The organism is Marinobacter vinifirmus (assembly GCF_002258215.1).
GTDB lineage: Bacteria > Pseudomonadota > Gammaproteobacteria > Pseudomonadales > Oleiphilaceae > Marinobacter > Marinobacter vinifirmus.
Genome location: NZ_NEFY01000013.1, coordinates 1 through 55004 on the forward strand (window position 1 = coordinate 1; position 55004 = coordinate 55004).

Annotated in this window: 57 protein-coding genes and 1 pseudogene (1 of these 58 running past the window's edge); 38 read left to right on the forward strand and 20 right to left on the reverse strand. The window is 57.6% G+C overall.

Features of this window, described 5'->3' with window-relative positions; all coding sequences use genetic code 11:
- Nucleotides 1-78: 78 nt before the first annotated feature.
- The 5 genes from B9Q17_RS13835 to B9Q17_RS13855 all read left to right on the forward strand — a co-directional run bounded on the left by B9Q17_RS13835 (nucleotide 79) and on the right by B9Q17_RS13855 (nucleotide 7491).
- Nucleotides 79-1107 carry an IS630 family transposase gene (locus B9Q17_RS13835; protein ID WP_054645368.1) on the forward strand — a complete coding sequence of 343 codons (1029 nt, stop codon included), beginning with the start codon at nucleotides 79-81 and terminating at the stop codon, nucleotides 1105-1107.
- 575 nt (nucleotides 1108-1682) lie between these two features.
- Complete coding sequence (sstT, locus tag B9Q17_RS13840; protein WP_208618786.1) at nucleotides 1683-2903, forward strand: serine/threonine transporter SstT; 1221 nt, start codon at nucleotides 1683-1685, stop codon at nucleotides 2901-2903.
- A gap of 7 nt (nucleotides 2904-2910) precedes the next feature.
- Nucleotides 2911-3411 (forward strand): shikimate kinase, encoded by a 501-nt coding sequence (locus B9Q17_RS13845; RefSeq protein ID WP_094625664.1) that lies wholly within the window; start codon nucleotides 2911-2913, stop codon nucleotides 3409-3411.
- 136 nt (nucleotides 3412-3547) lie between these two features.
- Entirely contained in the window at nucleotides 3548-5401 is a 1854-nt protein-coding gene (locus tag B9Q17_RS13850) for an alkaline phosphatase D family protein (protein ID WP_094625665.1), read from the forward strand.
- Nucleotides 5398-7491 (forward strand): metallophosphoesterase, encoded by a 2094-nt coding sequence (locus B9Q17_RS13855; RefSeq protein ID WP_094625666.1) that lies wholly within the window; start codon nucleotides 5398-5400, stop codon nucleotides 7489-7491. The genes B9Q17_RS13850 and B9Q17_RS13855 overlap by 4 nt, the downstream gene beginning before the upstream one ends.
- A 5-nt stretch (nucleotides 7492-7496) precedes the next feature.
- Here B9Q17_RS13855 and B9Q17_RS13860 read toward each other — a convergent pair whose 3' ends face one another.
- The 3 genes from B9Q17_RS13860 to B9Q17_RS13870 form a co-directional block, all read right to left on the reverse strand.
- Nucleotides 7497-9137, reverse strand: a complete 1641-nt coding sequence (locus B9Q17_RS13860; RefSeq protein WP_244177397.1) for a PAS domain-containing sensor histidine kinase — start codon at nucleotides 9135-9137, stop codon at nucleotides 7497-7499.
- The gene (locus tag B9Q17_RS13865; RefSeq protein WP_022989659.1) at nucleotides 9130-9813 is read right to left on the reverse strand and encodes a response regulator transcription factor; all 684 of its coding nucleotides are present in this window, start codon (nucleotides 9811-9813) and stop codon (nucleotides 9130-9132) included. Before B9Q17_RS13865 ends, B9Q17_RS13860 begins: the two co-directional genes overlap by 8 nt.
- 68 nt (nucleotides 9814-9881) lie before the next feature.
- Complete coding sequence (locus B9Q17_RS13870) at nucleotides 9882-12059, reverse strand: DNA topoisomerase III (protein WP_094625668.1); 2178 nt, start codon at nucleotides 12057-12059, stop codon at nucleotides 9882-9884.
- Between the two features lie 126 nt (nucleotides 12060-12185).
- Here B9Q17_RS13870 and B9Q17_RS13875 point away from each other — a divergent pair, with 126 nt between their 5' ends.
- The gene (locus B9Q17_RS13875; protein WP_058341212.1) at nucleotides 12186-12542 is read left to right on the forward strand and encodes a BolA family protein; all 357 of its coding nucleotides are present in this window, start codon (nucleotides 12186-12188) and stop codon (nucleotides 12540-12542) included.
- Nucleotides 12539-13162, forward strand: coding sequence for an L-threonylcarbamoyladenylate synthase (locus tag B9Q17_RS13880; RefSeq protein WP_022989656.1), 624 nt, complete (start codon nucleotides 12539-12541; stop codon nucleotides 13160-13162). Before B9Q17_RS13875 ends, B9Q17_RS13880 begins: the two co-directional genes overlap by 4 nt.
- Before the next feature lie 21 nt (nucleotides 13163-13183).
- On the opposite strand, the gene B9Q17_RS13885 is transcribed toward B9Q17_RS13880, so the two are convergent.
- Nucleotides 13184-13831, reverse strand: a complete 648-nt coding sequence (locus tag B9Q17_RS13885) for an MBL fold metallo-hydrolase (protein ID WP_094625669.1) — start codon at nucleotides 13829-13831, stop codon at nucleotides 13184-13186.
- Nucleotides 13832-13890: 59 nt separating this feature from the next.
- Here B9Q17_RS13885 and B9Q17_RS13890 point away from each other — a divergent pair, with 59 nt between their 5' ends.
- From B9Q17_RS13890 to B9Q17_RS13905, 4 genes are read left to right on the forward strand one after another with little or no spacing between them, the layout of a single operon-like run.
- Complete coding sequence (locus tag B9Q17_RS13890; protein ID WP_094625670.1) at nucleotides 13891-14673, forward strand: hypothetical protein; 783 nt, start codon at nucleotides 13891-13893, stop codon at nucleotides 14671-14673.
- Complete coding sequence (locus tag B9Q17_RS13895) at nucleotides 14666-17608, forward strand: coiled-coil domain-containing protein (protein WP_094625671.1); 2943 nt, start codon at nucleotides 14666-14668, stop codon at nucleotides 17606-17608. The genes B9Q17_RS13890 and B9Q17_RS13895 overlap by 8 nt, the downstream gene beginning before the upstream one ends.
- Nucleotides 17601-19028, forward strand: coding sequence for a hypothetical protein (locus tag B9Q17_RS13900; protein ID WP_094625672.1), 1428 nt, complete (start codon nucleotides 17601-17603; stop codon nucleotides 19026-19028). The genes B9Q17_RS13895 and B9Q17_RS13900 overlap by 8 nt, the downstream gene beginning before the upstream one ends.
- On the forward strand, nucleotides 19021-19653 hold the full coding sequence (locus tag B9Q17_RS13905; RefSeq protein ID WP_244177398.1) for a condensin complex protein MksE: 633 nt from the start codon (nucleotides 19021-19023) through the stop codon (nucleotides 19651-19653). Before B9Q17_RS13900 ends, B9Q17_RS13905 begins: the two co-directional genes overlap by 8 nt.
- Here the strand turns inward: B9Q17_RS13905 and B9Q17_RS13910 are convergent.
- A complete protein-coding gene (locus B9Q17_RS13910) occupies nucleotides 19644-21491 on the reverse strand; it encodes a sensor domain-containing diguanylate cyclase (protein ID WP_094625673.1) in 1848 nt (615 codons plus the stop codon). The two genes, B9Q17_RS13905 and B9Q17_RS13910, sit on opposite strands and share 10 nt — an antisense overlap.
- Before the next feature lie 130 nt (nucleotides 21492-21621).
- Between B9Q17_RS13910 and B9Q17_RS13915 the strand changes: the two genes are divergently transcribed.
- From B9Q17_RS13915 to B9Q17_RS13925, 3 genes are all read left to right on the forward strand, one after another.
- Nucleotides 21622-23097: a DUF3360 family protein gene (locus B9Q17_RS13915; RefSeq protein WP_094625674.1), complete on the forward strand. Its 1476-nt coding sequence runs from the start codon at nucleotides 21622-21624 to the stop codon at nucleotides 23095-23097.
- A gap of 27 nt (nucleotides 23098-23124) precedes the next feature.
- On the forward strand, nucleotides 23125-24144 hold the full coding sequence (locus tag B9Q17_RS13920) for a hypothetical protein (protein ID WP_022989648.1): 1020 nt from the start codon (nucleotides 23125-23127) through the stop codon (nucleotides 24142-24144).
- 92 nt (nucleotides 24145-24236) lie between these two features.
- Complete coding sequence (locus tag B9Q17_RS13925) at nucleotides 24237-24539, forward strand: monooxygenase (RefSeq protein ID WP_022989647.1); 303 nt, start codon at nucleotides 24237-24239, stop codon at nucleotides 24537-24539.
- A gap of 15 nt (nucleotides 24540-24554) precedes the next feature.
- Here B9Q17_RS13925 and B9Q17_RS13930 read toward each other — a convergent pair whose 3' ends face one another.
- Nucleotides 24555-25229, reverse strand: a complete 675-nt coding sequence (locus tag B9Q17_RS13930) for a spermidine synthase (protein WP_022989646.1) — start codon at nucleotides 25227-25229, stop codon at nucleotides 24555-24557.
- A 149-nt stretch (nucleotides 25230-25378) separates the two neighbouring features.
- On the opposite strand from B9Q17_RS13930, the gene B9Q17_RS13935 reads away from it, so the two are divergent.
- The 4 genes from B9Q17_RS13935 (at nucleotide 25379) to B9Q17_RS13950 (ending at nucleotide 28096) form a co-directional block, all read left to right on the forward strand.
- A complete protein-coding gene (locus B9Q17_RS13935) occupies nucleotides 25379-26071 on the forward strand; it encodes an SDR family oxidoreductase (RefSeq protein ID WP_094625675.1) in 693 nt (230 codons plus the stop codon).
- A gap of 25 nt (nucleotides 26072-26096) precedes the next feature.
- On the forward strand, nucleotides 26097-26855 hold the full coding sequence (locus B9Q17_RS13940; RefSeq protein ID WP_036219771.1) for an SDR family oxidoreductase: 759 nt from the start codon (nucleotides 26097-26099) through the stop codon (nucleotides 26853-26855).
- A gap of 147 nt (nucleotides 26856-27002) precedes the next feature.
- Nucleotides 27003-27407: an antitoxin Xre-like helix-turn-helix domain-containing protein gene (locus tag B9Q17_RS13945; protein WP_022989643.1), complete on the forward strand. Its 405-nt coding sequence runs from the start codon at nucleotides 27003-27005 to the stop codon at nucleotides 27405-27407.
- Nucleotides 27407-28096 (forward strand): RES family NAD+ phosphorylase, encoded by a 690-nt coding sequence (locus tag B9Q17_RS13950; protein ID WP_022989642.1) that lies wholly within the window; start codon nucleotides 27407-27409, stop codon nucleotides 28094-28096. The genes B9Q17_RS13945 and B9Q17_RS13950 overlap by 1 nt, the downstream gene beginning before the upstream one ends.
- Nucleotides 28097-28537: 441 nt before the next feature.
- On the opposite strand, the gene B9Q17_RS18590 is transcribed toward B9Q17_RS13950, so the two are convergent.
- From B9Q17_RS18590 to B9Q17_RS14010, 10 genes and pseudogenes are all read right to left on the reverse strand, one after another.
- Nucleotides 28538-28663, reverse strand: a complete 126-nt coding sequence (locus B9Q17_RS18590) for an integrase core domain-containing protein (RefSeq protein WP_094625676.1) — start codon at nucleotides 28661-28663, stop codon at nucleotides 28538-28540.
- Nucleotides 28664-28941: 278 nt separating this feature from the next.
- Nucleotides 28942-29271: pseudogene (locus B9Q17_RS13965) on the reverse strand (cytochrome c biogenesis CcdA family protein); the annotation flags it as partial.
- A gap of 53 nt (nucleotides 29272-29324) precedes the next feature.
- A complete protein-coding gene (locus B9Q17_RS13970; RefSeq protein WP_011784881.1) occupies nucleotides 29325-29801 on the reverse strand; it encodes a hypothetical protein in 477 nt (158 codons plus the stop codon).
- A 133-nt stretch (nucleotides 29802-29934) separates the two neighbouring features.
- Complete coding sequence (locus tag B9Q17_RS13975; protein ID WP_094625677.1) at nucleotides 29935-30306, reverse strand: c-type cytochrome; 372 nt, start codon at nucleotides 30304-30306, stop codon at nucleotides 29935-29937.
- Nucleotides 30299-31153: a WD40/YVTN/BNR-like repeat-containing protein gene (locus B9Q17_RS13980; protein ID WP_053115571.1), complete on the reverse strand. Its 855-nt coding sequence runs from the start codon at nucleotides 31151-31153 to the stop codon at nucleotides 30299-30301. The genes B9Q17_RS13975 and B9Q17_RS13980 overlap by 8 nt, the downstream gene beginning before the upstream one ends.
- Nucleotides 31154-31163: 10 nt before the next feature.
- A complete protein-coding gene (locus tag B9Q17_RS13985; RefSeq protein WP_094625678.1) occupies nucleotides 31164-31673 on the reverse strand; it encodes a DUF411 domain-containing protein in 510 nt (169 codons plus the stop codon).
- Between the two features lie 99 nt (nucleotides 31674-31772).
- Nucleotides 31773-32066 carry a hypothetical protein gene (locus B9Q17_RS13990; protein ID WP_094625679.1) on the reverse strand — a complete coding sequence of 98 codons (294 nt, stop codon included), beginning with the start codon at nucleotides 32064-32066 and terminating at the stop codon, nucleotides 31773-31775.
- 111 nt (nucleotides 32067-32177) lie between these two features.
- The gene (locus B9Q17_RS13995) at nucleotides 32178-32486 is read right to left on the reverse strand and encodes a hypothetical protein (RefSeq protein WP_228285638.1); all 309 of its coding nucleotides are present in this window, start codon (nucleotides 32484-32486) and stop codon (nucleotides 32178-32180) included.
- Nucleotides 32487-33132: 646 nt separating this feature from the next.
- The gene (locus B9Q17_RS14005) at nucleotides 33133-34692 is read right to left on the reverse strand and encodes a multicopper oxidase family protein (protein ID WP_094625680.1); all 1560 of its coding nucleotides are present in this window, start codon (nucleotides 34690-34692) and stop codon (nucleotides 33133-33135) included.
- The gene (locus tag B9Q17_RS14010; protein ID WP_094625681.1) at nucleotides 34692-34889 is read right to left on the reverse strand and encodes a hypothetical protein; all 198 of its coding nucleotides are present in this window, start codon (nucleotides 34887-34889) and stop codon (nucleotides 34692-34694) included. Before B9Q17_RS14010 ends, B9Q17_RS14005 begins: the two co-directional genes overlap by 1 nt.
- Before the next feature lie 12 nt (nucleotides 34890-34901).
- Here B9Q17_RS14010 and B9Q17_RS14015 point away from each other — a divergent pair, with 12 nt between their 5' ends.
- Genes B9Q17_RS14015 through B9Q17_RS14025 form a run of 3 tightly spaced genes read left to right on the forward strand, consistent with a single transcriptional unit; the run spans nucleotide 34902 to nucleotide 38323 of the window.
- Nucleotides 34902-37379 carry a heavy metal translocating P-type ATPase gene (locus B9Q17_RS14015; protein WP_094625682.1) on the forward strand — a complete coding sequence of 826 codons (2478 nt, stop codon included), beginning with the start codon at nucleotides 34902-34904 and terminating at the stop codon, nucleotides 37377-37379.
- A gap of 31 nt (nucleotides 37380-37410) precedes the next feature.
- On the forward strand, nucleotides 37411-37596 hold the full coding sequence (locus B9Q17_RS14020; protein WP_041334534.1) for an SHOCT domain-containing protein: 186 nt from the start codon (nucleotides 37411-37413) through the stop codon (nucleotides 37594-37596).
- On the forward strand, nucleotides 37574-38323 hold the full coding sequence (locus tag B9Q17_RS14025) for a TVP38/TMEM64 family protein (protein WP_091704929.1): 750 nt from the start codon (nucleotides 37574-37576) through the stop codon (nucleotides 38321-38323). The genes B9Q17_RS14020 and B9Q17_RS14025 overlap by 23 nt, the downstream gene beginning before the upstream one ends.
- Before the next feature lie 33 nt (nucleotides 38324-38356).
- Here the strand turns inward: B9Q17_RS14025 and merA are convergent, their stop codons facing one another.
- The 3 genes from merA to merT form a co-directional block, all read right to left on the reverse strand.
- On the reverse strand, nucleotides 38357-39763 hold the full coding sequence (merA, locus tag B9Q17_RS14030) for a mercury(II) reductase (protein WP_094625683.1): 1407 nt from the start codon (nucleotides 39761-39763) through the stop codon (nucleotides 38357-38359).
- Nucleotides 39764-39849: 86 nt separating this feature from the next.
- Nucleotides 39850-40146 carry a mercury resistance system periplasmic binding protein MerP gene (gene merP / locus B9Q17_RS14035; protein WP_011784884.1) on the reverse strand — a complete coding sequence of 99 codons (297 nt, stop codon included), beginning with the start codon at nucleotides 40144-40146 and terminating at the stop codon, nucleotides 39850-39852.
- Nucleotides 40147-40160: 14 nt separating this feature from the next.
- Nucleotides 40161-40511: a mercuric ion transporter MerT gene (merT, locus tag B9Q17_RS14040; protein ID WP_011784885.1), complete on the reverse strand. Its 351-nt coding sequence runs from the start codon at nucleotides 40509-40511 to the stop codon at nucleotides 40161-40163.
- Between the two features lie 73 nt (nucleotides 40512-40584).
- On the opposite strand from merT, the gene merR reads away from it, so the two are divergent.
- The 6 genes from merR to B9Q17_RS14070 all read left to right on the forward strand — a co-directional run bounded on the left by merR (nucleotide 40585) and on the right by B9Q17_RS14070 (nucleotide 45711).
- The gene (gene merR, locus B9Q17_RS14045) at nucleotides 40585-41025 is read left to right on the forward strand and encodes a mercury resistance transcriptional regulator MerR (RefSeq protein ID WP_094625684.1); all 441 of its coding nucleotides are present in this window, start codon (nucleotides 40585-40587) and stop codon (nucleotides 41023-41025) included.
- A 693-nt stretch (nucleotides 41026-41718) separates the two neighbouring features.
- Nucleotides 41719-42537, forward strand: a complete 819-nt coding sequence (gene dsbG, locus B9Q17_RS14050; RefSeq protein ID WP_011784888.1) for a thiol:disulfide interchange protein DsbG — start codon at nucleotides 41719-41721, stop codon at nucleotides 42535-42537.
- Complete coding sequence (locus tag B9Q17_RS14055) at nucleotides 42537-43727, forward strand: protein-disulfide reductase DsbD family protein (RefSeq protein WP_091704924.1); 1191 nt, start codon at nucleotides 42537-42539, stop codon at nucleotides 43725-43727. Before dsbG ends, B9Q17_RS14055 begins: the two co-directional genes overlap by 1 nt.
- A 16-nt stretch (nucleotides 43728-43743) precedes the next feature.
- Nucleotides 43744-44334 (forward strand): protein-disulfide reductase DsbD domain-containing protein, encoded by a 591-nt coding sequence (locus B9Q17_RS14060; RefSeq protein WP_094625685.1) that lies wholly within the window; start codon nucleotides 43744-43746, stop codon nucleotides 44332-44334.
- Nucleotides 44335-44383: 49 nt separating this feature from the next.
- Nucleotides 44384-45079 (forward strand): SCO family protein, encoded by a 696-nt coding sequence (locus B9Q17_RS14065; RefSeq protein WP_011784891.1) that lies wholly within the window; start codon nucleotides 44384-44386, stop codon nucleotides 45077-45079.
- 56 nt (nucleotides 45080-45135) lie between these two features.
- Nucleotides 45136-45711: a TlpA family protein disulfide reductase gene (locus tag B9Q17_RS14070; RefSeq protein WP_011784892.1), complete on the forward strand. Its 576-nt coding sequence runs from the start codon at nucleotides 45136-45138 to the stop codon at nucleotides 45709-45711.
- A 46-nt stretch (nucleotides 45712-45757) separates the two neighbouring features.
- Here B9Q17_RS14070 and cadR read toward each other — a convergent pair whose 3' ends face one another.
- Nucleotides 45758-46159: a Cd(II)/Pb(II)-responsive transcriptional regulator gene (cadR, locus tag B9Q17_RS14075; RefSeq protein WP_008173755.1), complete on the reverse strand. Its 402-nt coding sequence runs from the start codon at nucleotides 46157-46159 to the stop codon at nucleotides 45758-45760.
- Nucleotides 46160-46256: 97 nt separating this feature from the next.
- On the opposite strand from cadR, the gene B9Q17_RS14080 reads away from it, so the two are divergent.
- From B9Q17_RS14080 to B9Q17_RS14130, 11 genes are all read left to right on the forward strand, one after another.
- Nucleotides 46257-47153, forward strand: a complete 897-nt coding sequence (locus B9Q17_RS14080) for a cation efflux transmembrane domain-containing protein (RefSeq protein WP_091700890.1) — start codon at nucleotides 46257-46259, stop codon at nucleotides 47151-47153.
- A 3-nt stretch (nucleotides 47154-47156) separates the two neighbouring features.
- Complete coding sequence (gene lspA, locus B9Q17_RS14085; protein WP_094625686.1) at nucleotides 47157-47669, forward strand: signal peptidase II; 513 nt, start codon at nucleotides 47157-47159, stop codon at nucleotides 47667-47669.
- Nucleotides 47670-47768: 99 nt separating this feature from the next.
- Nucleotides 47769-48407, forward strand: a complete 639-nt coding sequence (locus B9Q17_RS14090) for a peroxiredoxin (protein WP_058089838.1) — start codon at nucleotides 47769-47771, stop codon at nucleotides 48405-48407.
- 108 nt (nucleotides 48408-48515) lie between these two features.
- Nucleotides 48516-50513, forward strand: a complete 1998-nt coding sequence (locus tag B9Q17_RS14095) for a heme lyase CcmF/NrfE family subunit (RefSeq protein ID WP_091700881.1) — start codon at nucleotides 48516-48518, stop codon at nucleotides 50511-50513.
- Nucleotides 50510-51034 (forward strand): DsbE family thiol:disulfide interchange protein, encoded by a 525-nt coding sequence (locus B9Q17_RS14100; RefSeq protein ID WP_091700878.1) that lies wholly within the window; start codon nucleotides 50510-50512, stop codon nucleotides 51032-51034. Before B9Q17_RS14095 ends, B9Q17_RS14100 begins: the two co-directional genes overlap by 4 nt.
- On the forward strand, nucleotides 51025-51513 hold the full coding sequence (locus B9Q17_RS14105) for a cytochrome c-type biogenesis protein (RefSeq protein ID WP_094625687.1): 489 nt from the start codon (nucleotides 51025-51027) through the stop codon (nucleotides 51511-51513). The genes B9Q17_RS14100 and B9Q17_RS14105 overlap by 10 nt, the downstream gene beginning before the upstream one ends.
- Nucleotides 51514-51515: 2 nt before the next feature.
- Nucleotides 51516-52400, forward strand: a complete 885-nt coding sequence (gene ccmI, locus B9Q17_RS14110) for a c-type cytochrome biogenesis protein CcmI (RefSeq protein ID WP_225316802.1) — start codon at nucleotides 51516-51518, stop codon at nucleotides 52398-52400.
- Nucleotides 52401-52439: 39 nt separating this feature from the next.
- The gene (gene lgt / locus B9Q17_RS14115; protein WP_053115065.1) at nucleotides 52440-53243 is read left to right on the forward strand and encodes a prolipoprotein diacylglyceryl transferase; all 804 of its coding nucleotides are present in this window, start codon (nucleotides 52440-52442) and stop codon (nucleotides 53241-53243) included.
- Nucleotides 53244-53353: 110 nt separating this feature from the next.
- The gene (locus B9Q17_RS14120; protein ID WP_227549444.1) at nucleotides 53354-53779 is read left to right on the forward strand and encodes a MerR family transcriptional regulator; all 426 of its coding nucleotides are present in this window, start codon (nucleotides 53354-53356) and stop codon (nucleotides 53777-53779) included.
- A 23-nt stretch (nucleotides 53780-53802) separates the two neighbouring features.
- Nucleotides 53803-54435 (forward strand): TetR/AcrR family transcriptional regulator, encoded by a 633-nt coding sequence (locus B9Q17_RS14125; protein WP_244177399.1) that lies wholly within the window; start codon nucleotides 53803-53805, stop codon nucleotides 54433-54435.
- Nucleotides 54436-54458: 23 nt separating this feature from the next.
- Nucleotides 54459-55004, forward strand: partial view of an efflux RND transporter periplasmic adaptor subunit gene (locus B9Q17_RS14130; RefSeq protein ID WP_094625689.1) — the 5' portion only. Its footprint extends 609 nt past the window's final position; only the first 546 of its 1155 coding nucleotides appear in the window; its start codon is at nucleotides 54459-54461; its stop codon lies beyond the right edge, outside the window.

Genomic DNA, 55004 nt, shown 5'->3' on the forward strand with positions numbered 1-55004 from the left:
TACTAATGGGTTCGAAAGTAAGCGAACATCATTTATAATGTAGGCTCCGTTCGCCAAGCTTATCGGATATTTACACACATGCGCCACGATGACGGTCGTAAACTTGATCACAAAACATTAGAAGCCATTCGCGTTCGCGCCGTTCAACGGGTCATGGATGGCGAGAGTCCAGAAGTCGTCATCAAAGCGCTGGGGATGAGCCGAGCACGAATCTATGAATGGCTGGCTGCCTACCGCGAGGGTGGCTTTGACGCGCTCAAGGCCAAGCAGATTTCCGGTCGTCCCAAGAAACTGAGCGGTGCTCAGATCCGGGAGCTGTATATCTGGATAACGACCTTTACGCCGGACCAGTTGAAGTTTGATTTTGCCCTGTGGACTCGGGGCCGAGTGCGTGAGCTCATCCGGCAAAAGTTCAACGTCCGGTTAAGCGATGTCTCGGTCGGTCGTCTGCTTCGAAACCTGGGGCTGACGCCTCAGAAACCCCTGCATCGGGCCTACCAGCAAAAGCCAGAGGCCGTGAAACAATGGAAAGAAGAGACCTACCCGGAAATTCGCAAGGAAGCAAAAAAAGTCGGCGCCACCATCTATTTCGGCGATGAAGCCAGCATTCGGTCTGATTATCACAGTGGCACCACCTGGGCACCCAGGGGTGAAACTCCGATCATCCGTAATACGGGCAGTCGCTTCAGCATCAATCTGATCTCGGCCATCTCGCCTCGCGGCGAGCTTCGCTTTAAGACCATTCAGGGCAACATGAACACCGATGCGTTTCTTGGTTTCCTCAAGGCTCTGGTGCAAGACGTTGACAAGCCGGTTTTCCTGATCCTCGATAACCACCCGGTTCATCATGCTCGTCGGGTTCGAGACTATGTTGAGAGTCTCGACGGCAAGCTCAGGTTGTTCTTCCTGCCGCCGTACTCGCCGGAGCTGAATCCTGACGAGTCTGTTTGGGGCTATATCAAATACCATCACGTCGGTAAAAAGATCATTAACAGCAAAGAACAACTTCGGAGCACTGTTTACCGGCAGCTTCGACGTTTGCAAAAATTGCCACGACTATTGAAATCGTTTTTTGGCCATCCGGATTTGGCTTATATCTCTGGGTAATGTTCGCTTACTTTATTTCGAATTAGTAGCGTGAATTCAGATAATAACTGCAGCACTTTGGCGTAACCAGGTAGAGATGGGAGGGCCGTTGCCGGAGGGCTTTTTCTACCCAGTCGAGGCAATCCTGACCAAAGAACATTCCGTCATCAACAAAGCAGGTAGGTGTGTCCAGGCAAGGTAGCTGGCAGGGCTGTCAATGTCGAAGTATGCGTCGATGGTTTTGCTCATGGTTTGTCCTCCTCAGAAAGTTTCATCCAGGAGCGCCGATCGTCCATGTGCACAAGCAGTGTGGTCAGTTCATGCAGCCGGTGACTGTGTGTTCCTGTTGCCATGACGGGTTTCCCCGTTTTGAGTCGTGCGTGCCATTTCGGCCTATTTACGCTGAACGTGTCAGATTGCGACCAATGTAAGGCGTCTGTATCATTGTCGGTCAAAATCTGCGCCGCTTGTTGTTAAAAGAAAAGCAGATCAGTAATGTTCTGATCTGCTTTTCTTTTTTTAATTCCGGGTGCGGAGTTCCCTGATATTTGCGGCGGTTTCAAGTATTCCGTCCTACCAAGCAACCGGAGCTTTTGATGTCTGGCCTGTACAAGCTTTTCCGCCCCCTTATTCAACTTGGCCTGATTCCGCAGATCACGCTAGGCATTATTGCCGGTGTCTTGCTGGCCGTGGTGTCGCCTGAAACGGCTAAATCCTTCTCGATTCTGGGCCAGTTGTTCATCTCCGCCCTTAAAGCCGTCGCACCCATTCTGGTGTTTGTGCTGGTTGCGGCAGCGATTGCGGCACACCAGAAAGGCCAGCCCACGCATATTCGCGGTGTCCTCGTGTTGTATGTGATTGGCACCCTGATCGCCGCGCTGGTGGCGGTGGTGGCCAGCTTTGTTTTCCCCACCGAGCTTACGCTGGATATGCCGGAGGTGAGTGGCAATCCGCCCGAGAGCATCATCCAGATCCTCCGGGACTTGTTGCTGAGTATGGTGGCCAACCCGGTTACCGCGCTGATGGAGGGCAACTTCATTGCCATTCTGGCCTGGGCGGTTGGCCTCGGGATGATGCTGCGCCATGCCAGTGATGCTACCAGCAAGGTACTGAATGACGTATCTGATGCAGTTTCAGGCATTGTTCATATTGTTATCCGCTTTGCGCCCCTTGGTATTCTGGGGCTGGTAGCTAACACATTGGCAGAGGCCGGTATTGGCGCCTTACTCGAATACGGCCGGCTGCTGGGTGTTATTGTGGGTTGCATGCTGTTCGTGGCCCTGGTGACAAATCCGCTGATTGTGTTCCTTAAAACCCGCCAGAATCCGTTTCCCCTGGTATTTGCCTGCCTGCGGGGCAGTGCCATTACCGCATTCTTCACCCGTAGTTCCGCCGCCAACATTCCGGTAAACCTGGAGCTTTGTGAACGCCTGGAGCTGGACCCGGACACCTACTCCATCTCTATCCCTCTGGGTGCCACCATCAATATGGCTGGCGCTGCCATCACCATTTCTGTGATTACCCTGGCTGCAGCCAACACGCTGGGTATACCGGTTGATTTCGGTACCGCGTTGCTGCTTTGTGTGGTGTCTGCGCTGGCGGCCTGCGGGGTCTCCGGTGTGGCGGGTGGTTCGCTGCTGTTGATTCCGTTGGCCACCAGCCTGTTCGGTATCTCCACTGATATCGCCATGCAGGTTGTTGCCATCGGATTTGTGATCAGTGTGGTGCAGGATTCCACAGAAACGGCCCTGAACTCTTCTACGGATGTACTGTTTACCGCAGCCGCCTGCCGCGCGGCCGAGCGCAAAGAGGGGTAACAGGGCGATGTCTCGAAACCTGATTTTTATCGGCATGCCCGGAAGCGGAAAAAGTACCGTGGGCGTGCTGGCGGCAAAGCGCCTTGGTATGGGTTTTGTGGATACCGACCTTCTGATCCAGGAGGAGGCCGGCCGCACCTTGCAGGAGATTGTCGACCAGGACGGTTACCAGGCCCTGCGCCACATTGAAGAGCAGGTGCTGCTGAAACTGTCTGTGGAAAACCAGGTTATCAGCACCGGCGGTAGCGCTGTATACAGTGATGCCGCCATGCGCCACCTGAAAGCCAATGGCACCGTGGTTTTTCTGGATATTCCGCTGGATGTGGTTATGCAGAGAATCGGTGACTACAGCCTGCGCGGAATTTCCCGCCGGCCGGACCAGTCCCTTTCCGAGTTGTTCGACGAGCGTTTCGCGCTCTATTCCCGCTATGCAGATATCACGGTGAAGGGCGAAGGCCTTACCCAGGACCAGGTTTGTGAAGCAATAATCCGGCATTTGCCCAACTGACGTTGGGCAAATGCCTGAAGGTGACTGTTTGTCACATAAATTCAGCATAAAATGGTCGATACCAAAATATTAATAAAATTGAAATCTCCTACCCATAAAGTTGCGCAAAACAAACCACTGAAAGGTGAGAAGAAAAATGAAGCGCCGTACTTTTCTGGCATCGACCATGTCTGTTCCCGCGTTCACCCTGGTGGGCTGCGGTGGTTCAGACTCCACTATTGAAAACAATTCGCTGATTACCGGAACCGCAGGCCCGGTTGGCCCCGACGCCGAGCCTGCCGGAAATGCTCAGGCAAGGTTGGTCGGGCGATTTGAGCACGGGGTTGCCTCCGGTGACCCGTTAGAAGATCGCGTTATTCTCTGGACCCGCGTTACCCCTGAAATCACCACCGCCGAAGCACTTCCCGTAGAAGTATTAGTCAGCAAATCTCCGGACCTCTCCGCCCCCAGGGTTTACCGAACCGTTGCCAGGGCAACCTCGGATTTCTGTGTGAAGGTAGATGCCGACGGTCTGGACAGCGACAGTTGGTATTACTTCGCGTTTGTCTGCGGCAGCAATAGCTCTCCCGTAGGCCGCACGCGGACGTTCCCGGCTCCGGGGGTGCGGGTACGTCGCGCCCGGTTTGCGACGGTGTCCTGTTCGAACCTGCCTTACGGGCACTTTTCTGTATATACCGCGCTTGCGAAGGTGGAAGAGCGGGACCTCGATTTTGTGCTGCATCTGGGCGACTACCTCTATGAGTACGGCCCGGGTAATTACGACGATCCGGCTTCGGTACCCAACCGGGTACATTCACCGGCCAATGAAATGGTGTCGCTGTCGGATTATCGCGGCCGGCACAGCCAGTACAAGCAGGATCCGGACTTACAGGCTGTACACCAGCAATACCCGATGATCTGTATCTGGGATGATCACGAGTTTACCAACGACGCCTACAAAGACGGCGCCGAGAACCATGACCCGGCCACGGAGGGTGATTGGGAAACCCGCAAGCAGGCTGCCGTGAAGGCCTATTTCGAGTGGATGCCGGTACGGGAGTTTGATGCTGACAGCCTGCGAATCTGGCGTCGTTTCCAGTACGGAGACCTGATTGACCTGTGGATGCTGGACACCCGCATCGAGGGCCGGGATGCCCCCGCGTCTTTGCCGGTGGGAATGGAACACACAGACCCGGAGCGCAAGCTGATCAGTGATGCCCAGATGAACTGGCTCACGGAAGGCCTGAAGAGCTCCGGTTGCGTGTGGAAGATGGTTGGCCAGCAGGTGATGCTCGGCCAGCTGAACCTGGCGGAGTTGCCCCAGCCGGAGCTGTTCTCGCAATGGATGCCGGCTGGCTCCACCCAGCAAGGCCTGAACATGGACCAGTGGGACGGCTATGCGGCAAGCCGAAGTGCCGTCCTTGATGCCATTGAATTGAACAACGTGGATAACGTGGTGGTATTTACCGGCGATATCCACACTTCCTGGGCCAATGAAATCTACCGGAATCCGGGTTCACTGGTGGGTGACCTGTTTCAGGGCGAGCCCCTGGCAGTGGAGTTTGTGTGCCCCTCGGTGACGTCTCCCGGGTTTCCGGACGGAGCGGCGGAACTTGCCGCCGCAGCCTTGGGCGCCACCAACCCCCACATCAAATATGCCGAATTAAAAACCCGGGGCTTTATCCTGATGGACGTTACCCGGCAGGGCGCCCAGGCCGAGTTTCACTATGTCTCGTCTATTACTGACGAATCCCGCAAGGGCGAACTCAACGACAGCATGCGCAAGCTGGTCAAGGTTCCCGCCAGAAGCACCGGTCAGCCTTATCGCCTGGTAGAAGATGATCTCACCGTAACTCGCCCCCGTTACACCCAGACCGCTTTGACGGCGCCGCCGGCAACCGCCGAAGACCAACAAGCCCTGGCTGGCGCACTGGCGCTGGCCAGACAACGCCAGGAGTCACGGTACATGCACAAAACAAGGAATGCACAGCAAAAGGAGGTCACAGCATGAATAACAACCTGAAGCGGCTCGCGTGGTTGGTATTACCCCTCACCCTGGCAGCCTGTGGTGGCTCTGATGACGGAAGTCAGGGCGCAGCGGATACCGGTTCGGATGCGTCTGGCCCGGTGGGCGAGGGCAAATCCCCGGGTAAAGGGCAACAGCCAGTGCCGGTAGCCAGTGCCCAGTTTATTGCCATGGGGGATTCCGGCACCGGCAGCGCCGGCCATTATGCCGTAGGTGAGGCGATGGCGGCGGTCTGCGAGATCAAGGCAACCGACACCGGCCCCTGCGAGTTTGTGCTGGGTTTCGGTGACAACATCTACGATGACGGCGCAACCTCCGTAGACGACGTGCAGTTCCAGGATAAATTCGAGAAACCCTTCGAGCCGATGGGCTCCTTACCGTTCTATATGGTGCTGGGTAATCATGACAACACAGGCTACATCGGTGGTGACGGCGCGAACAACAGCCGGGGTGATATCCAGGTGGACTATCACTACGAGGGCAACAGCCCCAGATGGTTCATGCCATCCCGCTACTATGCGTTCAACAGTAACGAGATTCCGACTGCAAGCCTGCCGAAAACCCGGGAGGGCAAACCGCTGCTGACGATCGTGTCGATGGACTCCAACCCCATTGCCTCGCTGGTGGCGGATGCCGATTCCCGGTTCACCTGGCAGAAGTACGGCATGACCCAACTGGTCTGGGCCCAGGATGAACTGATCGCATCTGATGCCCTGTTCAATATCGCCATGGCCCACCACCCGTACCTGTCCAATGGCCAGCATGGCAACGCCGGCAACTATGACTTTGTTCCCTCTTATATTCTGCCGGTGATTTCGGGGCAGCGCTGGAAGGAGTTTCTGGAAGAGGGCGTGTGCGATTATGCGGACTTCCTGATGACCGGGCACGACCACGATCTTCAACTGCTGGAGCCTGTGGAATCCTGCGGCCGTACGCGTTTCCTCGTCAGTGGTGCTGCTGGCAAGACTCGCTCACTGGTTGACGAAAACCGCAATCAGGCCATGTTCCAGGCCGGCGATACCTATGGCTTCTTCTGGGTGAGAGTCACGGAAAGCAATCCACTTACTGATGCGCCCGCGCAGATGTGCTTTGAGGCCTACACGGTAGATCCGGATGCAGAAGGTTTCGGGGTGCTGGATACCTCTGGTGCCCTGACGCCGGCGTATAGCCGGTGCCTGGCCAAGGCGGAACCTCAGGGCATTGCCCGTGGCAAGGATTTCTCTGGTAATCCCGTCTCGGCTTCGGTACCGCTTGCCGATGAATCCGGATTTGATGCGGGCTTTGCCGGCCCCCTGCAGAGCTTCCGTGAGGAGCTGGTCAGTGGCCTGAATACCCTGAACATGAACAACCCGAGTGATGAGGCAGGGCAGGTTGTCGGGCAGCTGATCGGTGGTATAGACACGCTGCTGGCTGCCATGGATGCGGCTGCCTCGGCTGGTACCGAGGGAGGCAATCCTGATGATATCCAGCAAACAACCTTTGCGGTGCAGGCAGCGGCTGACCGGCTGCAGGCCGTCGATACCTCTAGCTTGCCAGCGCCGTTCGATCAGCTGGGGGATGCCTTTACGGTGTTTGCGGAAGGGTTTGGCTCTGAGGCCAGTGAGGGCTCGGGGCAGGGGCTTTCCCAGGATACAGCTTTCTTGCTGGGGCCGGTGGTGCAACTGACGATTAACCTGGACAACATACTCGATGGCATTGATGCCCAGGCCCAACCGGTGCCTGTGTTGCGGGGTGTAACGTCGTTGCTGGTAACAACCCTGCGGGGCGTTAGCGGAACCCTTGAACAGGTTTCAAGGCTGGATAGTTCGGCAGGGTCTGATGAGCTGATCGGCGCCATCAATCAGGCCCTGAATACTCTGGTTGACGAGGTTTTGCTGCTTGAGCAGGCTCCGCAACCTATCGGCCAGTATGCAAACCTGCCGGCAGATTTTCTGTCCGATGGCCTGAAAACAGTATTGAACGAGGTGACCGAGCAGCTGGATCGTACCGTTCTGGGAACCGTAGATGGATTGCTGGGGCGATTGTTGGCTCCGATCACAGGCTTGATTACCGGCTTGCTGGACCGTCTTTTCTGAGGCGGTTACAGCATCGGATCCGAAATCGGAAACCTGAGGGTAAAGGTTGTGCCTTCATCGGGGAGGGAGTCTACCTTGATCTCGCCCCGGTGCTTCTCCACCACGGTTTTCACAAACGATAATCCCAGGCCGGCGCCCAGGGTGCCAGCCAGCTCGCTGCGCTTTTGCCGGTGGTAGCGGTCGAACAGGTAGGGCAGTTCGTCGGTGTCGATGCCGCAGCCTTCGTCGGCGATGGCCAGGCAGGCCAGGTGGGCAGCGCGATACACGTGGATGCTCACGGTGGCGTCTTCCGGGCTGTACTGGACAGCGTTGGTCAGCAGGTTGATGACCGCCCGCTCCAGCAACTCCGCATTGCCTCGCATCCACAGGTCTTCGGTGCCGATCAGTTGCAGTGAAATGTTCTTGCGCTGGGCCTGCTCATACACGCTGTCCCGGGCGTTTTCGACAATGGCCAGCAGTTCGCACTCGTAGAAGCGCGGCTCGGTCAGCTGCTCGGCCCGGGCCAGTTGCACGAATTCTTCCGCCAGGTTGTAACTGCGCCGTGCCAGCATCCGCAGCTGGTCCAGGTGCAGTTCGTCTATGCTGGCGGGGTCCCGCTTCAGCTGCTCAATCAGGGCCAGCTGAGACACCAGCGGCGAGCGCACATCGTGTGAGATGAAGTCGATGGCCTCCCGGTGCTGCCGCTGTTGTTCCCGCAGTTCTGAAATGTCCGATATGTTGGCGATAATGCCGAACTGGCCGTGTTCGGGGAGTTCGAAAGGCGCAAAGTGAACAAGGAAGTCCTTGCCGTGTACGGTCAGGTCCAGAGTGCGGCTTTCTTTCAGGGTCAGGGTTTCGGAAATCACCTCGTGCCAGGGCGGCGTATCCTTCGGGTCGTGGCCTTCCAGCAGGCTGGTCAGGGGCATGCCGGTGATGCTGGGCATGGGCTCCCGGAACCAGTCTTCGATGTGCTGGTTGGCAATCCGGATAACCCCCAGTTCGTCGGTCACGATAATGCCATCCGGCATGTGTTCGAAGCTGTTGCTGATAAAGGCCTGCATCTGGGCCAGGCGTTCGCTGGCCAGGATCACCTTGCGCAAGCGCGGCGAGTGGCCGAACCCGGGGCTGAGGGGGCCGGTAGCGGGTTGTGAGTCCAGTTCCAGTTTGTGCAGGAAGTGCTGTATCACTTCACGGCTGAGGTCATTGCGCAGGGTGAGCCCGATGACGTAACTGGTTTCGCCCCGGGTCAGCCGGATCCAGCTTTGCTGCTGCTGGTGCTGCCACTCACCGGGTTCCGGCAGTGGCGGGGCCTCGGCAAGGCTCATGCCATGGTTTTCGAGTAAGTCGCCGTCTTCTGCCAGCAACCAGCCTTCCGGGCGCAGCAGGGCCCGGAAATGTTCCAGTAAGCGATGGGGCTGTCTTTTCGACGGTTCCGGCAGTGACAAGGTCTGCGTTCTGACCATTTTGTCGAGCTGCCGGTTCAGCAGCCGGTTGGTCACAGCCAGTTGCACCGCCGCGGCTACCGGCAAGGCGATCAGCGGTATCGCCAGCAGGTTGGTCGGTGAAAGCTGGAAGCCGAATACGAGCAGCGTCAGAACGTAGCTGCCAGCAAGCACCCCGAAGACCAGCAGGCCAAGGCCCCATGGTGAGAGCTTCCGGTCAAGCAACGGCTTCGAGCCTGTAACCGCGCTGGTAGATGGTTTTGATGCGGAATCCGTTTTCAGGATTCAGCCCCAGCCGTCTTCTCAGTCGGCTCATGTGGGTATCGACCGTGCGGGTGTTGATGTCCTTGGTCAGCCCCCATACCCGTTCCAGCAACATTTCACGGGTGAGCAAGCGACCCTGGTTCTGGAACAGGAACAGGGTCAGGTCGAAGTCTTTGTCGGTCAGGCTCAGTGGCTCACCGTGCAGGCTGATGCTGCGCTGCTGGGTGTTCACTTCGAACGGGCCGTATACCAGAACTTCTTTCTCGCTGTCCGGGTTACTGCGGCGGGCCAGGGCATTGATGCGGGCCAGTAATTCGGCGGCCCGCGCCGGTTTCGCCAGGTAGTCGTCGGCGCCGGCATCCAGGGCACGTACTATGTCTGATTCGCTGTCCCGCTGGGTCAGGAAAATGGCCGGGATCGGCCAGTTCAGGTGCGCCCGCACGTTCTCCAGAACGTCGATGCCGGTCATGTCCGGGATCTGCCAGTCGAGGATCATAAGGTCGTAACTGCGGTGCAGAACCGCGCCCAGAAAGGCCTGGCCGGTGGGAAAACTGTCACAATGGTGGCCTTTCTCGGAGACGATGGTCTGTATCCTCTGGGCCTGTTCGTGCTCATCTTCAAGAAGCGCAATGCGCATCAGGCGTTTCCTTCGTTATTAGGGCTATCTGCAATAGCCGGCCATTATTCCAGAAATTCAATGTTGGATCAGCCCTGCAGGGGGTATTTCCTTGATGTCAGCGCCGGTTTTCCGTTGTCGTCGTCCACCGTTTGCCGGCAGCCGGGAAAGTTGCTGCAACCCCAGAACCAGCCTTTCTTGCTGTGCCGGCGCACCAGGGGTGAAAAACAGTGCGGGCAGGGTACCGGTTTCTGGCTGGTGCCGTCTTTCGGCTGGCTGTCTTCCAGCGGCCGGGTGCCCTTGCAATCCGGGTAGCGGGTGCAGGCATAGAAACGCCCGAACTTGCCGTCCCGCTCGACCATCGGTGCCCGGCATTTGGGGCAGTGGATGGCTTCGTTGCCGGCAACGCTGTCGTCGTTGGCCGGCTTCGGGCGCCGGTTTATAAAGCCGGTGATTTCTTCCTTCAGGCTGGCCAGGAATTGCCGGGGGTCATCTTCGCCCCGGCGGATGCCTTCAAGGGTCGCCTCCCAGACAGCGGTGCGATCCGGAGTGCGGATGGAATCCGGCAGGGCGGCAATCAGCGCTTTGCCTTTGTCTGTGGCTTTAATGTAGCGCTTTTCCCGGAACAGGTAGTCCCGCTTGAACAAGGTGTCGATAATCGCTGCCCGGGTGGCCTCGGTGCCCAGGCCATCGGTTTCCCGCAGGGTTTTTCTGAGCTCCGGGTCCGCCACGAAACGGGCAATGTTGGTCATCGCCGACAGCAGTGTGGCATCGGTGAAATGCTGGGGTGGCTGGGTTTTCTTTTCTTTTACGCCAGCGTTGGTGCACAGCACCGGTTCGTTTCGCTCCAGCCTTGGCAGGGGGGGCTTTTCCGGTTCGCTGTTGTTTTCCCGTAGCCGGAGCTCCAGGGCTTTCCAGCCTTGTGTGAGTATGGCGGTTTCGGTCGCCCTGAACTTGTGCTCCAGCACTTTCACCGTCAGCTTGCCTTCCCGGTGTACGGCATCTGCCGCAAACTGCATCAGGTAGTAGCGGCTGATCAGCCCGTAAATTTTCTGCTCTGCCGCAGTCAGCTTGCCGTTGGCCGACGGCCGCACGGTAGGAATGATAGCGTGGTGCGCGTCCACCTGTTTGTCGTTCCAGGCGGAGGAGCGGCGGCTGGTGTCCAGTTCGCCGAACTGCGTTTCCAGCTCGGGCGCGACACGGCCGATGGCGCGGATGACCTGCTCGCGCTGGTTATAGTGGCCTTCGGGCAGGTAGCGGCAGTCAGAACGGGGGTAAGTGATCAGCTGGTGCCGCTCGTACAGGTTCTGGGCGGTATCCAGTACGTCTTTGGCACCCATGCGGAACAGCCGGCCGGCTTCTATTTGCAGGGCAGACAGAGAAAGTGGCAGTGGTGGCGTTTCCGGCCGGTCACGGAACCGGGATTCCACAATGGTGCCCGGGCGGCCGTTTACGTCTGCGGCAATCTGGTCTGCGATTTCACGGCTGAGCAGGCGGTTTTCTTCGTCCAGGTGATCCTGGAATTGTTCGTCTGGCAGCCATCGTGCGGTGAAGGGGCGTTGGTCTGCGTCTTCTTCACGGGCACGGAATTCGCCTTCAAGCCGGAACCAGGGTTTCGGCTCAAAGTCCTCGATGGTGTTGTCACGCTCCACCACCAGCCCCAATACCGGTGTCTGTACACGGCCGACCGAGTACACGCCCTGTTCGCCCTGTTGCTGATAGGTGAGCGTGTAGAAACGGGTCAGGTTGATGCCATACAACCAGTCTGCGCGCTGGCGGGCCAGGGCCGAATGGGACAGGCGCCGGAATTCCCGGTTGTCTTTGGGCGCCTGTATGGCCCGGGCAACGGCGTTGGGGGTCAGGTCGTTGATCAGTATCCGTTGCACCGGTGCCTTGGTGCCTACATAACGGAGTACCTCATCCACCAGCAGCTGGCCTTCCCGGTCCGGGTCGCCGGCATGGATAATGGTGTCGGCCTGGCGGATCAGGGATTCCAGCACTTTCAGTTGCTGGCGCACGCTGTCTTTGGGGGACAGCTGCCATGGCTCCGGAATCATGGGCAGATCTTCCAGTCGCCACTTTTTCCACGCCGGGTTATAGCGGGCCGGCTCTGCCGGTTCCAGCAAGTGGCCGATACACCAGCTCACCGTAGCGGCGTCTTTGCCCTGGCCGCAGCGAATCCAGCCCTGGCCTTTCTGGTGTGGGCCGGGCAGGGCGGCAGCAATGGCTCTTGCCAGGCTGGGTTTTTCGGCTATGTAAAGATGCATGGGGTCTTGGCGTTGCTGGATCGGTTCGGGAATGTGGCCCTTTGCCGGATTGCTGTCAAGGTTTCGGGGGTAAGGGCCAATGTGTAGTAGACTGACCATTCAGGGAATTGCAGGAGTGAAGCGAAGATGAAAGTACAGAGTGCCATTGAAACCAAACTGGCAGATGCCTTTGAAGCCAGGTTGCTTCAGGTAGAGAACGAGAGCCACATGCACTCGGTGCCGCCGAATTCGGAAACCCACTTCAAGGTGACCCTGGTTTCACCGGATTTTGCCGGCCAGATGAAGGTTCGGCGGCACCAGGCGATCTACAAGGTGCTGGCAGACGAACTGGCAGGCTCGGTGCACGCGTTGTCGCTGCACCTGTTTACACCGGAAGAGTGGCAGGCCAGTGGCCAGGCCACGCCGGATTCGCCGAATTGCATGGGTGGCTCGAAGGGTGATGCCACCATGGCGGCCAAACTGGAACAGGGAGCAGATTCATGAGTCAGTTTTTCCAGATTCACCCGGAAAATCCGCAGAAGCGGCTGATCAACCAGGCCGTGGAAATTCTGCGCAAGGGTGGCGTGATCGTGTACCCCACCGATTCCGGCTACGCACTGGGTTGCCATCTTGGCGACAAGCAGGCGGCCGATACCATCAAACGTATCCGCAAGCTGGATGACAAGCACAACTTCACCCTGGTGTGCCGGGATTTGTCTGATATCGGCGTCTACGCCAAGGTCGACAACACCCAGTACCGGTTGCTGAAGACGTTCACCCCGGGGCCCTACACCTTCATCCTGGATGCCACCAGCGAAGTGCCACGCCGCCTGCTACACGCCAAGCGCCGTACCATTGGTGTCCGGGTGCCGGATAACGAGATTGTGCGTGCGTTGCTGGGTGAGCTGGGCGAGCCGATCATGAGCAGCACCCTGATTTTGCCGGGGGAAAGCGAGCCGATGACCGACCCCTACGAAATCCGGGATACCCTGGAACACGAACTGGATTTGATCATCGACGGCGGCTTCTGCGGAATGGAAGCCACCACGGTGGTGAACTTCACCGGCGATGCCCCGGAAGTTACCCGGGTTGGCAAAGGCGATCCGGCGCCGTTTCAGGTCTAGGGCTATTGGTTGCCGGGGCAGTCAGCCCCGGTGGTCAGACACAAAGGGATTGGTGGCTTTTTCGTGCCCGAAGGTAGACATGGGCCCGTGGCCACAGATGAAGGCCACATCATCGCCCAGCGGGAACAGTTTTTCCCGGATGGAATGAATCAGGGTGTTGTAGTCGCCCTTCGGGAAATCCGTGCGGCCAATGGAGCCATTGAACAGCACATCGCCCACCTGGGCCAGTTTTGAGCCGCGATGGAAGAACACCACATGGCCCGGAGTGTGGCCCGGTGTATGCAGCACTTCCAGGGTTTCATTGCCCACCGTTACCGTGTCTCCGTCTTCCAGCCAGCGATTGGGCGTGAACACCGCCGGTGCTGGAAAGCCGAACATCTGCGCCTGCATGGCCAGGCCCTGAATCCAGAAATTATCTTCTTTGTGTGGTCCTTCAATCGGCAGCCCGGCGGATTTGGACAACTCCGCTGTACCGCCGGCGTGGTCAATGTGGGCGTGGGTGAGCAGGATTTTCTCCAGTGTAACGCCCTCAGCTTCCACCGCCGCCCGAATGCGGTCCAGGTCCCCACCTGGGTCTACGACTGCAGCTTTGTTAGTTTCGGTACACCAGAGCAGGGTGCAGTTTTGTTCAAAGGGGGTGACGGGAATCACACGGTACTTCAGGGACATAATCTGCCTCGGGTTGTAAACTTTTCGGCAAGTTTACCAAGGCGGCAACAGGTGAGCCATTGAACGACTACCTCAAGAAAATCCTTAAGGGCCAGGCGATCAACTACGAGGCCTTTCTTAAAAAGCTGCCGGAGGCACTGCGTCAGAGGCACCGGGAGCTTTTTTCGACCGAGAAAACGGGGCCGAACCGCTGGCGAGTTACCGTTCTGGATGAGGCTGTATTCGAAACGCTTCGGGAACAGGCTGCAACTCCGGTGAGCAGGGTGGATGCAGCCAGGAAAGGAGATTCCCACCGTCACGGCACCGAGGTGAGTTTCCTGCTGGTTTACCATCATGCCCTTGAGAGCACTCGGCCGGATTCGGTGGTGATTACCGGGGATTCGGTGGATATCGGCTTCAGGCCGGCGCCCCGGGTTCTGGTGGTGGAAAACGAGCGGAATTTTTACCATTACCGCCAGATGCTGGCCTTTGCCAGTGACTGCCTTGGCCAACCGTTGGAACTCAATAATTGCGATGTTGTGCTTGGTGGCGGTAACCGGATTACCCGCGCGTCAGATCTGAACTGGCTGAATGGGTACCATGAGGTACTCTGCGCCTTCGATTATGATGCCGGCGGTTTGCAGATGTTTTCATCGGTGCAGGCCGCACTGGGCGATAAGGCCTGTTTTCTCCAGCCCGCTGAGTGGAAACCCTGGCTTGGCTGTTTCCGCAAAACCCCGGACGCCACCGAAAGGTTTACAAAGGCCATCATGCTGGCGGAAGATCTGGGGTTTGTATCGTTGGCGCAGGCCTTTCGGGCCACCGGAAAATTCATGGAGCAGGAGATGATTCTGGATGAGTGATTCACAGGCGAGCGCGAGCACCTTTAACTTCGGCATTCGCCGCCTGGTGTTGGTGGATTCCGCCGGCTTCTGTTACGTGGAAATTCCGGTGGACAACCATGGCCTGATTCTGGGGCCGGGCAACCTGGGCAAGTCCAGCCTTTTGAATAGCCTGCGCCTGTTCCTGTTGCCGGAAAACAACTTCAAGAACAGCCGCAAGAAATTCGCCTTTCGCAACGCCAGCGCAGGCAGCTTTTACACCAACGAAGAAAGCTACCAGCATTATTTCCCCAGCCAGTTCAGTTTCCTGATCATGGAAGCGGAAAACCCGGCCGGCACCCATTGCCAGATTCTGTACCGGGACAACGCCAGTCAGCTCAGCTATGGCCGTGCCTTTGTACCGGTGAGTTACGACCAGCTACGGCCGCTGTTCTGGAACGGCGATGATGAAGACGGCATCGGCCAGGCGGTGCCGGAGCTCTCGTTCAGCCGGTTGTCGGAAGCCCTGAAAAAGCTCTCCAAAGACACCAAACTGGTCAGCGACCCGGCCAAACTCAAGTCCATGCTCTACAGCAGTGAGCTGATGAACGCCGACGCGGTTCGCTATTCTGTATTGCCGCTGGGGGAATCGGATGAGCGCCGGGTGCAATCCCTGCGCACCCTGATCCTGCTGCTGTTCGAGATGAAGGCCGACGACCAGGCCATGGCCAACGCGGTGGCGAGTATCATCGAGGCGGACAAAAAATTTGCCGATGACGCCTTTGATTTCAACATTGACGATTTCCTGAATCGCCACGACCAGCTGAAACAACAGCAAAACCAGCTGAACCGCATCGAGAAAGAGCGCCCCCGGTTCGAAAAGCTCAACCGCGATTACCAGGCCTATCAAACGTTATTGCGCAGTCAGCACGATTTTGCCGCATTCCGGGATGGCGTGGCGAATGCGCTGCAAGACATTGGCGCCAAACGCCGGGTAGCGCTGGAGGCGTATAACGAGCAGAACGAAACCCTGCGCTATGTGCTGCAAACCCTGAAAAAGCTGGAACAGGAAGAAAGCGGACTGAAAGGCGAGATCCGCTCCGCTGACCGGCGCATCAAGCAGGCCGAACAGAACCAGAAAGACGGCGAGCTGCTGGTTGCGCAATACGGCGAGATGACCCTGCAGGAAATTGCGGACATCCAGAAGGAAGAGCTCGAAGGCAAGCGGGGCCACCTGGCCGCCCTGAAAAGTGCTGCCCAGGCCGAGATTCGCCTGGAACAGATCCAGAGCAAGAAGCTGGAGCTGGAACGCCAGCTGGAAAGCCTGAAAGACCGGGAAAGCAAACAACAGTGGCAGTTGCAGAACCAGCTGGACGAAGCCACCGCCGCGCCGCTGCGGGCGGTCGACCACCGCCTGATGATGGCCAGCCCCGGCCAGGACCTGGACGCTGACAGCAAGGCCACCATTGAAGACTTCGCCCGATTATTCGCGCCCAACGACCATGGCTTTGACTGGTTCGACACCGAATACCAGAGGCAGCCCGCCCGAAACACTAATTTCGCAGAACAGCGCCAGCATATTGAGAGCGAACTCCATGGTCTGGAGAAAGAACGCTCGGAGCTGGCAGACACCGCCAATCAGGAGCACGACCGGCCCAAGCTGATTGAACGCACGGAAAAAGAAATCCGCGCCATCGAAAAAGATCTTGAGACGCTTCAGCGTTATCCAGCCGCTGCCACCACCCTGCGGGACGCCACTGAAGAAAAACAGGCGGCCGAAGAGCAGCTGGCGAAGCTGGACGAACAGGCTCGGCTGGAGCAGGAAAAGCAGGAAGCACTTCAGCAGAAAGCCGCCAGGGCCCGGGCTGAGAAAGACCGCATTGAGGAACGGGAGCGGGAGCTGGCGGCCCTGAGCAAAAGCGTGGGAACTGTGGAACACCGTTTCCCGCACCTGAAAGCAGTGCAGGCAGAACAACCGTTGGATATCGAGCGGGTATCTGCCGCCGCGTTTGATGACCTGCAAACACAACTGGACGACCTGGAAGAGCGCCGCCGTAACATCCTCGATCACCTGCGTCAGTTTGTGTACCTGGGTATTCACGAAGACAGCGACGGCGAACTGCAGAAAGACAGCCCGACATCCTCGGTTATTCGGGAAACCTTCAAGAGCCTGTCGGACCTGTTCGCCGGCATGGCCGAGCGCTGGAGCGTGCTGGAACAGCAGGTTGGCATTCACAACGAAACCGTGGCCAGTTACCGACAGGCCCTGAAATCCAACCACGAACACATTGCTCGGTTCGAGGCCCAGCTGAACCGCGAGCTGGACGGGGTGCACATCAACGACCTGGTGGAAATCCGGGTGGATATCCACACCGATCCGAAATTCCGCAACCTGGTGGAAGAAGCCAACAACATCGATCCGTATGGCAACCAGCTTCAGTCTGATGCCTTTTACGACCGCCTGCGGGTGTTTGTGGCGGACTTTTTCGGGGAGCAGGGCGGCAGCAAGCGCCTGACCATGGACAAGGTGATCACCGGTATTTCCTACCGCACCCGCAAGGAAAACGCCGCGAACCTGGATAAGAAGGGCCAGTCCACCTCCACCACGGCATTGATCAACCTGGAACTGGTGTACCGGCTGCTCAAACGGGTGCTGTACCCGGGCGTGCAGCTGTCCTTCCCCATGGTGCTGGACGAGCTGGCCAGTGTAGACATCAGCCAGATGCCGTCGTTGCTGGAACGGCTTCGCAAACAGGGCTTCAACTTGTTCTCCGCTGCTACCCACAGCGCCAGTGCCGAAGTGATCTACCTGATTGGCCGGCACCTGGAAGTGGGGCAGATGCGCACCGCGCGGCCGTACAGCAAGGAACGCACACTGGTGTTCTGGGGTGGAGCGGAAGGCTTTACCGGCGGTGAATCCCTGAGCCACTGGGCAGACCATACTCAGAACAGCCTGCTGGAGCCCGCGGATGAGTAAACGCTTCAGCACCCTGGACACCACCCGGCTGCTGTTCGAGCACCCGAAAATCCTGTTCAGGATGATCGAGCGCATGGACCGGAACGAAGCCCGGTACATCCGGGAAAGCGATCTGGTGGCCGAGGTGATGGACTACACCCGCAGCCTCGGCAAGGCGGACCGGGACCGGGTGCGGCTGGCCATGAACACCGACAACCTGTTCCGCAGTGGCCTGATCATCGACATCATCAAGGCCGACGGCGAGCGCCGGTTGGTGTTCCAGGACGCCCTGATCAATCTGATGCGGGCCTGCAACGCCTCGCTCTATCAGGAATTAACCGACGCTCGCCTGCGGGGCCACCTGGTGACCCTGCGGGACGTACGCAACCGCCTGGAAATCAGCAGCTTCAGCGAGGCTGATCCGGATTACACCGAACTGCGGGACGACCTGAACGAACGGGTCAGCCAGCTGATCGGCCTGCTGCGCCAGAACGTGCTGCGGATGCAGACCATCAGCGCCCAGCTGGCGGATCTGTCCGGCGACGCCAGCCGGGCGCCGGAGAAATACCTGGAGTTCCGACAGAACCTGTTCGAGCAGATCGTCACTCTGTATGAGCGCCACATCAAGCCCACGCTGGTGTTCCTGAACCCGGACACCCGCCTGCCAGATGGCAGCAACCTGTTCGAAACCCTGGAAGCCATGGTGCGCCTGCTGGAGAGCCATGACGACCACAGTCTGGCGGACCAGTTGTTCCGTTCGTCTATCAGCCTGAACGCCCTGTACAAGCCCATCCAGGCCGTAGCCCAGGAGGTGGAACACTTCCTGCGCAAAACCCGCCGGGGCATGGCCCAGTACAACGCCATGGAGCATTTCTACGGCAAACTGCGGGCGCTGAAAGACGACACGGAAACCCTGAGCCTGCGCCGCAAATGGCTGGAAGGCGGCGATTTCGCCCGTAGCACAGGTTTTCTGGTGGGGTTGCGGGCGCAGCAGCGGCCGAAACACTACGCCTTTGGCCAGTCCTCCAGTTACTACCAGTTGTTGTTCAGCGAACTGGACCTGCGCCTGAGCGACCTGCGCCGTAAAGCGGAGGTGCCAGTTCTTCAGGAAGTGGACGGCAGCGGTCGCCACAGCCGCATCGACGTTCAGCGTATTAACCAGTTGTACCAGTGGCTGGAAACGCTGGAATTACGGCCCACGACCGACCTGGTACGGGAACTCCATGGCCGGCTGGACGGTTTTATTCCCGGCTATCGCTTTCCGGACCTGCTGGCGGCGTTGAACCGGCTGGTCAATGAACCGCCCGAGGGGATGCAGGTAACGACCACCAACCGTTTCCGAACCCTGGAGCAGGCGCCCGACAGCGAGCAGTTTGTTTACCGAAAACGCCGCCTCGAAACCACTACGACTCACACCGAACAAGAGCCAGACCATGCCTGATTTCGTGGAAACCCGGGATTCAGAAAACAACCTGAACGAACCACAAACCAGTAGCTTCGACCAGATCCTGCCGGCCCACAGTGCTGCCATCTACCGGGAATTCCAGGCGGGCCGCGTGATCGTGCGGGATGTCTGGGATGCCAACCGTTCCGAGCTGCGGGCCAATCCGCTCTACAACCTGCTATACAATCATCTTTCGCATTTCCGCACTTTCTACGAGCACCTGGGCAGCGAACTGGTGTTTAACGAAACCGGCTCGTTCTTCTTCCTGAAAGAAAGCAGTGACGATGAAAGCGAAGAGCACGATGAGAATGCCTTCCGGGTGCAGGTGGTGCTGTTACTGATTGGCCGTTACTTTGCCCGTAGCGGGCGGGACCTGGATTACCTGGGGCGGCCGGAAGCCGGCCTGAACGAGCAGGACCTGGCTAACCTTGCGGCCGATGAGGAGTACCAGGACATTCTGCGGGCAGCTCGATTCGAGAAAGGCCTGAGTGAAGCGCTGGATTACCTGGAAAAGCGGAACCTGGTGTTCCGCTCCGGGGCTGGCCGGTATTTCCTGAGCTCAGCTGGTATGTACTTCCTTGACCAGCTGGTTCAGGAGTACGAGCAGGGCGGTCAGGCGTAGGCCAGGTTGTTCCGGCCACCTGCTTTTACCCGGTACATAGCGGCGTCGGCTTCTCTCATGAGATCTTCGGCGGTCATTCCGTTATCCGGATACAGCGCAATGCCGACGGAAGCGCCAATACCGATCGTGTGGCCCTGAATCTGGAATACCTCATTCAGGGTTGCAATCATTTTTTCTGCAATGTGCCGGGCACCGTCGTCGCCGTTCAGGGGCCCGGTAATCACCACAAACTCGTCTCCGCCGGTCCGGCCCACGATATCGCCACTACGCATGCAGTGTTTCAGGCGCTTGGCCACTACCCGTAGCAGTTCGTCACCGACCGGGTGGCCATGGGTATCATTGACCGGCTTGAACTTGTCCAGGTCCAGGAACATCAGGGCAAAGTGGCCATTGGAACGACGGGCCTGCTCTATGGCTTGTTGCAGGTAATTCTCCAGGGCGGCACGATTGGGCAGGCCGGTGAGCTGGTCATAGTGTGCCAGCCGGGCCATCTGTTTCTCGTTTTTCACCCGCTCGCTGATATCGCTGAAGGTCAGAATGTACTGGCTTATCTGGCCCTGATGGTTTCGCACGGCAGACACTGTCAGCAGGTTGGGGAACACCTCATCCTTGGGATGCCTGAGCCAGACCTCGCCCTGCCAGGCACCCTCGGCGATCAGCTGGCGGTGCAAGCGTTCGCCGACGGGATCCCGGTCCTGGTTGCCTGCATCAAGAAACTCCATCATGTTGCGCCCGGACAGCTCACGGGCTGTTGTCTGGGCCCTGTCCAGAAAGGCCGGATTGGCCCGGACAATGGTGAAATCCGTCTTGCAGATGGCAATGGCTTCCTGGGTGTGCTCGAACACCTGGTGGGCCAATCGCAGTTCTTCGGTGGATCTGGCGATCTCGGATGTCTGGGAAACCAGTGCATGCATCAGCGGTTGCAGGGAGCGCCACACCACCAGCCCGGCCACCAGCGAAAGCAACGCAATGATGGCGATGCTGATGATGATATCGTTTGTGACTTGAGCGTATACCTCAGAGACCTGGGAATTCATGTGAACTTCCCAGTTGTAATCGCCCAAGGGTCTCATGAACGCCAGTATCGAGGCACCGTCCGGGTCGGTCAGTCTGAAGGTGCGGGGCTGTTTGTCGCCCGTCAGGTGCTCCCTGACGGTCAGGCACTCGCTGGCAGGGAAGATCTCGGGCATCTGAGTGATGGGGTCCAGCTCCACCCGGCGGGTGCGCGCGTCATCGAGAATGCAGATGTTTGACCAGGTGGTGGTCAGTAGCGCTCCCTGAAGCGGAGAGAGATCGAACAGCAGCAGGTCTGTGCCCACCCGTTCGCCATCATGCATGATGGCGCCGGAGGCGTGCAGCAGTGGTTTGCTGGTTTCGCCATTGGCAAGGCGATATCCCCGGAAGTCCAGGCCGCCTGGCAGGGTTATCTTGCCGGGCAATGACGCCGCCAGGGGGCCGACACGGACCAGTTCCTCACCCGATGCGTCGTAGCGTATCAGTGCCGCCAGGTTGTCGATGATGTTGGCGGCGTCTTCCAGCCTGGGCCGGGAGAAGGTCCTGGCGACGCCAACCGCCAGGTTGCCGTTTACATATTCACTCATCACCCGGGCCAGCTCGGATCGGCTGGCGGTCTGGCGGGCCAGGTCCTGGTGTTGGTCCAGGACGGCCTGGATGTTCTGGGTTTTGGCGTCGGCAACGTTGCCGGCCGAGCGGGAGGCCTGGGAATGCAGCTGGTTGATCAGCGGGGTGGCGACAATCGCAGCAATCACAATGCCGGTGAGCACCACTGCGATGATGGCCGTGGTGATTACACGGCGCTTTTGTTCAAGTATATCCATCGTTTGTGGTCACACCCTCCGGTCGCACAGCTCTATCTTAACTCCAGCCTTAGCCAAAGAGCCAATGGTTAGTGTGCTTCTGTCTCTCTAGTATCCGCGCCTTAATAAAAATTCCAAATCGCGAGTGGTTATGACGGACAACAACGCTAACAACAGCTATTTATCTGATCGAAAACCCCGGTCGCACTTTGCAACGCGTCGGGAATACCTGGAGCATGAACTGCAGGTGATGGCGCCGAGGCGGTGGAGGCCAAACCTGCCGTTCCGTGATTACCGCTTCGAATGGGAAGACCTGGTGCCCGCCATGGCCGCGACCATCGGCAAAGTGGTGATGGTGGCTGCGATTGTGGCCGCCTTCGCCGGCCCGCTGGGGCTTTCGAAAGAATTCGTAACTGAAAACGTGCGCTTCGAAATGATCATCGCAGCGCTGTTGTTTGTCATCCTGATCTCCGGTTTTCTGAACCCCACCAGTAACCTGGCCGGTACCCACGGCCCGCTGATTCCCATGATTCCGTTGATTGTCGCCTCTGGCGGACATCCCATGGCGCTGGGGATCATGATCGGTGTGCTGGGTTTTATTCTGGGTATTACCCGGGGCGGCAGCCTGTTGGCCCGGCTAACCAGCAATGGCGTGTGTGGTGGATTGCTGCTGTATCTCGGGTTTATCGGGGTAACCAGCCAGATCGGACGGCTGTTCACCTGGGCAGAAGGGTTCGATAAGGGCTACATCGCCTTTGTGGTGGTACTGCTGACCATCGTGATGTACGCCTGGCTGGAGCATGTAAAAATGCGTTGGCTGGCGATCCCGCTGGGCTCGTTGATAGCCGGTGTGGTGGCCTTTGCGCTGGGTGCGCCGTTCGAGTTTGTGACCGAACCGGGCATTCCCAATATGAACCCGGCCTATTGGTGGGGCGAAACCACCGGCTGGCAGCTCGGCCTGCCGGATATCTACAGTTTTATGGCAGTGGCTCCGTTTGCGGTGCTGGCGGTTGCCATGTGGTCACCGGATTTTCTGGGGCACCAGGTATTTCAGAAGCTGAACTACCCGCCGAAAACCGAACGTGTGGTGATGGATATCGACGATACCATGGTCTCTGCCTCGGCCCGCCAGGTAGTCGGAACGGCGCTGGGTGGCGGTAACATTGCGTCATCCTGGGGTACTTACATTGTGCCAGCAGCCATTGCCAAGCGGCCCATTGCGGCGGGTGCGGTGCTTACCGGGTTGTTGTGTGCGGCTACCGCGGTGCTGGGTTACCCGATGGACCTGGCGGTATGGCCGCCGGTGCTGAGTGTGGCGCTGATGGTGGGCGTATTCCTGCCGTTGCTGGAGGCAGGTATGCAAATGACCCGCAAGGGCAAGACCACCGAGTCTGCAGCCATCGTGATTTTTTCGTCTGCCCTGGTGAACCCGGTATTTGGCTGGTCGCTGACCGTACTGCTGGATAACCTTGGGCTGATCGGCTGTAAGGAACGCGGTAAGGAACTGGGCCATATCGGCCGTTGGATCATCCCGGGTATTGTCTTTGTTATCCTGTGCGTGGTTATGCTGGCCATCGGAATGTTCCCGGGCATCGAGCCTATGGTGGACGCTTTCCGTGTAGACTGAGGTTTTTCGCAGTAGCAGGAGTGGCGAATGCCGGAGCCCGTGCTGTTCAGAACCCCTCGCCGCCGGAGCTGGCCCTGGCTGGCGGTGATAGCGCTCGTGGTTGCCGTGTTGGTGGCGCTTCGGCTGCAGCCACAGCCGGTTGAAGAACGACTGGTGCGCCTGCATTCCCAGGAAGTGTTCGGGGCAGATTCGCAGGTACTTGTAGAACCACTGCCGGTGCAGGCCACACTGCTGGATTATCGGAGTGATCGCCTGCTGCTGTTAAAGGCGCAGGCGGCCTTGCAGGTTTATCCTGAACACACCGGCCAATTACTGGAACTGTTCGGTGAAGAACCGGAGTTCCAGGAAGCCCTGAAAACCCACGGCGAATACCTGATTCCGCCGGTTATCCATTTCTACCGCAACCCGGTCAGTTCCATCGAGATGCTGAACCGGGTAGCCGGAACCCGACAAACCCTCACTCCCGAGCAGCGGGCCTGGTACGCAGTGAACTTTGCCAACAAGGAAGGGCAGGATTTCACCGGCCAGTTTGTGGTGGCGCCGGATGGCAGCATTGAATGGATCTGGACCGAACGTATTACCGAAGGCGTTACCCGGTTTTTCACCAGCGGCATTCGCACCCTGGAGTCCCGGTACCGAACCGACCAGCCCATCCGTGCCAGTGATCTTGGCTGGGCAGCGGTGGATGCCGTAGTGATCGGCAGCGCGGTAAAATTCCTCAAAGCCGGTCGGGCTGCGGCCACCACCGCCCGGGCAACCACCGTAACCGCACGCTCAGCTGCCTATGGCTCCCGTTTGGCCAGGGCGGGGCAGATGGCATCAACCATGATCGGCTATGCCAAGTGGCCGGCCGTGGCGGCACTTGCCTACGTAGCCGTGCGCCATCCGGTATTACTGAACGACCTGTTTGCCGGGGCCGCAAAAGTCCTCGGTGTGCCACCGTGGATGATACAGGTGCCCGGCTGGTTCCTGATCCTGTTACCCTTGTTGCTGATACTGCGATGGGTGGCCCGGGTGTGCCTCTGGTTCATCCCCGCCCGCCGATAACCAACCGGGGTCAACCAACCGGGGTCAGACCCCCAATACATTTGCTGCGGCGAAATGTACCGGGGGTCTGACCCCGTCATGGAGATTCTGAGATGAAAACATTGTTGCAGGTGGATTTTCCCTTTGATGGCCCGTTCGGGCAGGAGATGGCCGATGCCATGAAAGAGCTGGCGGAATCCATTGCCAAAGAACCCGGGTTTATCTGGAAGATCTGGACCGAGAATGCGGAAACCAGGGAGGCTGGCGGTATTTATCTGTTCGAAGGTGGTGCCAGCGCCAGGAAGTACCTGGACATGCATACGGCCCGCCTTAAAGGTTTCGGAGTGCCGGTGGTGAATGCCAAGGTGTTTCAGGTGAATGATGCGTTGTCGGCGATTGATCACGGCCCGGTCTGACCGGGCCGTTTAAGCCTACCAGGCCAGCCAGATGGTGTGCCTTGCGCCTTTGCCCGGGCGCAGGGCTCGTACCACTACCGCTTCTACCGAGAAACCGGCCCGGCGCAGCCTTTCTGTAAAGGCCTGCTCAGGGCCTGCGGACCAGTAGGCCAGAACGCCGTCCGGGCTCAGGGATTTCTGGGCGGCCGCGATGCCTTCCGGCGAGTAAATCCAGTTATTTTCCTTGCGGGTCAGGCCTTCCGGGCCGTTGTCCACATCCAGCAGGATGGCGTCCCAGTTGCCATTACCCTCCCTGAGTAGTTCTGCCACATCGCCAAGGTGTACCCTGGCTCGAGCATCGTTCAGCGGGTAGCCCGCGGCGGCGCCCAAGGGCCCGCGATTCCATGCTTCAACCTCCGGAACCAGTTCGGCCACCGTCACCTGGGCGCTGTCGCCCAGAGAGGATAGCGCTGCCGCCAAAGTGAACCCCATACCCAGCCCGCCAATCAGCACCCGGGGCTCGGGCAGGTGTGCGATACGTTCACAGGCAAGGGTCGCCAGGGCGTCTTCCGAGCCGTGCAGCCGGCTGTTCATCAGCTCGCCGGGCGCACCGGCAATCTTGATCGAGAATTCGTCATTGCGTTGCAGCAATCGCAAACGGGTTCCGTTGCCGGGAATGGTTGCGGTGCCAATTTCATCAAAGCGGGCCATGAAGGGTTCCGGGTGGCGGGATCAGGCCGCATTCTAACCCGACGCTACCGTTGTTTTCAGCCAAAACCCCCTTGAAGAATAGCTGTTAGACTGCAGTTATTATCAAATAACCGTATTTTTTAAAGCCCAGAGTATAGGAGAGCGCACTTATGACAGATCAACCGGTCATGCTGATAACCGGAGCTTCATCGGGCATTGGTGCCGAAACGGCACGAGCTGCTGCCCGGCAGGGGTATCGCCTGGTACTGGCGGCGCGCTCCGAGGACAAACTGAAGGGGTTGCAGCAAGAGCTCGGCGGCAGCGATAAGGTGTTGACCGTTCAGTGCGATGTACAGAACGGCGAAGACCAGAAAAGCATGGTGGAGCAGGCTCTGAAGGCCTTCGGCCGCATTGATGCGGTGTTTGCCAATGCCGGCCGGGGTGGTGAGCCAGGCGGGTTCAGCGGCGCTGATCCGGACGTCTGGAAGGATATGATTCTGACCAATGTCCTGGGTGTAGGCCTGACTATTCAACATTGCCTGCCGGCCCTGCGTGAGAGCAAGGGCCATCTGCTGTTAACCGGCTCGGCGGCAGGTCGCGTCACCATTCCCGGCTCCATGTACAGCGCCACCAAGTGGGCGGTCTCCGCCATTGGTTATGGTGTGCGTGAGGAGCTTCGTGGTTCCGGCATCCGCGTAACCCTGATTGAACCGGGTATGGTGGATACGCCGTTCTTTGACGAACGCCCGGCCCACGCGCTGAAGCCCGAAGATATCGCCAATGCGGTGATGTATGCGGTCGCCCAGCCTGCACATGTCGATGTGAACGAAATCCTGGTGCGGCCAACGCCGGCCGTGGAGTGAAGGTCAGGAACTGTTGGAGCTAAACGTGAAATCAGCGCAAAGCGTGGCCCTGGTAACAGGCGGGGCAAAGGGTATTGGTCGGGGCATTGTGCTGCACCTGGCCTCCGCCGGTTGGAAGGTGGTCTTTTGTGATACCGACCGAATGGCAGGCGAGCAACTGGCGGCCAGTTCAGAGCATGACATCCTGTTTGTCCAGGGCGATGTGGCGAGCGAGCCGGATGTTCAGCGCATAATCTCGCAAACGGTGAACTGGGCGGGCGGCCTGAATGCAGTCATCAATAATGCCGGCATTGCTGATCCCCATACCGGGCCGGTAGAAGAGCTGAGCCTTGAACAGTGGCAGCGCCGCCTGAACGTGAACCTGACCGGGCCGTTTCTGGTGACCAAACACGCGGTTCCGCACCTTCGGAAAGCTCAAGGTGCCATCGTTAATATGGCATCTACCCGGGCGCTTCAGTCGGAGCCGGAGTCCGAGGCCTACGCGGCAACCAAGGGTGGCCTGGTTGCGCTGACCCACGCACTGGCGGTAAGCCTTGGCCCGGATATTCGTGCGAACTGCATCAGCCCCGGCTGGATTGATACCCGTGGCTGGCAGGGGACCACTGAAAAACCGGAGCCACTGTCAGCGTCAGATCACCAGCAACATCCCGCAGGCCGCGTGGGCACCCCGGAGGATATTGCCGCCATGGTTGCCTACCTGATCTCGCCGGAGGCGTCATTTATCACAGGGCAGAATTTTGTGGTGGATGGCGGCATGACCCGGAAAATGATCTACGAAGAGTAGTCGGTTACGGCCAGAATTGAACGCCAGGCCGCAGCAGGCTTACTGTACGCGGAATTCTCCCGGGATTCCCGTTTTAGACTTATTGTAAATATGAGTCTAGAATGGGAATATCAGGCGTGAAGCCGAATTGGTTACAGGAGGCCGGCCATGAGTGCACTGGCAGAGAAAAAGTCGCCCGCTGAAGCCCGAAAAATGGGTATCAGCGGCCTTAAGGCGGCGTTCAATATTCTTGAGAAATGGGGATGCAATGCCGACCAGATGCAGGCCATTCTCCGCCTGCCCAAAGCCACCTTCTATAAATACCGGAATGATCCGGACAGTGCCCGCCTGGACCGAGACCAGCTTACCCGGATCAGTTACCTGCTGAATATGCACCAGGCCCTGCGCATTGTGTTCGAGAACCCGGACAACGTGTACGGCTTCATGCGCAAGCGTAATCACAATCCGTATTTCCATGGCCGGGCTCCGCTGGAGGTGATCGAAAGCGGTGATTTCGCGGCCTTGTACGAAACCTTCCGGCGCATTGATTCGCTGCGGGGCGGCCTTTGGTAATGGTGCCGCAGTTACCCGCCATCACCCTGCCAAAAACCAAGGGCTTTCGCCTGATCAACACCCGGCTGCCACCCATCGACATTTTTAACGATGTAGCGGATGCGGACGAGTTTCAGGACTTGTTCGACCTGCAGGCACTGACCAACCCCAGGCTCCGGCAGGAAGTCGGCAGCCTGAATTACATCGACCTGAACGAAATCCCCTGGGGTATTCCTGGTTGCCACTATGCCGCAGCCCCCTTTACCCACGTTGCACCGGAGGGAAGCCGGTTCAGCACCGGTGATTTCGGTATGCTGTACATCGCCGACACCATTGAGACCGCGCTTTCGGAGGTGCAGTACCATCAGGGTCGGTACCTGGCCAACATTGAAGGCCTGAAGTTCGATCGGTTGATATTTCGGGGGCTGGCCTGCACCTTTGCTGGCGAAGATATTCACGACGCAACGGTGTTGCCGGAATCCAGCGACATTTATCACCCTGAGGATTATTCCGCCGCCCGCGCACTCGGTGCCCAGCTTCGTTCAGCCGGTTCCGAAGGGATCCAGTACTGGTCAGTAAGAAACCCGGGAGCCACCTGTTGGGGGCTGTTTACGCCCAGGCGGGTGCGGTCGATTGTTCAAACGGCGCATTATGAGTTTATTGTGCGGGACGGGCAGATTGTGGACCGGAAAAAGGTGGTTGGGATTTGATTGTGGCGCAGGGAAGGTGGTACCCCCGGCAGGTATCGATTAGCTAAGTAAAGTATTGAAATATAAGTTGTATAAATTTATTTCGTTTGTTTTATACCCCCAAATATACCCCCAGTTCCAGCTGTGCCACTGGGGGTGATTCCCTTTTCCGAGTCTTTCCGCTCCCTGCTTAATGTTAGCATGCTAGCGTTATTTTAGTGCTTTCTATGGTTTCAGAGCCATTGCCATCCAGTGTCAACTAGTTAGCGTGCTCAACTTGTTCGCATGGATACGCTTCCATCAATGCTGAGATAGCTAGGAGGCTTCGTGCTGATGTAGGCCCTGAGTTTTATGTTTCAGGTAGTTAACAACGATTCGTGCGGCCTGTCCGTTATTGATAGACCACCCCAGTGCGGAGTGAAGCCTGACTTGATTATAGAACGTTCTCCAGAAGTCAATCTTCTACTCGGTATCGGTCAGTGACGGGAACCAGTTCTCGTCCAAGCATTTCTGGCTGAGTCTGCCGTTGAACGACTCTCCAATCGCATTGACGATGGGCTGGCCGGGCCGAGAGAAATAGATTTCCATCTCTATTTCTTAGGCCCACCAGTTCCTGATCTGCCGGCCTGCGGCCTCCACCGGACGGCTCAATCGGTCCGCTGCTAAACAAAAGCGAACGTTCAAGATCCTCCACTGCGAACCGGTTTTTAATTCAGTCCTGAAGAACAATGAGCCGCTTCAATGGTTCGGCAATGCAAAGCCATTAGTTAACGAAATAGCGGCCCCATTTGTTCATGAAACCTGTTTATACGCAGTATTTGAGCATGAAGCCATGGACCGTTCCCTGTAGTTTGGCTGTAGGAAGCTCAACCAAGCCTTCCGAGAACCGGAAACGTCGACAACATCCACGACGCAAAGAGTGTCATCCGACCGGTGAGCACCATTACTCCCATTACAACGAGCACCAAGCCAGCAAGCGCTCTCAGCAGTCTACTCCAGCGACTGAGCCAGCGTACTCGTTGCCGAAAGTGTTCAATAAACAGGGCGGTTCCGAGAAAAGGAAGAGCCAACCCCAACGAATACGCCGCCAGATACAGCATGCCCGCCTCAGCATTGGCATGCGTGGAGCTGAGCGCCAATATGGCCCCGAGTATGGGGCCTATACAGGGTGTCCAGCCGATGGCAAACGCGGCGCCAATTCCCCAGGTTGCAAGATCAGGAATTTAGTCCCCTAAGTTTTGTAAGTCCGTTAAACTGCCCAGAAATCAAATTTGATACCTTCACTGGAAGGGTCGTTGTCGATGATAACCCTCGACCGCCATAGCATCTTGCCGGTACCGCACTCCGGCAGGGTAATGGTTCCCTGGTAAACACCCTGGGCATTCGGTAGCAGCTGGGTGCGGACCACGCCCATGTACATTTCAAGCCCTTCGAAATCCACGATCAGGGAGTCTGCTGTCATGTTATCGAGACGCACACGAATGGGAATCTCTGTCATCGATTCGATGGCTTCATTACCTAAGCCGACTGTGATGGTTTGATCGCCCTTTCGCCCGATACACTGACCTTCAAAAGGTGCGCATCCCTCGGTGGCGTAAAAAGTGACACCGGCATCCAGATCAGGCTTCAGGTACTGCGGCAACACGAAAATTGCAGCGACCACCAGACTGAAACCGGCTATACCGAATAACCATGACCATTTATTGAAGTGCTGCTTCAACGACATTTTCGAGTTACCGAGATTTAAAGGTGTGTTGTCTGGTATCCGTGAGAAGTCAGGAGGGGCTCTCGGCCTGGTTAATGTCCTGACTTTCGTTCTGTTGATAGCGGCGCTGGTCGTCTGTCCATAGTGTTCTCAGTTACTCGATCACCCACTGAATTTCCTCGTCGGTGAGGGTGTCCTCAAATGCTGGCATAGCCAGCCGATCTGTTTTGTTGAAGGGATGCCGCCATCCCTCGGCAATCATCCTGAACAGCATGGCATCACTGTGGCGCCAGGTGTGGCCGGTCTCATCGTGTGGTGGCGGGGGCATTTCGCCTTTCTCATCCGGTTTGTTCCAGTTGGCCGCACCTTCACCCTGCCATCCGTGGCAGGCGGCGCAGTATTGCTCGTAGATCTGGCGACCCTTGGCCACTTCGGTCGGCAAGCTGTCGCTGTTTGGTGGCGCGCCACCGGCCATCAGAAGGGCCGGGGCAACGAGCAAGACCAGCGGGACAAACCACTTATTCATGAACAGGCACCCATTCGCCAGAGGCGTTCCGCGAAAGCAGGTCTCCGTTTTCCGTGCCCACCACGAGTCCTTCCTTGGGTGAGAATGTCAGAGCGGTGATTGCCTGGGGTATTTCAAGGCCAACCCAGGTTTCGCCGCCGTCAGAACTGTGGTGAAGTTGCCCCTCGATTACGGCGTAGACGTTCTCCGGGGCCGAAGGATCGTAATCAATGGCCGTCACCGCCCCTCGCAATTCGCCGGCATCGCCCCAGAAGCAAAAACAGTCCATGGAACGGGCCACACCACGGGTGGTGCCCGCGAACAGCCAGCCACTTTCCATGCTGCCGGGCATATCCGAGTGCAGGAACGCCTGCACCGGCTCCCGGGGTCCACCGTCAACCTTCACCCATTCGCCACCGCCGTCCCTGGATCGGAACATGCCACCTTCACCAAGATAGGCGTAGAGCGTTTCCGGTTGGGTGGCGTGGGCGGCAATGGCGGTGATTCCGAGATCCGGCAGGGTGTCATTGAGGGAATGCCAGCGCTCGCTAGCATACTCATAGCGCCAGATGCCAAGGCCTGGCCCTGCCAGGTACAGGCGTTCGTCCGCGCCCTTTGCCATGGAACGGGGTTGAGCGCCGGAATCGGACGGTGGCAGCGGGATGTCGGCGGCAGTCTTATCATCAAGAACAAGCAGGCCGCTATCCCGAAGCACCAGCAGGGCGCCGGAGGAGTCAGTCGCCAGCGCTTTCACTGCTTGGGCATCATTCGCAGACTCGGCTTGAACCAGGGCCGGCATGACGGCAACCAACGCGAACAGGAAAAGCCTGGAAACGCCAGAATTCAGGCGGTAAACCATCGTTTTCATGGGGCTGACCTCAGTAATCCTTGTGTTCACGGAAAACACCTTGCTTGCCATTGGCATTAAAAGCGATGACCTGGTAATCGTCCTTCCGGCCGGTTTCCATGCCGGGGGTGCCATGGGGCATGCCCGGCACTGATAGCCCAATCGTATTGAACTGCGGGTCCTCAAGGTAGGCGACGATGTCATTGGCCGGCACATGGCCCTCAATCACCAGGTCTCCGATCAGCGCAGTGTGGCAGGACGCCATATCTCGGGGTACGTCGTACTCTTGCTTGATTTCATTGAGGTTGTCGGTTTCAACGATGCGGGTCTCAAAGCCATTGGCCGCGAGGTGCTCGGCCCAGTCCTGGCAGCAACCGCAATTGGGGCTCTTGTAAATGGTGATGGCCTGAACTGTCTTTCCACTCTCGGCTTGCGCAACCGATGACTGGTCAGATTCGTTGGCCTGGATGGCCAAGGTGGCGCCAGCGCCGATAACGACAGCGGCTATACCCGTATAAAGGGCGAGTTTCATGGTCTTCATGGAAAATCCTCGGTTGGAATCGCTTATATGCAGTGCAGGGCTCGGGGATGCACATGCATCCCCGGCCCATAGCTTCAGTTCATGAGGGTGTCCAAATGGTTATTTGGTGCCGGTGTCTTTGTCTTTCATGCCATCGCCACCATGAGCCTGCATCATCTTCATGCACGCTGCGGTCATGGCTTTACGGTCTTCAGGGGACATATCGGACATCATGTTCATCATCCCCATCATGCCGCCCATACCCTCCGTGCCTTGCGAGGACATCATGCCATTCTGCTCGGAGTGTCCGGCCATCATGCCGGCGCCTTCGCCGTGGGCAACGGCAGAGAAGAGGGCAACACTGCCTGCCAGAACGGCGGCGGTTACGGTAAGCTTGAGTTTTGAATTACGCATTTGATTTACTCCAGTTAAAGTCTCGTTACGGATGGACGGAAGTACGAGACTTTGTTGTAAGAATTAACGTTAAAGAGCTTGCCTCCTAGAGGCAAAAATCCGGGTTAAAACTCAGGAGTGGTGTTCTGGAGGAGGCGTAATAGAGGCCAGGAACGGATCCTGGTAGAAGGTTGATCGTGCGGTCAATACCGGGTGGGAGCCCGTATCGGTAAAACCGATGGAATCCCCCGGTAACAGGGCAACGCTGACGCTGACCCCGCATTTGATCAGCCCACTGGCGCTCGGGCAGGCCATGTCAGGGGCTGAGGAACAATCCGTTTCAGTATCTGTTGAGGAGCCGGCGCTCTCAGCCTGAGCCATCATCATGGAACCACAATCCGGCATCGCAGTGTCCGCGTCGCTGTCCGCTATTTTGGACATAGCCAATGCCGGCCCGCTTATCACCAGAAGCAGTGATAGCAGCGCGGAAATAAATTGGCGGGTTGTTGCGGTCATCCTGATTCCAAGCACCAAGCTGTAAAGGTTCAACGCTGTGACACACAGCTCGTCTTTCAGTTCACCAAATCCTAGCAGTTTTTATTTCAATGATACAACGCCATCGATACCCAAAGGCCCAAGGTGAATTCACTTTGGCCATTCTGATAAAAGCCTTGACCTTAAACCTTGCTTCAACGTTATTTTCTTAAAAATGCTCAACTGCAAGGCTGTTTACCGCATAAGCGGTGGAAATGAGCAACCAACAACTAAGGTAAAAATGAGGGACGATAATGAGTTGCTGTAACAAAACGAGCGGCACAGACAAGGGCACGTTGAATTCAGATCCTGGCCGAGGAAGGCTAGTGGGTTTGCTGACAGGGCCACGGCGTTGGTGGTTGTTTGGCGCCATCGCGGTCATCGCCGGACTTACCTTTGGCTGGGAACACCTGGTGCTATTCGGACTCGCTCCCATACTGATCAGCCTCCTGCCCTGCCTGATCATGTGTGGTCTTGGGTTGTGCATGATGAAGTGCAAGGACAAGTCGGGCTCGGTGACAACGGTTGAGCAGACGAAGGAGACCGGCGGCGCTTAGCCTTGCACCTGAAAATAGCGCATCATCCCTGCGTCTTCATGTTCCATGTTGTGACAGTGGTAGATGAAAAGGCCGGCAAAGCGCTCGAACTTCATCGCCAGTTGGACCGTTTCCCGGGGCATGACCAGAACCGTGTCGTGCCAGCCGCTGTCCACCAGGCCCTGCTGCAAACTGTCCGAGTTGCCACCTCTTCGCCCCACAATGTTGAACTGCAAACCGTGAATGTGCATGGGGTGCGGCATGGGTGTGTTGTTCCGGAATTCCCAGATTTCCGTATCGCCAAGGCGGACTTTTTCGTCATCCGCCACGTGGGGCCCTTCAAAACGCCGACCGTTAATCGCAAAGCCCCGCATCATCACCGGTCTTAACTCAAACGTCCGGATGCGTGTGTTACTTCCTACCAGTATCCTTTGCCGCTGCTGACCTAACTGCGCTGGCAACTGTTCGTTGACCTCTAACGATTCGGCCACCTCCAGACCGACCAGGGTGAATCGGCTGCCGAGGGGAAGAGCGTTGCTACCCATCATTCCCATTCCGCCCATCATACCGGCCTGGAAACTGTCGCTGATGAGCTCCAGAGTGCTACCCGGCTGGGACTGGGAAAGGTCTAACCAGATATCAAGCCTTTGGGCCGGAGCCAGAGTGGCGTAGGGCCTGTCTTCCGGTTCCGGGAGAAGGCCACCGTCTGCACCGATCACTGTGACAGGTCGCCCGTCACTCCAGGCCAGTTTGTAGATGCGGGCATTGGAGCCGTTAAGGACCCGAATTCTGTATGGGCGCGTGGCGACCTTGCGCGTGGCCGGAGGAACGCTGTTAACCAGTATCCTGTCTCCCAGAAAACCGTGCATGCGATCCATCATGGCTCCCATACCCCCGTCGAGGTAAACCAGTTCATTGGCACCCGCAAAGGTGCGGTCCTGAAGCACCAGTAACAGTTCATTGTCGCCTGACGGCAATCCGAGGCCCGCCTCTTCGTCGTCTTCAACGATCAGGAGCCCGGCAAGCCCCGCGTAACTTTGAAATCCTACGCGCCCGCCCCGCTCACCATGGGCATGGGAGTGGTACCAGAACAGGCCAGCCCGGTCCCACACGTCGAACCCAACCGTCATGGTTTCACCGGGTTGAATGGGTAGCCTTGGCTGTCCGTCGACATCGGACGGCACATGAAGCCCGTGCCAGTGTACGGTGGTGTCCTCCGGAAGCTCGTTGTGAATATGGATTTTTACCCTCTGACCACGGCGCAGCCGGATTGTTGGGCCCAGATAGCTGTTTGTGTTTTCAGTGAGGGTGTTTTTCGGCCCTTTCAGCAATTCTGCCTTATAACGCCAGACTTCACTGGGTGTGCCTGGAAGTATGGATACCGAATCGGGCGTGGCACGAAGGGCCAGTTCAACATCGTATTCCTCTGAATCAAGGCCGAGCGTTACGGATTCAGTTGCTCTCACACCGCCGTCACAGCCAGTGAGCAGAAACCCAGGCGACAGCGCGAGAAAGAAGCCAGTGCCCGCCGCAGCCTGAAGGACTGTGCGCCGGTGGACACGTTTATCCCGATTCATTACTTATTCCTCAGATATTTGATCAGTGCCAGAATCGCAAGAATCAGGAGCACAACCAGAAGAATCATGACAATCATCATGAAGATCCCCATACCGCCCATGCCCTGCATCATGTTGCCACCCATCATGCCCTCTCCCATGCGACCGGGCTCGTCGGCAAGAGCAAAGAAGGGCAGGAAAAGCCCCGCCATCAACATAATTAGCTTCTCATAGAGGTCCGTGTTGATGGAATGTCTTGCGCTTCGTGCGTTGGGCGGATCGAAAAGGCGCTCATGGGTCAGCGCGGCGTTGCGGAAGCCCAGGTGAATCTGGCGACCGGAAAAGCCACCGTGAAATTTGACCAGCCCGCCACGCCGGCCACGCTAATCGACTTGATTAAGGAGGCGGGTTACCAGCCACGGCTACAGTCGGCTGAAATTCCGGTCATCGGAATGACCTGTGGCTCCTGCGTATCCCGGGTTGAGCGGGCATTGAACAAGCAAGCCGGCATGGTCAAGGCCAGTGTCAATCTGACGACCCAGAAAGCGTTTGTGGAGTTCCTGTCTGACACCTTGTCAGTGTCGCGAATTCATCAGGCTATCCGCGACGCAGGGTATGAACCTCAGGAGCCGGACGCCAGTAGTGAAACGGAAGAGCAGGACAGGGAGGGCATGGACCTCCGCCGGAAAGTGATTTTCGCTGCAGCGCTAACTATCCCGGTAGTCCTGATTGCCATGGGTAAGATGATCCCTGCTCTTGAGGCTCTATATGCAAGCCTCCTGCCCCATCGGGGGTGGATGGCTATTGAGTGGCTCCTAACCACGCCGGTGTTGTTTTATGCCGGATTGAGGTTTTTCCGGTCCGGGTACACCGAATTACGCCATGCCAACCCCGGCATGAACAGTTTGGTCATGATTGGCACCAGCGCTGCCTATTTCTACTCGGTAGCAGCACTGCTGGTTCCAGGATTCTTTCCCGCCGGTACCGCCGAGAGTTATTTCGAGGCAGCGGCGGTAATCGTGACGCTCATTCTGCTGGGACGCTACTTTGAGCATATCGCCAAAGGCCGGACGTCGGAGGCAATCAAAAAGCTTCTGCAATTGCAGGCCAAGACCGCCCGTGTCATTCGGGACGGGGAAGCTGTCGAAGTGCCCATCGAAGCCGTGGTACCTGGCGACCGTATCCAGGTGCGCCCGGGAGAGCGGGTTCCTGTTGATGGCGTGGTAGAAGAGGGCCAATCCTACGTGGACGAGTCCATGATCAGCGGCGAGCCCGTTCCCGTGGCCAAACAAAAAGACGCCGAGCTGGTGGGTGGAACCATTAATAAGAACGGTTCCCTGACGTTCCGGGCTACGAGGGTCGGTGCGGACACCGTTCTGGCACAGATCATCAGAATGGTGGAATCGGCTCAGGCTGATAAACCCCCGATTCAGGCACTGGCCGACAAGATAGCGGGAATTTTCGTTCCCGTGGTGATCGTACTGGCGATTCTGACGTTCATCACCTGGTTCAGCTTCGGGCCCGAGCCGGCCCTGTCCTTTGCCTTCGTCACGACGGTCAGCGTGCTGCTGATCGCCTGTCCTTGCGCGATGGGGCTGGCTACGCCAACAGCCATTATGGTCGGAACCGGTAAGGGCGCCGAAATGGGGGTGCTGTTCCGCAAGGGAGCGGCTCTGGAGACATTGTCTCGGATGGACACCATCGTCCTCGACAAGACCGGCACCCTGACCCGGGGCCAGCCTGAGCTGACGGATTTCATTCTGGTGGAAGGCCGCGAGGATGAGGTCCTGGCCTGGGTTGCAGCTGTGGAGACCGAAAGTGAACATCCGATCGGGGAAGCCATCGTCAAAGGTGCAAGGGATCGCGGGCTCACGTTGCCCGCGACCAGTGAATTCCAGGCGGAGCCGGGCTATGGCATTCAGGCACAGGTGGCCGGACGCCGGGTCAATGTGGGCGCGGACCGTTATATGCGCCGCCTCGGTATCGACCTGGCCAGCGTCGCCGACAGTGCGGTGCCACTCGCTGAAAAAGCCAAATCCCCGCTGTATGTTGCCGTCGATGGCCGCCTCGCCGCACTGATTGCCGTGGCCGATCCTCTCAAGGACGGCTCGGTGGAAGCGATTGCCGCGCTCAAGGCTTCAGGGCTGAGTGTAGCCATGCTCACCGGTGATAATCGCGCCACGGCCGAAGCTATTGCGCTGCAAGCCGGCATCGAACGGGTGCTTGCGGAGGTATTGCCGGACCAGAAAGCGGCCGAAGTGAAGCGCCTGCAGGAAGAAGGTGCCCGGGTTGCTTTTGTGGGTGACGGTATCAATGACGCACCGGCCCTGGCGCAAGCCGATGTGGGTATCGCCATCGGCACCGGTACCGACATTGCCATTGAGGCCGGCGACGTGGTTCTGATGCGCGGCGACCTCCGAGGCATCGTGGATGCCGCAGCGCTCTCCCAGCGCACCCGCAAAACGATCCTCGGCAATTTTGTCTGGGCCTACGGATACAATCTGGCACTGATCCCCGTGGCCGCAGGTGTTCTATTCCCGTTTACCGGTTACCTGCTCAATCCCATGCTGGCTGCGGGTGCTATGAGCCTTTCCAGTGTATTTGTGGTGACCAATTCCCTCCGGCTGGGCCGGTTCAAATCCAATAGCGGAGACTCTGCGGCTAGCAATATCAGCGAAAGCGGAGCCGCACAGGCCAGCGTCTCGTAAGAGGCCTGGCACACAGAATCAGGAGATTGACATGATGACAAATGAGGCATGCATGTTTGGAATGGCGGGAATGGGGTTGATATCCCTTTTGCTCATCGTCGCCCTGGTACTTGGCGTCGCAGCCCTCGGCAAGTACCTGTTTTCGAAAAACAGGGACGATTCTGGACGCGCGAGTAAGAACGCCAGAGGAGATTATGACTACCACCCTGAAGCATGAATTTCATCGGGTACCCATGGCAAGTATGGGAGTTAGACCGAACGCAAAAGCAAAAATAGTCGGGGTTATGCTCTTGCTGGCTGCACTGGCTGCGATCTATTGGGTCATGCTGGAGACCGGAGCATTGACCACCGTGACCAACAAGGCGGCCTTGTCGGAATGGATTGACCAACTGGGGTATTGGGGGCCGGTGGGTATCATTGGCCTGATGATCACGGCCATTGTCCTGAGCCCGATCCCCAGCGCCCCGATCGCCATGGTTGCCGGTGCAGTCTATGGATCGCTATGGGGAACAGTCATCGTGGTTATCGGTGCTGAAGCCGGCGCACTGATCGCTTTCGCCATTGCTCGATCCTTGGGGTACGACGTTATCCATCGCTGGAAGCGACTACGTCCGGTATTGAATTGGCTTGGCAAGGAACGCTCTCAGGGCGCATTGATGCTTGTCATTTTTACATCAAGGTTGGTGCCTTTTATCTCCTTCGATGGGGTCAGCTATGCAGCGGGCCTGACACCACTCGCGTTCTGGCGCTTCGTGGTCGCAACGCTGGCCGGTGTTATTCCGACAGCCTATCTGATCACTGCGTTTGGTGGCTTGCTCATGGCCTCTGAGTCCGGGGTGGTGACGGTGCTTCTGATTCTGGTCAGTGGCATTACCCTGTTACCGATTGTTGCCAAGCTGCTCATGGCTCGCCTAAGGCACCAGAAAGCGTCCGAACTTGCATGATAGAGGTTGGGTTGAAGGCGCCTTGGCAAATACTCATCCCGCACAGCAGGACAGCTGTTTCACGTCTTTGGTGAAGGTTTGCGCGCAGAGCTTGAGGCCTTCCACCATGGTCAGATAAGGAAACAGTTCATCGCCGATGTCCTGCACGGTCATCCGTGACCGAAGTGCAATGACTGCCGTCTGGATCAGTTCACCGGCTTCCCCGGCTACCGCCTGCACCCCCAGCAAGCGTCCCGAATCGCGCTCGGCCACCATCTTAATAAAGCCATGGGTGTTGAAATTCACCAGCGCTCGCGGCACGTTTTCCAGATCCAGCAGACGGGTGTCCACATTGTAGCCCTGCTTGAGCGCTTCGGCCTCTGTCAGGCCAACTGTGGCGACCTGAGGATCGGTAAACATCACCCCCGGCATGGCGCTGAGATCCAGGGTGGCCTCGCCTCCCGTCATGTTGACCGCAGCCCGGCTGCCCCCGGCAGCGGCGACGTAGACAAACTGCGGCTGATCGGTGCAGTCACCGGCGGCATAGACACCGGGGACCGTGGTTTGCAGTTGCCCATCTACCTGAATCGCGCCACGGGAGGTTTCCACACCGATGCCCGCCAGGTTCAGGTTTTCGGTATTGGGTATCCGGCCGGTCGCCACCAGCAGTTGATCAGTTCGTAAGGTACCGGCATTGGTCTCGATAACGAATTCATTGTCGGTATAGTCCACACGGCTGGCCTGGGTCTGCTTGAGCACCTCGATGCCCTCGCGCCTGAACGCCGCCTCTATGGCCTCACCGACGGCGGGATCTTCACCGGATAGCAGGTGGCTGCGGGCCAACACGGTGACCTTGCTATCCAGCCGGGCGAACGCCTGGGCCAATTCCAGGGCAACAAAACCGGCGCCGATAACGATCAGCCGTTCAGGCACAGTAATTAATGCCAGCGCACTGGTGGAGGTGAGATAAGGCGTCTCAGCCAGCCCCGGTATCGACGGCTCTGCGGGACGGGCGCCAGTGCCAATAAAGGCGCGATCGAAATGGACGTTCTGCTCGCCGCCCTCGTTCAACTGGACCACCAGGTTATTGGCATCGACAAACCGGGCTTCACCGTTCAGGACCGTGATTGCCGTCTGGTCGCGCAGAATCCCTTCGTACTTGGCGTCGCGCAGTTCCTCGACACGCGTCTGCTGTTGCTGAAGCAGGTTCGCCCGGTCCACCTTCGGTATCTGGGCGCTGACGCCCCCGTCAAATGGGCTCTCCGTGCGCAGATGCGCGATATGCGCGGCACGACTCATGATTTTCGACGGCACGCAGCCGGTATTCACGCAGGTACCACCAATAATGCCGCGCTCGATCAGGGTGATGCGGGCGCCACGCTCCGCGGCCTTCAGGGCAGCCGCCATGGCTGCGCCGCCGCTACCAATCACAGCGATATGCAGGTTTTTGTCACTATTCATTCCGAGTTCCTTGAATTACTGGGGCATTGTCACGGCAGGCGCCGAGTCGCGTGTAACAGAGGGCGCTTGGAGTCCTTTATCACAACTCACTTACTGTCCGTTTCCAGGGATTTCAGGGTGGAGGGATAGCCGACATCGCCCGTTGCCTGGGTTAAGGCTTCCACCGATGTTCGTGTGTCGTCAAAGGTAATCACGGCTTCTCGATCCGGATAGCTCACGTCGACTTGTGAAACACCGTCCACCTTGTTCAAGGCCAGCTTGATGGTAATGGGGCATGCGGAACAGGTCATCCCCGGAACTGAAAGCGTCACTGTCTGCATGGCGGCCCACGAGGGCATGCTGAGCAGGGCGAAAAGCAACGTCATGGCAAAGCGCATTTTCATGGGACAATCTCCTTTCAATAAAACAGAGGAAGGGCATAGGGAAACAACAGGGCGACCAGTATCAGTGCCGTTACTGCCCAAAAGATCACCTTATAAGTCGTTCGCACCCGTGGTACGGCACACACTTCACCGGGTTGACACTGTTCCACTGGCCGGAAGATTCGACGCCAGGCGAAGAACATGGCCACCAATGCAACGCCGATGAAAATCGGGCGGTAAGGTTCAAGAGCCGTGAGGTTGCCCATCCAGGCACCGGAGACACCCAGCGCGACAAGTACCAGCGGTCCGAGACAGCAGGCCGAAGCCAAAAGGCCCGCAATACCTCCCGCAGCCAAGGGGACACGCCCCGATTTGGAATTCGGCATAACGCTGACACCTTTCATGGTTTCATTCGATGAGATAAGATTACTTCCGTAGTCAGCTACGGAGTCAAGGGGTATGCCGGATAAAGCGAATTCATTGACCATCGGTGGCCTGGCTAAGGCTGCCAACGTCCATGTCGAGACAATCCGCTATTACCAGCGGCGACGTCTAGTACCGGAGCCGGAACGTCCTCCAGGTGGTATTAGGCGCTATGGTCCAGCTGATATCGAGCGGTTAATGTTCGTGAAAACGGCTCAGCAGCTGGGCTTCAGTCTTGTCGAAATCAGTGACCTGCTACAACTTGAAGATGGCGCTCACTGCCAGGAGGCCAGCGCTCTGGCCGAGCACAAGTTGCGGGACGTGCGTGAGAAAATCGACCAACTGGGGAGAATCGAGAAGTTACTGGGCGAGATGGTTGAGCAGTGCCATGCCCATCCGTACAATATTACCTGCCCATTGATTGCATCATTGCATGAGGGGGCAGTGGGGGGGAACGATCAACGTGAAAGAACATGATTTTCACTCGACTGAGGGCTCGAGGGAGAGCGGATGTTTTATCCCCGGATAGTCCCCACACCCAAGCTTCTGAGGAACTTATGTGCGCCGCCAACATCTTACTCTGGTAGCCGAATTGGCGGATACGGTGATGGAGCGTGTCTGTTTGCACTTCCGCCAATGTAGGTTAAAGTGGGCGACTATCTTCCCACGCGGAAGATGTTTTAGCTGTTCTGTAATCAGGATATCAGTGCGATGACCACACGGCTTATGGGACTGGCAGTACTACTGCTCGTGGCTCTTCTCCCCGTTGCACAGGGAGTTGCCGCGACCTCTTTTGAAGCGGAACCCATGGCCGAGGCTTGTGTCATGTTGCCAGACACCCAGGTGATGCATGACTGCGCCGGGCTCAATGCCGAGGGCAGCTGCAGTAGCCCGTGTTCAACGTCCCATGTCGGGAAATCTGCAATTAGAGACTCGGTAGTGCTGTTATCTTCCCCCTGCCCGAAAGGCTATTCTTCTCATTCCGGCCGTGTACTTTCTGGCCCAGACCCCTTTCCTCCCAAGTAATCAACAGTCTCCTGAACCTTTGATTACCAGAGGCTTTCGCTTCGAGTGCCTGTCGTTTGGCCTTGCGCGGTAGACCATCACGTAGGCAGCTTTGCTGGTGATTTTATCGACTGATGAATACATGAAAACGGGAACGTATCTGTGATGTCATTCTATCTGGAATACCCGGTGCGCGGCATGACCGTGCTCTGCCATAAGCTTTCGATGGCACTTTTTTTGAGTTTATTCGCTGCCTTGGCCTCGGCGTCACCACCAATGGACCCGGGAATCAAGGCACTGCAGGAGAGAATCGGTTTTACGGTGACTGAACGCTTCTCCACGCCAGCCGAGGGCGTGACCGGCTATGTTGTAAAGACCGGCGACGGGAAAACCGGAATCCTCTATGGTCTCGGTGACCTCACTTTTTCCGGCGCACTTCTGGAGAGTGATGGCAACGATCTGACCAGCGAATATTCCGCTCGTTATATACCGAAGCCGACGTATGCGTCGGTTGCCGAGCAGCTCTCCCGGGACCCCCATCTGGTGAGCGAGGGCGGTAAAGATGCCCCTGAGGTCTATATCTTCGCGGATCCCAACTGCATTTTTTGCCACAAATTCTGGCAGCAAACCAGGGATTGGGTTGCGGAGGGGAAAGTCAGGTTGCACTGGGTCATGGTCGGGTTTCTCAAACCGTCCAGCCTGGGGCTTTCTGCAGCAATCATGAACGCAGAGGATCGAGCCGCGGCGCTCCAGGTGTTTGAGGAAAACTTCGGAAAAAGCGGTGACGGCCGCGGCATTTCTGAACTCACTCCGATCCCGGCCGACCTTCAACAGGCCCTCGAACAACACGGTCAGTGGATGGCCGAGGCGGGTTTCAGCGGGACGCCAGGGCTGCTGTTCAAGGACACGAGCGGACAATGGCGGGGCCAGACTGGTGTGCCCAGCCAGGAAGCGCTCGGCAGGATGCTGGGAGTCACTGAGTAATGGATCAGCTGCCCTCATTACTCATTGCCGGCCAGATCATGATGGCGGTTATGGCAGGTCTACTGCTCAACCTGACGCCCTGTGTTCTGCCCGCGATTCCCATCAAGGTCCGGACCATCCTGCGGGAGGCGGGCGGCCAGAGGTCCCATCGGGTGCTGGCCGCGTTGGCATTCACGGCCGGAACACTCACCTTTTTCCTGACGCTGGGCGGCCTGACCGCACTGCTGCAGTGGAACTGGGGCACGTTGTTCCAGTCAACGCTATTCGTGGCCGTCCTGGTTGCGTTAATGGTCGGGTTTGCGGTGATTACCTGGCTCGATCTGCCCATCCCCGTCCCGACATTCGCCGCCTCGGCGCATGGCCGGCGTTACTTTGAAGCCTATGTATCCGGGCTGTTGAGTGCGATTCTGGCCGCGCCCTGCGCAGGACCATTCCTCGGTGGCGTTCTGGCCTTTGCCGTTACCCAGCCGACACCGGTCATCATGGGGATATTCGGCAGTATCGGGCTGGGGCTGTCGTTGCCCTACGCGGTACTGATGCTCAGGCCCGAGTGGCTGAGCCGGTTGCCCAAGGCGGGCCCCTGGACCCTGGCCATTCGTGAAGTGCTCGCGCTGATATTGCTGGCCGCCGCCGTCTTTTTCAGCGCGAGCCTGGTGCCCAAAGCGGTATACCCCTGGCTGTGGTGGGCCTGGCTGGCGCTGGTGCTGGTCTGGGGTCTCCGTCGTTTCGTTCAGGGGAGCGGTGCCGTTCGCGTGATCACTGCAACGGCGACAGGCCTTGCCCTTGCGGTGACAGTGGTATTCGCATCTCCGTTGGGCAGCGGCGAAGACGAACTTGTCTGGCAGCCCTACTCCGCAGAACTCCTGGCGGACACAAAAGCCCGGGACACACCGTATTTGCTGGAGTTCACTGCCGATTGGTGCATCAACTGCAAGGTCCTGGAGCGCACCGTGTATAAAGAGCCCGCTGTGGCTGAAGCCGTAGCGCGGGCCGGCATGGTGCCGATTCAGGTTGATGTGACAGCAAGCGATCCCGAAAAAGACGCATTGTTAACCGCAACGGGAGGGCAGGCTTTACCTTTTGCGGCGATTTTTGACGCTGACGGCACCGTTGTCGCCCGTTTCACTGGGCTATTTGATACCGACAGCCTGGTCGAGGCGATCAACCGCACCGAGAACTCACAACGCTAGCTACTGGAGATGAACCATGACAACCCGAACCAAAGTATTGCTGACCGGCGTAGCGGTTTTTCTGATCGCGATCGCGGCGTTCACGTTGATCGGTACCAATTCCGGAAACGCTCCTGGCTCGGCCCAGACCGAACGAGCCAATTCCGACCCCCAGGCACCAGTTGCCCGCACGGGGTTGGCAGATTCTTCCGATAAGGTCCGCCTCAATCTTGCGGAAGGCGGCAAAGCCCTGATAGGGGAGACCGGTGAAATTATTCTGACACTGGACATTGAATCGGGCTGGCACGTGAACGCCAACCCGGCCTCCATGGAGTTCCTGATTCCCACCGTCGCCAGTTCTTCGGTCAACGGTCAGTCGCTTGACATCCCGACCCAGTACCCCCGCGGCAGGGTCAGTGACATCACACTGGGTGACACCGCCCTGGAGGTGTACGACGACGGTGCGAGTATCCGGCTGCTGCCAGACGAAAAACAGACCGCCGCGCTGAAAGAGGCAGGCAAGCTAGACATGACGGTACGGGTACAGGCCTGCAGTGACGAGGGCGTTTGCCTGGCACCAGCTGACCTGCCCGTTGCGCTGAATCTGGACGATATCAAGCCACAATAAACCGGGACTCCCTTCGGAAAACAACTCAAATGGAGAATGACTGTGAACAGTGTATTCAGAATTGCTGATTGCCATGGTTGCCCAGGTCAGCACCAATGCCATGGCCCATTCCATGGAAGATGTGGAGGCCTCGTTGAACGAGAAAGAGCGGTATGCCCAGTTTGTGGATCAGCCGGCCCCTGAATTTGATCTTACAGGCGTTGATGGCAATACCCTTGCCCTTGCCGACTTAAACGGCAAAACCGTTGTGCTTAACTTTCTCTACACGCGCTGTACCGAGGCCTGCCCTTTGCATATGAACCTGATCCGGCAGTTGCAAACCGGGGTTGAAGAAGAAGGGCTGAGTGAAGAGGTGGTGTTCATCACCATTGCCACGGACCGGGAAGATGTTGCAGGCACCCGGAGAAACATGCGTGCCTACGGCGAGAATTTCGATCTGAATCCCCGCAACTGGCAATTCCTCTACCGAGCCAGGATGGAACCACCTGAACTGACACCAGAACTTGCTAAAGCCTACGGCGTTCAGTTCAGGGATACGGGTGAGGGTGTACAGGTCCATGGTGTGGTAACCCACGTGATTGACCCGGAAGGGCAGATGCGGGCCCGGTTCCATGGATTGAAATTCAAGCCTGAACACCTGGTGACCTACCTGACGGCCATTGCCAAAGGCCCCAACGCGGCAGCCGATGATGGGTTCTGGGGCCGACTGCACGGGCGAATTGAAGAGCTGTTACAGAGTGAGTAACGCGTGGGGCACCATGCCGGCAACAAACCGACCACTGTAATCAGGAGTAATGTCCAATGAGTCACCAGCGCATATCTGCCGCCCGGGGAATCGCCGTAGTCCTTTTCGCGCTTGCTATTTCCATAGCCGCTCAAGTTATGGCTGCAGGGAAGGTTCCGAAGTCGGTGGGGCCCCAGGGTTTCCTGATCTGGGAGTCCCCTCGCACTCTGCCCGAGCTGGCTTTTGAAGACGAAGACGGCAGGCCGCTGACACTGGCTGACTTTAAGGGTAAGGCGATTTTGCTCAATATCTGGGCGACCTGGTGCGCACCCTGCCGTGAGGAAATGCCGACGCTTGACTCACTCCAGGCTCAACTGGGCGGCGAGCAATTTGAAGTGGTCGCGCTGTCCGTTGACCACGTAGGCATCAGCGTTGTTGAAAAATTCTACCGGGAAACAAGCATTCAGCATCTTCGCCAGTATATTGATCCGTCCACACTGGCGACCTCAACACTGGGCATAGAAGGTGTTCCTACAACGCTGCTGCTTGATCATGACGGTCGCGAAATTGGCCGCCTGGTCGGTGCCGCGGAATGGGACAGCCCGGCCATGGTGGATTTGATGACCCGCACCATTGAAGGGGTTCCGGACTGACTGGATTTACGCAATTGAAAAGGCAGGTGCGTAATGCTTCAAGCTACTACTGCATGCTTCCTTCGCTGAGCCCTTCGAGAACCCCACAGGCCTCAATTTCCCGATCATCGTTACAACTTGCTCGCAGCGACACAAGTTGTTTCTCCAGTACCTGCAGATCGGTTATCTGAGACCGTACCTGAGCGATGTGATCATCAAGCAAGGTGTTGATGGCCCTGCAAGGCTGATGGGGCGCGCCCTGATAACGCTGTAACTCGTGAATTTCAGCGAGTGACAGCTCAAGTATTCTGCAGCGCCGGATGAAGGCCAGTCGCTCAACATGCCGTTCAGTGTAAATACGGTAGCCGTTGTCCTGACGATCCGGCGGTGGTAACAAGCCCTCTCGCTCATAGAAACGGATGGTCTGGGTGTCAACCCCTACGGACCGCGCCAACTGACCAATGCGCATCGGGTGTCTCCTCAACAAATGGTATCTGCTCTATTGACCTTATAGTGGCTATATGGTTTTAAATCATAATCCGACAATACTCAAGTGGAGCCGTATCATGAGTAAATCCTGTGAAGGCGCCTGTGGCTGCGACGCAACACCCGCCGAGGGTAACGCCGGGTCGGAGGCCTCTGAAGCGTCCGGCAACTGGATCAGTGTGTATACCGTACCGAAGATGGATTGTCCTTCGGAGGAACGGATGATTCGACTGGCCCTGAATGGTTTTGAAGACATTCGCGGGCTGTCCTTCGACCTGTCTGATCGGCGGTTGAAGGTTGTGCACGATGGCGAGGCTGAGCCTATCACCGCGAAGCTGGCGACCCTCGGGCTGGGAGCTTCGCTTCAGGAAACGGCCGCTGCCGACCCTGAATCAATCAAGGCGCTCGGGGGTACGGCTATCTCGGCCGAGCAGGAGTCGGGCACCCTGCGTTGGTTGCTCGGTATCAATGCTGTCCTGTTTGTGGTGGAAATGACGGTCGGCCTGATCGCGCACTCCACCGGTTTGATTGCAGAATCCCTGGACAATTTTGCCGACGCGGCCGTGTATGGGCTCGCCCTGTATGCGGTTGGGCACAGCGTGAAAATGCAGGTGCGTGCGGCGCATCTCGCGGGCGTACTCCAACTGATACTGGCTGTAGGCGTACTTGCAGAGGTGGTGAGGCGCTTTGTCTTCGGCAGTGAGCCGGAGTCGCTGGCAATGATGGGGATTGCGTTCATCGCATTGATCGCTAACACCACCTGTCTGCTGCTGATATCCAAACATCGGGAGGGCGGTGCCCACATGAAGGCGAGCTGGATATTCTCAGCCAACGATGTGGTCATCAATCTGGGGGTCATTACCGCTGGCGCCCTGGTCGCATGGACTGGCTCCAATTATCCGGACCTGATCATCGGCAGCATCGCGGGGATTATCGTACTCAACGGTGCCAGGCGCATCCTGGCGCTTAAGGGTTAAACAATGTCCATCGTTACCAAAAAACTCTTGCTGTATAGCCTGCTGGCGATTTCGGGCCTGATTGCGGCGTCTGATCAGGTTGTAAAATGGCTGGTCCAGCAGTCAATGGCGTATGGCGAATCGATTCCGGTGACCCCGTTCTTTAACTGGGTTCATGTCTGGAACACCGGCGCCGCATTCAGCCTGTTTGCCGATGGCGGAGGTTGGCAGCGATACTTTCTTATCACAGTCGCGGTAGTTGTCTCGATTGTACTGATCGGGCTGATTCTTCAGTGCCGCCGCAGGGGAGAAGCCATCGCGTACAGCCTTATTCTTGGCGGTGCCGTGGGCAACCTGATTGACCGGATATTTCGTGGCTATGTTGTGGATTCCTTTGATGTCTATTGGCAATCCTGGCACTGGCCAGCCTTTAACCTTGCCGATATCGCCATTGTGCTGGGCACCGTGCTTTTCCTCTATGTCAGTTTCATACCCGAAAAATCGGGCACGAACGTCGAGCTCGATGGATCAGGCTAAAAAACATCTGACAAACGCCTTGACCTTAAAGTTGACTTTAAAGATATCGTCTGTACTGACGAACCGAGAACGACAGCCAAAGCAAAGGAGAATGAAACGATGACATTGCAACTTGGAGAAACCGCTCCCGATTTCACCGTCGCATCCACCGAGGGAAACATTCAGTTTCATGAGTGGCTGGGAGACGACTGGGCCGTGCTGTTTTCACACCCCGCCGACTACACCCCTGTCTGTACCACAGAGCTCGGCGCCTTCGCCAAGCGTAAGGACGAGTTCGCCAGTCGCGGTGTGAAGCTGATCGGGGTCTCCGTCGACCCGCTCGACTCCCATAAAGACTGGGCGAAGGATATCGAGAAAACCCAGGGCAAGGGGCTCAATTTTCCCCTGTTGGCAGACAAGGATCAGGTGGTTGCCGACCAGTACGGAATGATCCATCCAAAAGCCGATCCCAAGGTGACTGTTCGAACGGTATTCATTATCGATTCCGCGAAAAAAATCCGTCTGATGCTGACGTATCCGCCCAGCACCGGGCGCAATCTGGACGAGATCCTGCGCGTCATTGATTCGCTCCAACTGACCGACAACCACAAAGTGGCCACGCCGGTGGACTGGAAGAATGGCGAGGATGTGATCATCGTTCCGTCGCTCTCCAACGAAGAGGCCAAAGAGCGCTTCCCCGACGGATGGGATGAGCAGACACCGTATCTGCGCGTTACCCGCCAACCTGGTCGGAAGTAATAGAGAATTCGTCAGCTGGCCTTGTGGCTGGCTGACGAAGCAATACCTGAGAAACCTTCACCGATAGGTTCGGTCATCGCCGAACCCGCAACCGAACACGGCCCCGAAATGCTTACCCTGACAATCCCTGAAGTTGGTCTCTTCGCGTTATTGATTGCACTTTGCCTGTCGCTGCTTCAGGCGACCGTGCCCTTGCTGGGAGCCGCCACCCGGCGCCCGTTGTGGATGGCATTTGCAGAGCCCATGGCATGGGGGCAATTTGTTTTTCTACTGGTTTCTTATGCCAGCCTGACCGCCAGTTTTCTTCTGGATGATTTCAGCGTGGATTATGTGGCCCGTAATTCCAACTCGATGCTGCCCTGGTACTACAAGTTCACCGCCGTCTGGGGCTCTCATGAAGGCTCGGTGCTGTTATGGAGTCTGATTCTCAGTGGCTGGGGCTTTGCCGTCAGTCTGTTTTCCCGCCAGTTGCCACGGGATATGCTGGCACGGGTTCTGGGAGTTCTGGGTGTCGTCAGCGCAGGGTTCCTGCTTTTCATCGTCGTTACGTCCAGTCCCTTTGATCGCCTGTTGCCGGGCATGCCAGCCGACGGTGCCGATCTGAATCCGTTGTTGCAGGATGTTGGCCTGATCATCCATCCGCCGATGCTTTACATGGGCTATGTGGGTTTTTCAGTGGTCTTTGCTTTTGCCATCGCTGCGCTGATCGAAGGGCGTCTCGATGCGGCCTGGACGCGCTGGGTTCGGCCGTGGACCAACATTGCCTGGGCCTTTCTGACCCTCGGCATCGCTCTGGGTAGCTGGTGGGCCTACTATGAGCTGGGTTGGGGCGGCTGGTGGTTCTGGGATCCGGTGGAAAATGCATCGCTCCTGCCCTGGCTGAGCGGGACAGCGCTGATACATTCACTGGCGGTCACGGAAAAACGCGGCACGTTCAAGAGCTGGACGGCACTGCTGGCGATTTTCACGTTCTCACTCTCGTTACTGGGCACCTTCCTGGTGCGCTCAGGGGTACTGACCTCGGTTCATGCCTTTGCCAATGATCCATCTCGGGGGCTCTTCATTCTGGCGTTGCTGGGAATAACGGTCGGCGTCTCGCTTTTGATCTTTGCGCTACGGGCGCCGCGAATGAGCGCCAATGCGGGCTTTAGCTGGCTTTCCCGGGATGCTCTGTTGCTGATCAACAATATTTTGCTGGTCATCATGACGATCACGGTCCTGATGGGCACCCTGTACCCCTTGATCCTGGATGCACTCGGGCTGGGCAAGGTCAGTATCGGCGCGCCTTACTTTAATAGCCTGTTCGTGCCACTGACCGTCATGCTGTGTGCCTTTATGGGGCTGGGGCCGGTCTCACGCTGGAAGCAGATGCCCGGTCGGGAGCTGTTCCGGCGACTACTGGGGGCGGGCTTGGCCGCACTGGCGATTGCGATATCGATACCGTTTCTTTACAACGGCCAGTGGAATGTCGCCGTGGCGCTGGGGATGGTGGCGGCCCTGTGGGTAGTACTGGCGTTGGTGCGCGACCTGTTTGATAAAGTCCGCAATGCGTCCTCTGCGCTGTCCGGATTGCGTAAGTTGACCCCTTCATACTGGGGCATGGTGGTCGGCCACGTGGGCCTGGCCGTCACCATCGTGGGCGTGGTGATGGTGTCGAACTACGCCATGGAGCGTAATGTGCGGCTTGATATCGGTGAGCAGGTGAATCTGGGCGGGTACGATTTTACGCTGACCGAACTGGGCGAGCGTCGGGGGCCCAACTTCCTCGCCGATACGGCGACCATCGAGGTTGCCCGTGAAGGCCGGATTGTCACCACCCTGTACCCGGAGAAGCGCCTGTACATTGCCCGAGGGCAGCCGATGACCGATGTCGCGCTGCATCCTGGCCTGCTTCGGGACCTTTATGTGGCCATGGGTGAGGAGCTGGACGACGGTAGCTGGGCAATGCGCATACAGGTCAAGCCCTTCATACGCTGGCTATGGCTGGGTGCGCTGTTGATGGCTTTCGGGGGCGTCCTCGCCGTGGCAGACCGCCGCTACCGTCGTCGCCGTGCAGTCGCCGCTAACGGGGAATCGACGGGGCCGACGCGCGAGGTCCGCGCATGATACGCCGGCTGTTGCTGCTGCTTCCTTTTCTGGTATTCGTTGGCCTGGCCTTCTTTTTATACCGGGGGCTTTCGCTGGATCCCAGTGCTCGCGAGTCGGCCTTGTGGGGTCAGGAGTTTCCGTCGTTCACGCTCTCAACGCTGGAGGAACCCGGCGCCGAGGTGGATGAATCCCTGCTTCGTGGCCGGATGTCTCTGGTCAATGTCTGGGCCTCCTGGTGCCCGACTTGCAAGGAGGAGATGCCCCAGTTGCTGGCGCTCTCTGAGCGCGGCGTTCAGATGGTGGGCATCAACTATAAAGACGCCCGTGACCTGGGGCGACAGTTTCTCGAAGAGTTCGGAAAACCTTTCGAGGTCAACATCTTCGATCCTGCCGGTGACCTGGGTTTCGAGCTTGGCGTGTATGGCGTGCCCGAAACCTTCTTGGTCGACGCAAACGGTATCGTTCGATACAAGCACGTTGGGTATATCACGCCCGCCCAGGTGGATGAAGTCATGGCGGAGGTAGAAAAATGGCACTAACCCTGAAGAGCCGTTGCTGTGTGGTCATCGTGCTTTTGCTGGCTTCGTTCCAGTCGATGGCGGACACGGCAATCGATGCGCGTCATTTCGAGGATCCGGTGATGGCGGAGCGTTATCGCGACCTTACGGCGTCTTTGCGGTGCCCTAAATGTGATGCGCAAGCCATCGACAGTTCCAATTCGCCGGTGGCGGCGGACATGCGGGAGCGGGTAGCGCTGATGCTTCATGAGGGGCGTGCGGATAAGGAGATCCTCGATTTCATGGCTAATCGTTTTGGCGAGTTCGTTCTTTACAATCCGCGCCTTGACGGGCGCACGTGGCTGCTGTGGGCGTTGCCGGCGGCGTTGGTAGTGGGTGGTGGCCTGGTTGTGATTGCGTTTGTCCAGGCACGCAGACACCGGCGAGTTCGGCCGCTATCCGAGGAGGAGCGTGCCCGCCTGTCCTCTTTGATTCATCGTCATCGTGAGAGGTCGGAATGACTATGCTCTGGTTAAGTATCGGCACACTGTTGCTTATAGCCCTGTGGTTCCTGAGTCTACCGTTACGGCGAGCAAGGGCGATCCATGACTGGCAGCAAGGGTTTGAAACGGATGACCGCGCGGAGGAGCAGAATCTGGCCGTGTATGAGCGTCGGCTTGCGGCACTGGAAAGCGCCTGCGAGCGCGGCGAGGTTGACGTCGCACGCTTTGAAGAAAGCCGTCACGAGCTTGAACGCAATCTTCTGGAGGACACCGAGGCCCGTCGTCGCGTGCCTCTCAGGAACCCGCTGGCAGGACGTTTTGTAATCCCTCTGGTGATAACGGCATTGATTGCCGCCACCGTAACCGGCTATCGATGGGTGGGCGCCAATGGCGATCTGGCTCTGTATGCCGTGGTGCAGGAGGTTCTTAACTCTCCCGGTGCCTCACCGGAGAACCTGATTGTCCGGCTCGAAGAGCAGGCCGAGAGTCAGCCGGATAATCCCAAGGTCTGGGCTTTGTTGTTTCCGCTGTACCAGAAGGTCGGTCAGCCAGATCGGTCGATTCGCGCCCTGGAGCGATTGATCGAACTGGAAGGCCGCCGAGCCGATCTTCTGGCCCAACTGGCTCAGTTGAAATTCTATGTGGCCGGAGGCAGCCTGACCTATGAAGTTCAGGCGCTGGTAGATGAAACACTCGATAAGGATCCGCGTCAGCCGACAGTGTTGGGCATGCTGGGGGTTGAGGCTTTCGACGATGGCCGCTATGAACAGGCGATCGGTTACTGGCGCCGAGCGTTGGCTGGCTTCGAGGATTCCGCCTCCGCAGAGGTCATTCGTAAAGGTATCGCTGTTGCCAGGCAACGATTGGAGGAGACAGCCAATGGAGCGGAACGTGTTACTGATTGAAACCCTAACGCACGTTCACACACGAAATCAGGGAAGCTTATGCTTCAGTATCCTCAAATCGACCCGGTAGCCATTGCACTGGGCCCACTGAAAATCCATTGGTACGGCCTGATGTACCTTGTCGGTTTTCTCGCGGCCTGGTGGCTGGGGCGTCGTCGGGCTCATCGACTCGGGTTGAACGCAGACGCTGTTGAAACATTGATTTTCTACTGCGCGATGGGCGTCATTCTCGGTGGCCGCGTCGGTTATGCGCTCTTCTACGGTTTTGACAAGCTGGCAGACAATCCGCTTTGGCTGTTCAAGGTCTGGGAAGGGGGCATGAGTTTTCACGGCGGCTTGACCGGCGTCCTGATTGCAGCCTTGGTCTTCGCCCGCAAGCAGAACCTGCGTTTTTTCCAACTCACGGATTTTATAGCGCCACTGGTGCCAATTGGCCTGGGGGCGGGGCGCCTTGGCAACTTTATCAACCACGAGCTCCCGGGGCGGGTCAGCGACGTGCCCTGGGCCATGGTGTTCCCGAATATGGGGTCGGCGCCACGTCACCCGTCGTCATTGTACGAGTTTGCCCTGGAAGGTGTTGTGCTGTTTGTGGTGCTGTGGTGGTTCTCACGCCACCCTCGTCGGATGGGCGCAACGTCCGGCCTGTTCCTGTTGCTCTACGGAATTTTCCGTTTTGCGGTCGAGTTTGTTCGCCTCCCCGACCCGCAACTGGGGTTCATTGCCCTTGACTGGGTGACCATGGGGCAGTTGTTGACCTTGCCGATGATCCTTGGAGGCCTTGGGTTAGTCGCTTGGTCGAAAAGCCAACCGATCAATAACGTAAAGGTGGCGACGGGCGGATAAAGGTCGACTTCATTTATGCAATAACAAATTGAGAGAGTTTCAGAGTGGTCATGCTGGCGTTTTCTCCTCTGATATATCGGGATCTGTTTCATGCGAGCGATGTGGGCACGATGAAAGTCAATGAAATTGCAAACTTGGCGGATGTCTCTCCGGACACCGTTCGTTTCTATAACCGTGAAGGGTTACTTCGGCCACGAAAAGATCCCCGAAATGGCTACAACTTGTATAATTCGGAAGACCTGTGGCGCTTACGGTTTGTTCGCGTGGCAAACAAGCTGGGATTCAACCTGCGTGAAGTCAAAGTCATTCTAAGTCATGGGACGGAGGGTGGCTTGGCTGGCAGCGACCTGAAGGAGCTATTCACAGACCGCCTTTGCAGACTGGATCAGGAGTTAAAGGAGCTCAAGAGACTTCGTGACGACATGAAAACTACAGTCCAGGTTTGGAGACAGATGCCTGATGGAGCCCCCAATGGCCATTCTGTCCAGGAATTGGCAAGCCCCCGATACAGTAGACGCCTGATAGCGTTACACTAAACGCAAATCTACAGGTGTTGGCAATGAGCGGAAAGCGTTACTCCGAAGAATTTGAAGCGTTGAGCAGACAAATGCGGCAAAGAGACGACTCGAAACGAATAGCCTTCCTGGAAGCTACCGTGAGGGAAGTAGCAGATCACGGTTTTTCAGCAACCTCGGTTGGCAAGATAGCCAAGGCTGCGGGTTTGTCACCAGCCACGCTGTACATCTATTACGAAGATAAAGAACAGCTTTTATTGGCGACATTTTATTACGTCAGCGATCAGGTCATTGATGCGGCGCTGGACAGTTTTTCTCGCGGGAAAGATCTGCGTGAAGGACTGCGACGCCAGTGGCACACACTGTTCCGGATCGGCCTTGAGCGTCCGGAACTATTCCGCTACCACGAGACGTTCACGCATTCTGCTTGGATGACTCCCGAGATCCAGGCACGAAACGAAAGCCGAGCCGCAAATCTTTTGAATGCAGTTGATCAGGGAAAGCAATCCGGGCTGATCAAACCGGTACCTTTTCCACTTCTCGAAACGTTTATGTTCCGCCCGGTTTACCACCTCGTTCAACGATGCCTGCAAGGGTCGTTCGAAGGTACCGATGAGCATATCGAATTAGCGTTTAATATGGCTTGGGATGCGGTTGCCGATCGTCGGAATACCTAATTTTTTCTGGAGAGTGACGCGTTATGAAATTCAAGATGGTCAGTACCGCCATGCCCTTGAGAGGCCTACAAGCGCTTGCAATGCTTTCGAGCCTCCTGGTGATGGGATGTTCGGCGGAGGCGCCCCCTCTGACACAGCAAACTGTCTACCCGGTAAAGCTCATGACGCTGGAGCAGGCGCAGTCAGGCACGCTCAATCAGTATCCGGGCAGAGTCTCGGCGTCTGACCATTCAGAACTCTCTTTCAGAGTGGGAGGAGAGCTGACAGAGCTGGCCGTTAAAGCAGGCGATACTGTGGAAAAAGGGGAGGTCGTTGCCCGCCTGGACGATCGGGATGCAAGAACCCGCCTGGAAAACGCCCGGTCAAACTTCAATCTGGCACAGGCCACCTTCGAGCGAATGCGAATATCGTTGGAGCGCCAGGCCATCAGTCAGGCCCGTTTCGATGAGGCCGAGGCCGAGTACCTCTCTGCCAGAGCGCAACTGGCCAGCGCGGAGGACCAACTTTCCTATACCGTTCTCAAAGCGCCATTTGGTGGCGTCATTTCGCGGGTGCCGGTGGATATCTTT

What these genes read in the sequence shown, in the direction of transcription:
- B9Q17_RS13910 (WP_094625673.1), bottom strand. Translation starts at nt 21,491, where the DNA reads ATGGATATACTTGAACAAAAGCGCCGTGTAATCACCACGGCCATCATC.
- B9Q17_RS14055 (WP_091704924.1), top strand. Translation starts at nt 42,537, where the DNA reads ATGGATCAGCTGCCCTCATTACTCATTGCCGGCCAGATCATGATGGCG.
- B9Q17_RS13915 (WP_094625674.1), top strand. Translation starts at nt 21,622, where the DNA reads ATGACGGACAACAACGCTAACAACAGCTATTTATCTGATCGAAAACCC.
- B9Q17_RS13945 (WP_022989643.1), top strand. Translation starts at nt 27,003, where the DNA reads ATGAGTGCACTGGCAGAGAAAAAGTCGCCCGCTGAAGCCCGAAAAATG.
- merT (WP_011784885.1), bottom strand. Translation starts at nt 40,511, where the DNA reads ATGCCGAATTCCAAATCGGGGCGTGTCCCCTTGGCTGCGGGAGGTATT.
- B9Q17_RS13950 (WP_022989642.1), top strand. Translation starts at nt 27,407, where the DNA reads ATGGTGCCGCAGTTACCCGCCATCACCCTGCCAAAAACCAAGGGCTTT.
- merR (WP_094625684.1), top strand. Translation starts at nt 40,585, where the DNA reads ATGCCGGATAAAGCGAATTCATTGACCATCGGTGGCCTGGCTAAGGCT.
- B9Q17_RS14120 (WP_227549444.1), top strand. Translation starts at nt 53,354, where the DNA reads ATGAAAGTCAATGAAATTGCAAACTTGGCGGATGTCTCTCCGGACACC.
- merP (WP_011784884.1), bottom strand. Translation starts at nt 40,146, where the DNA reads ATGAAAATGCGCTTTGCCATGACGTTGCTTTTCGCCCTGCTCAGCATG.
- B9Q17_RS14020 (WP_041334534.1), top strand. Translation starts at nt 37,411, where the DNA reads ATGATGACAAATGAGGCATGCATGTTTGGAATGGCGGGAATGGGGTTG.
- lgt (WP_053115065.1), top strand. Translation starts at nt 52,440, where the DNA reads ATGCTTCAGTATCCTCAAATCGACCCGGTAGCCATTGCACTGGGCCCA.
- B9Q17_RS14125 (WP_244177399.1), top strand. Translation starts at nt 53,803, where the DNA reads ATGAGCGGAAAGCGTTACTCCGAAGAATTTGAAGCGTTGAGCAGACAA.
- B9Q17_RS13900 (WP_094625672.1), top strand. Translation starts at nt 17,601, where the DNA reads ATGAGTAAACGCTTCAGCACCCTGGACACCACCCGGCTGCTGTTCGAG.
- B9Q17_RS14025 (WP_091704929.1), top strand. Translation starts at nt 37,574, where the DNA reads ATGACTACCACCCTGAAGCATGAATTTCATCGGGTACCCATGGCAAGT.
- B9Q17_RS13975 (WP_094625677.1), bottom strand. Translation starts at nt 30,306, where the DNA reads ATGAATAAGTGGTTTGTCCCGCTGGTCTTGCTCGTTGCCCCGGCCCTT.
- B9Q17_RS13905 (WP_244177398.1), top strand. Translation starts at nt 19,021, where the DNA reads ATGCCTGATTTCGTGGAAACCCGGGATTCAGAAAACAACCTGAACGAA.
- B9Q17_RS13920 (WP_022989648.1), top strand. Translation starts at nt 23,125, where the DNA reads ATGCCGGAGCCCGTGCTGTTCAGAACCCCTCGCCGCCGGAGCTGGCCC.
- B9Q17_RS13850 (WP_094625665.1), top strand. Translation starts at nt 3,548, where the DNA reads ATGAAGCGCCGTACTTTTCTGGCATCGACCATGTCTGTTCCCGCGTTC.
- B9Q17_RS14095 (WP_091700881.1), top strand. Translation starts at nt 48,516, where the DNA reads ATGCTTACCCTGACAATCCCTGAAGTTGGTCTCTTCGCGTTATTGATT.
- B9Q17_RS13875 (WP_058341212.1), top strand. Translation starts at nt 12,186, where the DNA reads ATGAAAGTACAGAGTGCCATTGAAACCAAACTGGCAGATGCCTTTGAA.
- B9Q17_RS14060 (WP_094625685.1), top strand. Translation starts at nt 43,744, where the DNA reads ATGACAACCCGAACCAAAGTATTGCTGACCGGCGTAGCGGTTTTTCTG.
- B9Q17_RS13895 (WP_094625671.1), top strand. Translation starts at nt 14,666, where the DNA reads ATGAGTGATTCACAGGCGAGCGCGAGCACCTTTAACTTCGGCATTCGC.
- B9Q17_RS13880 (WP_022989656.1), top strand. Translation starts at nt 12,539, where the DNA reads ATGAGTCAGTTTTTCCAGATTCACCCGGAAAATCCGCAGAAGCGGCTG.
- cadR (WP_008173755.1), bottom strand. Translation starts at nt 46,159, where the DNA reads ATGCGCATTGGTCAGTTGGCGCGGTCCGTAGGGGTTGACACCCAGACC.
- sstT (WP_208618786.1), top strand. Translation starts at nt 1,683, where the DNA reads ATGTCTGGCCTGTACAAGCTTTTCCGCCCCCTTATTCAACTTGGCCTG.
- B9Q17_RS13925 (WP_022989647.1), top strand. Translation starts at nt 24,237, where the DNA reads ATGAAAACATTGTTGCAGGTGGATTTTCCCTTTGATGGCCCGTTCGGG.
- lspA (WP_094625686.1), top strand. Translation starts at nt 47,157, where the DNA reads ATGTCCATCGTTACCAAAAAACTCTTGCTGTATAGCCTGCTGGCGATT.
- B9Q17_RS13855 (WP_094625666.1), top strand. Translation starts at nt 5,398, where the DNA reads ATGAATAACAACCTGAAGCGGCTCGCGTGGTTGGTATTACCCCTCACC.
- B9Q17_RS13935 (WP_094625675.1), top strand. Translation starts at nt 25,379, where the DNA reads ATGACAGATCAACCGGTCATGCTGATAACCGGAGCTTCATCGGGCATT.
- B9Q17_RS13885 (WP_094625669.1), bottom strand. Translation starts at nt 13,831, where the DNA reads ATGTCCCTGAAGTACCGTGTGATTCCCGTCACCCCCTTTGAACAAAAC.
- B9Q17_RS14005 (WP_094625680.1), bottom strand. Translation starts at nt 34,692, where the DNA reads ATGAATCGGGATAAACGTGTCCACCGGCGCACAGTCCTTCAGGCTGCG.
- B9Q17_RS13990 (WP_094625679.1), bottom strand. Translation starts at nt 32,066, where the DNA reads ATGCGTAATTCAAAACTCAAGCTTACCGTAACCGCCGCCGTTCTGGCA.
- B9Q17_RS18590 (WP_094625676.1), bottom strand. Translation starts at nt 28,663, where the DNA reads ATGGAAATCTATTTCTCTCGGCCCGGCCAGCCCATCGTCAATGCGATT.
- B9Q17_RS13985 (WP_094625678.1), bottom strand. Translation starts at nt 31,673, where the DNA reads ATGAAGACCATGAAACTCGCCCTTTATACGGGTATAGCCGCTGTCGTT.
- B9Q17_RS13870 (WP_094625668.1), bottom strand. Translation starts at nt 12,059, where the DNA reads ATGCATCTTTACATAGCCGAAAAACCCAGCCTGGCAAGAGCCATTGCT.
- B9Q17_RS13930 (WP_022989646.1), bottom strand. Translation starts at nt 25,229, where the DNA reads ATGGCCCGCTTTGATGAAATTGGCACCGCAACCATTCCCGGCAACGGA.
- B9Q17_RS14080 (WP_091700890.1), top strand. Translation starts at nt 46,257, where the DNA reads ATGAGTAAATCCTGTGAAGGCGCCTGTGGCTGCGACGCAACACCCGCC.
- B9Q17_RS14105 (WP_094625687.1), top strand. Translation starts at nt 51,025, where the DNA reads ATGGCACTAACCCTGAAGAGCCGTTGCTGTGTGGTCATCGTGCTTTTG.
- B9Q17_RS14070 (WP_011784892.1), top strand. Translation starts at nt 45,136, where the DNA reads ATGAGTCACCAGCGCATATCTGCCGCCCGGGGAATCGCCGTAGTCCTT.
- B9Q17_RS13865 (WP_022989659.1), bottom strand. Translation starts at nt 9,813, where the DNA reads ATGCGCATTGCGCTTCTTGAAGATGAGCACGAACAGGCCCAGAGGATA.
- ccmI (WP_225316802.1), top strand. Translation starts at nt 51,516, where the DNA reads ATGCTCTGGTTAAGTATCGGCACACTGTTGCTTATAGCCCTGTGGTTC.
- B9Q17_RS13845 (WP_094625664.1), top strand. Translation starts at nt 2,911, where the DNA reads ATGTCTCGAAACCTGATTTTTATCGGCATGCCCGGAAGCGGAAAAAGT.
- dsbG (WP_011784888.1), top strand. Translation starts at nt 41,719, where the DNA reads ATGTCATTCTATCTGGAATACCCGGTGCGCGGCATGACCGTGCTCTGC.
- B9Q17_RS13835 (WP_054645368.1), top strand. Translation starts at nt 79, where the DNA reads ATGCGCCACGATGACGGTCGTAAACTTGATCACAAAACATTAGAAGCC.
- B9Q17_RS13995 (WP_228285638.1), bottom strand. Translation starts at nt 32,486, where the DNA reads ATGTCCAAAATAGCGGACAGCGACGCGGACACTGCGATGCCGGATTGT.
- merA (WP_094625683.1), bottom strand. Translation starts at nt 39,763, where the DNA reads ATGAATAGTGACAAAAACCTGCATATCGCTGTGATTGGTAGCGGCGGC.
- B9Q17_RS13980 (WP_053115571.1), bottom strand. Translation starts at nt 31,153, where the DNA reads ATGAAAACGATGGTTTACCGCCTGAATTCTGGCGTTTCCAGGCTTTTC.
- B9Q17_RS14100 (WP_091700878.1), top strand. Translation starts at nt 50,510, where the DNA reads ATGATACGCCGGCTGTTGCTGCTGCTTCCTTTTCTGGTATTCGTTGGC.
- B9Q17_RS14010 (WP_094625681.1), bottom strand. Translation starts at nt 34,889, where the DNA reads ATGTTGATGGCGGGGCTTTTCCTGCCCTTCTTTGCTCTTGCCGACGAG.
- B9Q17_RS13970 (WP_011784881.1), bottom strand. Translation starts at nt 29,801, where the DNA reads ATGTCGTTGAAGCAGCACTTCAATAAATGGTCATGGTTATTCGGTATA.
- B9Q17_RS14090 (WP_058089838.1), top strand. Translation starts at nt 47,769, where the DNA reads ATGACATTGCAACTTGGAGAAACCGCTCCCGATTTCACCGTCGCATCC.